44 protein-coding genes and 1 pseudogene (1 of these 45 running past the window's edge) are annotated in these 57,671 nt (G+C 71.0%); 26 read left to right on the top strand and 19 right to left on the bottom strand.

The features are described from left to right. Window positions 1–68 precede the first annotated feature (68 nt). Window positions 69–491, top strand: a complete 423-nt coding sequence (locus ACWD0F_RS20720) for a hypothetical protein (RefSeq protein WP_449877700.1) — start codon at window positions 69–71, stop codon at window positions 489–491. Between the two features lie 8 nt (window positions 492–499). On the opposite strand, the gene ACWD0F_RS20715 is transcribed toward ACWD0F_RS20720, so the two are convergent. Continuing rightward, a complete protein-coding gene (locus tag ACWD0F_RS20715; RefSeq protein ID WP_449877698.1) occupies window positions 500–2,332 on the bottom strand; it encodes an ABC transporter ATP-binding protein in 1,833 nt (610 codons plus the stop codon). Then, window positions 2,329–4,053, bottom strand: coding sequence for an ABC transporter ATP-binding protein (locus tag ACWD0F_RS20710; protein WP_449877696.1), 1,725 nt, complete (start codon window positions 4,051–4,053; stop codon window positions 2,329–2,331). Before ACWD0F_RS20710 ends, ACWD0F_RS20715 begins: the two co-directional genes overlap by 4 nt. Window positions 4,054–4,289: 236 nt before the next feature. Between ACWD0F_RS20710 and ACWD0F_RS20705 the strand changes: the two genes are divergently transcribed. Further along, window positions 4,290–4,763 carry a nucleoside deaminase gene (locus ACWD0F_RS20705; RefSeq protein WP_449877694.1) on the top strand — a complete coding sequence of 158 codons (474 nt, stop codon included), beginning with the start codon at window positions 4,290–4,292 and terminating at the stop codon, window positions 4,761–4,763. Window positions 4,764–4,845: 82 nt separating this feature from the next. Then, the gene (locus ACWD0F_RS20700; protein ID WP_449877692.1) at window positions 4,846–6,126 is read left to right on the top strand and encodes a sensor histidine kinase; all 1,281 of its coding nucleotides are present in this window, start codon (window positions 4,846–4,848) and stop codon (window positions 6,124–6,126) included. Here the strand turns inward: ACWD0F_RS20700 and ACWD0F_RS20695 are convergent. After that, window positions 6,025–9,141, bottom strand: coding sequence for an NACHT domain-containing protein (locus ACWD0F_RS20695; RefSeq protein WP_449877690.1), 3,117 nt, complete (start codon window positions 9,139–9,141; stop codon window positions 6,025–6,027). The genes ACWD0F_RS20700 and ACWD0F_RS20695 overlap by 102 nt on opposite strands. Before the next feature lie 91 nt (window positions 9,142–9,232). Then, window positions 9,233–10,348: a ferritin-like domain-containing protein gene (locus ACWD0F_RS20690; protein ID WP_449877688.1), complete on the bottom strand. Its 1,116-nt coding sequence runs from the start codon at window positions 10,346–10,348 to the stop codon at window positions 9,233–9,235. An 80-nt stretch (window positions 10,349–10,428) separates the two neighbouring features. Between ACWD0F_RS20690 and ACWD0F_RS20685 the strand changes: the two genes are divergently transcribed. Beyond that, on the top strand, window positions 10,429–11,076 hold the full coding sequence (locus tag ACWD0F_RS20685) for a TetR/AcrR family transcriptional regulator (RefSeq protein WP_449877686.1): 648 nt from the start codon (window positions 10,429–10,431) through the stop codon (window positions 11,074–11,076). Between the two features lie 21 nt (window positions 11,077–11,097). Here ACWD0F_RS20685 and ACWD0F_RS20680 read toward each other — a convergent pair whose 3' ends face one another. Together ACWD0F_RS20680 and ACWD0F_RS20675 are read right to left on the bottom strand one after the other, a co-directional pair. Then, a complete protein-coding gene (locus ACWD0F_RS20680; RefSeq protein WP_449877684.1) occupies window positions 11,098–11,553 on the bottom strand; it encodes an aggregation-promoting factor C-terminal-like domain-containing protein in 456 nt (151 codons plus the stop codon). A 334-nt stretch (window positions 11,554–11,887) separates the two neighbouring features. Next, window positions 11,888–12,286, bottom strand: coding sequence for an aggregation-promoting factor C-terminal-like domain-containing protein (locus ACWD0F_RS20675; RefSeq protein WP_449877682.1), 399 nt, complete (start codon window positions 12,284–12,286; stop codon window positions 11,888–11,890). A 189-nt stretch (window positions 12,287–12,475) separates the two neighbouring features. Between ACWD0F_RS20675 and ACWD0F_RS20670 the strand changes: the two genes are divergently transcribed. Both ACWD0F_RS20670 and ACWD0F_RS20665 read left to right on the top strand, forming a co-directional pair. Next, window positions 12,476–12,961 carry a glutathione peroxidase gene (locus ACWD0F_RS20670; protein ID WP_449877680.1) on the top strand — a complete coding sequence of 162 codons (486 nt, stop codon included), beginning with the start codon at window positions 12,476–12,478 and terminating at the stop codon, window positions 12,959–12,961. A gap of 108 nt (window positions 12,962–13,069) precedes the next feature. Continuing rightward, window positions 13,070–14,284: a hypothetical protein gene (locus tag ACWD0F_RS20665; protein WP_449877678.1), complete on the top strand. Its 1,215-nt coding sequence runs from the start codon at window positions 13,070–13,072 to the stop codon at window positions 14,282–14,284. Here ACWD0F_RS20665 and ACWD0F_RS20660 read toward each other — a convergent pair. Continuing rightward, window positions 14,265–17,129, bottom strand: a complete 2,865-nt coding sequence (locus tag ACWD0F_RS20660) for a BTAD domain-containing putative transcriptional regulator (RefSeq protein WP_449877676.1) — start codon at window positions 17,127–17,129, stop codon at window positions 14,265–14,267. The two genes, ACWD0F_RS20665 and ACWD0F_RS20660, sit on opposite strands and share 20 nt — an antisense overlap. Before the next feature lie 220 nt (window positions 17,130–17,349). Here ACWD0F_RS20660 and ACWD0F_RS20655 point away from each other — a divergent pair, with 220 nt between their 5' ends. The 3 genes from ACWD0F_RS20655 (at window position 17,350) to ACWD0F_RS20645 (ending at window position 20,510) form a co-directional block, all read left to right on the top strand. Beyond that, complete coding sequence (locus ACWD0F_RS20655; protein ID WP_449877674.1) at window positions 17,350–18,474, top strand: hypothetical protein; 1,125 nt, start codon at window positions 17,350–17,352, stop codon at window positions 18,472–18,474. Between the two features lie 228 nt (window positions 18,475–18,702). Beyond that, window positions 18,703–19,827 carry an AAA family ATPase gene (locus tag ACWD0F_RS20650; protein WP_449877672.1) on the top strand — a complete coding sequence of 375 codons (1,125 nt, stop codon included), beginning with the start codon at window positions 18,703–18,705 and terminating at the stop codon, window positions 19,825–19,827. Window positions 19,828–19,877: 50 nt separating this feature from the next. Next, the gene (locus ACWD0F_RS20645; protein WP_449877670.1) at window positions 19,878–20,510 is read left to right on the top strand and encodes an RloB family protein; all 633 of its coding nucleotides are present in this window, start codon (window positions 19,878–19,880) and stop codon (window positions 20,508–20,510) included. Window positions 20,511–20,529: 19 nt separating this feature from the next. Here ACWD0F_RS20645 and ACWD0F_RS20640 read toward each other — a convergent pair whose 3' ends face one another. Then, window positions 20,530–21,588, bottom strand: coding sequence for a LacI family DNA-binding transcriptional regulator (locus ACWD0F_RS20640; RefSeq protein ID WP_449877668.1), 1,059 nt, complete (start codon window positions 21,586–21,588; stop codon window positions 20,530–20,532). A 179-nt stretch (window positions 21,589–21,767) separates the two neighbouring features. On the opposite strand from ACWD0F_RS20640, the gene ACWD0F_RS20635 reads away from it, so the two are divergent. After that, window positions 21,768–22,979 (top strand): ABC transporter ATP-binding protein, encoded by a 1,212-nt coding sequence (locus ACWD0F_RS20635; RefSeq protein ID WP_449877666.1) that lies wholly within the window; start codon window positions 21,768–21,770, stop codon window positions 22,977–22,979. A 126-nt stretch (window positions 22,980–23,105) separates the two neighbouring features. Here the strand turns inward: ACWD0F_RS20635 and ACWD0F_RS20630 are convergent, their stop codons facing one another. Beyond that, the gene (locus ACWD0F_RS20630) at window positions 23,106–23,858 is read right to left on the bottom strand and encodes an SDR family NAD(P)-dependent oxidoreductase (protein WP_449877664.1); all 753 of its coding nucleotides are present in this window, start codon (window positions 23,856–23,858) and stop codon (window positions 23,106–23,108) included. A 28-nt stretch (window positions 23,859–23,886) separates the two neighbouring features. Here ACWD0F_RS20630 and ACWD0F_RS20625 point away from each other — a divergent pair, with 28 nt between their 5' ends. Then, entirely contained in the window at window positions 23,887–25,095 is a 1,209-nt protein-coding gene (locus tag ACWD0F_RS20625; RefSeq protein WP_449877662.1) for a PQQ-dependent sugar dehydrogenase, read from the top strand. A 78-nt stretch (window positions 25,096–25,173) separates the two neighbouring features. Here the strand turns inward: ACWD0F_RS20625 and ACWD0F_RS20620 are convergent, their stop codons facing one another. Next, window positions 25,174–25,491, bottom strand: a complete 318-nt coding sequence (locus tag ACWD0F_RS20620; protein ID WP_449877660.1) for a carboxymuconolactone decarboxylase family protein — start codon at window positions 25,489–25,491, stop codon at window positions 25,174–25,176. 222 nt (window positions 25,492–25,713) lie between these two features. On the opposite strand from ACWD0F_RS20620, the gene ACWD0F_RS20615 reads away from it, so the two are divergent. Next, window positions 25,714–26,394 carry a hypothetical protein gene (locus ACWD0F_RS20615; RefSeq protein WP_449877658.1) on the top strand — a complete coding sequence of 227 codons (681 nt, stop codon included), beginning with the start codon at window positions 25,714–25,716 and terminating at the stop codon, window positions 26,392–26,394. Between the two features lie 10 nt (window positions 26,395–26,404). Then, window positions 26,405–29,464 carry an AAA family ATPase gene (locus ACWD0F_RS20610; RefSeq protein WP_449877656.1) on the top strand — a complete coding sequence of 1,020 codons (3,060 nt, stop codon included), beginning with the start codon at window positions 26,405–26,407 and terminating at the stop codon, window positions 29,462–29,464. A 113-nt stretch (window positions 29,465–29,577) separates the two neighbouring features. Here ACWD0F_RS20610 and ACWD0F_RS20605 read toward each other — a convergent pair whose 3' ends face one another. Then, entirely contained in the window at window positions 29,578–30,750 is a 1,173-nt protein-coding gene (locus ACWD0F_RS20605) for a TerC family protein (RefSeq protein ID WP_449877655.1), read from the bottom strand. 272 nt (window positions 30,751–31,022) lie between these two features. On the opposite strand from ACWD0F_RS20605, the gene glnII reads away from it, so the two are divergent. Next, the gene (gene glnII, locus ACWD0F_RS20600) at window positions 31,023–32,042 is read left to right on the top strand and encodes a glutamine synthetase (protein ID WP_449877653.1); all 1,020 of its coding nucleotides are present in this window, start codon (window positions 31,023–31,025) and stop codon (window positions 32,040–32,042) included. 49 nt (window positions 32,043–32,091) lie between these two features. On the opposite strand, the gene ACWD0F_RS20595 is transcribed toward glnII, so the two are convergent. The 4 genes from ACWD0F_RS20595 to ACWD0F_RS20580 all read right to left on the bottom strand — a co-directional run bounded on the left by ACWD0F_RS20595 (window position 32,092) and on the right by ACWD0F_RS20580 (window position 37,890). Beyond that, window positions 32,092–33,630: an aldehyde dehydrogenase family protein gene (locus ACWD0F_RS20595; RefSeq protein ID WP_449877651.1), complete on the bottom strand. Its 1,539-nt coding sequence runs from the start codon at window positions 33,628–33,630 to the stop codon at window positions 32,092–32,094. A gap of 103 nt (window positions 33,631–33,733) precedes the next feature. Further along, window positions 33,734–34,009 carry a dsRBD fold-containing protein gene (locus ACWD0F_RS20590; RefSeq protein WP_449877650.1) on the bottom strand — a complete coding sequence of 92 codons (276 nt, stop codon included), beginning with the start codon at window positions 34,007–34,009 and terminating at the stop codon, window positions 33,734–33,736. A gap of 46 nt (window positions 34,010–34,055) precedes the next feature. After that, a complete protein-coding gene (locus ACWD0F_RS20585; protein ID WP_449877648.1) occupies window positions 34,056–37,169 on the bottom strand; it encodes an NACHT domain-containing protein in 3,114 nt (1,037 codons plus the stop codon). A gap of 151 nt (window positions 37,170–37,320) precedes the next feature. Next, window positions 37,321–37,890 carry a cupin domain-containing protein gene (locus ACWD0F_RS20580; protein ID WP_449877646.1) on the bottom strand — a complete coding sequence of 190 codons (570 nt, stop codon included), beginning with the start codon at window positions 37,888–37,890 and terminating at the stop codon, window positions 37,321–37,323. A 109-nt stretch (window positions 37,891–37,999) separates the two neighbouring features. Between ACWD0F_RS20580 and ACWD0F_RS20575 the strand changes: the two are divergent. The 6 genes and pseudogenes from ACWD0F_RS20575 to ACWD0F_RS20550 form a co-directional block, all read left to right on the top strand. Beyond that, a pseudogene (locus ACWD0F_RS20575) lies at window positions 38,000–38,323 on the top strand (SWIM zinc finger family protein); the annotation flags it as partial. A gap of 432 nt (window positions 38,324–38,755) precedes the next feature. Next, window positions 38,756–39,829, top strand: a complete 1,074-nt coding sequence (locus tag ACWD0F_RS20570; protein ID WP_449877833.1) for a hypothetical protein — start codon at window positions 38,756–38,758, stop codon at window positions 39,827–39,829. 284 nt (window positions 39,830–40,113) lie between these two features. Then, window positions 40,114–41,364: a DUF5691 domain-containing protein gene (locus ACWD0F_RS20565; RefSeq protein WP_449877645.1), complete on the top strand. Its 1,251-nt coding sequence runs from the start codon at window positions 40,114–40,116 to the stop codon at window positions 41,362–41,364. Beyond that, the gene (locus ACWD0F_RS20560; protein WP_449877643.1) at window positions 41,361–42,425 is read left to right on the top strand and encodes an AAA family ATPase; all 1,065 of its coding nucleotides are present in this window, start codon (window positions 41,361–41,363) and stop codon (window positions 42,423–42,425) included. The genes ACWD0F_RS20565 and ACWD0F_RS20560 overlap by 4 nt, the downstream gene beginning before the upstream one ends. A 95-nt stretch (window positions 42,426–42,520) precedes the next feature. Continuing rightward, window positions 42,521–44,917, top strand: coding sequence for a DUF5682 family protein (locus tag ACWD0F_RS20555; RefSeq protein WP_449877832.1), 2,397 nt, complete (start codon window positions 42,521–42,523; stop codon window positions 44,915–44,917). Continuing rightward, window positions 44,914–46,110, top strand: coding sequence for a VWA domain-containing protein (locus tag ACWD0F_RS20550; RefSeq protein ID WP_449877641.1), 1,197 nt, complete (start codon window positions 44,914–44,916; stop codon window positions 46,108–46,110). The genes ACWD0F_RS20555 and ACWD0F_RS20550 overlap by 4 nt, the downstream gene beginning before the upstream one ends. Here the strand turns inward: ACWD0F_RS20550 and ACWD0F_RS20545 are convergent. Next, window positions 46,098–47,543 (bottom strand): MFS transporter, encoded by a 1,446-nt coding sequence (locus ACWD0F_RS20545; RefSeq protein WP_449877639.1) that lies wholly within the window; start codon window positions 47,541–47,543, stop codon window positions 46,098–46,100. The genes ACWD0F_RS20550 and ACWD0F_RS20545 overlap by 13 nt on opposite strands. A 90-nt stretch (window positions 47,544–47,633) precedes the next feature. Here ACWD0F_RS20545 and ACWD0F_RS20540 point away from each other — a divergent pair, with 90 nt between their 5' ends. The 4 genes from ACWD0F_RS20540 (at window position 47,634) to ACWD0F_RS20525 (ending at window position 52,871) form a co-directional block, all read left to right on the top strand. Further along, window positions 47,634–48,389 carry a TetR/AcrR family transcriptional regulator gene (locus ACWD0F_RS20540; protein WP_449877637.1) on the top strand — a complete coding sequence of 252 codons (756 nt, stop codon included), beginning with the start codon at window positions 47,634–47,636 and terminating at the stop codon, window positions 48,387–48,389. A gap of 63 nt (window positions 48,390–48,452) precedes the next feature. Then, window positions 48,453–49,853, top strand: coding sequence for an MFS transporter (locus ACWD0F_RS20535; RefSeq protein WP_449877635.1), 1,401 nt, complete (start codon window positions 48,453–48,455; stop codon window positions 49,851–49,853). Between the two features lie 11 nt (window positions 49,854–49,864). Continuing rightward, window positions 49,865–50,869 (top strand): enolase C-terminal domain-like protein, encoded by a 1,005-nt coding sequence (locus ACWD0F_RS20530; protein WP_449877633.1) that lies wholly within the window; start codon window positions 49,865–49,867, stop codon window positions 50,867–50,869. A gap of 28 nt (window positions 50,870–50,897) precedes the next feature. Beyond that, on the top strand, window positions 50,898–52,871 hold the full coding sequence (locus ACWD0F_RS20525) for a class I SAM-dependent methyltransferase (RefSeq protein ID WP_449877631.1): 1,974 nt from the start codon (window positions 50,898–50,900) through the stop codon (window positions 52,869–52,871). Between the two features lie 19 nt (window positions 52,872–52,890). Here ACWD0F_RS20525 and ACWD0F_RS20520 read toward each other — a convergent pair whose 3' ends face one another. Further along, window positions 52,891–53,073: a hypothetical protein gene (locus ACWD0F_RS20520; protein ID WP_449877630.1), complete on the bottom strand. Its 183-nt coding sequence runs from the start codon at window positions 53,071–53,073 to the stop codon at window positions 52,891–52,893. Between the two features lie 140 nt (window positions 53,074–53,213). Continuing rightward, a complete protein-coding gene (locus ACWD0F_RS20515; protein ID WP_449877629.1) occupies window positions 53,214–54,641 on the bottom strand; it encodes an LCP family protein in 1,428 nt (475 codons plus the stop codon). A 191-nt stretch (window positions 54,642–54,832) separates the two neighbouring features. Here ACWD0F_RS20515 and ACWD0F_RS20510 point away from each other — a divergent pair, with 191 nt between their 5' ends. Both ACWD0F_RS20510 and ACWD0F_RS20505 read left to right on the top strand, forming a co-directional pair. Continuing rightward, entirely contained in the window at window positions 54,833–55,720 is an 888-nt protein-coding gene (locus tag ACWD0F_RS20510; protein WP_449877628.1) for an enoyl-CoA hydratase-related protein, read from the top strand. A gap of 1 nt (window position 55,721) precedes the next feature. Further along, entirely contained in the window at window positions 55,722–56,651 is a 930-nt protein-coding gene (locus ACWD0F_RS20505; protein WP_449877627.1) for an alpha/beta hydrolase, read from the top strand. On the opposite strand, the gene ACWD0F_RS20500 is transcribed toward ACWD0F_RS20505, so the two are convergent. Next, window positions 56,624–57,671: the 3' portion of an alpha/beta hydrolase family protein gene (locus ACWD0F_RS20500; protein ID WP_449877625.1), read on the bottom strand. Its footprint extends 446 nt past the window's final position; only the last 1,048 of its 1,494 coding nucleotides appear in the window; the start codon falls outside the window, past its right edge; the stop codon is at window positions 56,624–56,626. The genes ACWD0F_RS20505 and ACWD0F_RS20500 overlap by 28 nt on opposite strands.

Genomic DNA, 57,671 nt, shown 5'->3' with positions numbered 1-57,671 from the left:
CCTTGCCGGGGTATGTGACTAGACGGACACTCGAATCGAACGGCGATCCGTAGCCGGGGGTGGTCCAAGTGCCCGACGGGTTCGACACCCATGAGGCGTGGCCTTTCGAGTGTCTTCGTTGCCTCTATGTCTGGGAGGAGGACTTCGTCGTCCGGCGACTGTCCGACAACCACGGCAACCAGGTGGTGCTCTGGCTGAGAGCGGGGGTGACCGTGCCGCCGCCCTGGACGGGCGCGTGCTGCCCGCTCTGCGGCGGCTACCGCGTGACCTCCTTCCCCGCCGGTTACCTGGCCCGCCACCCCGAGCTCCTGGCCGAGCCCGAGGTGGTGGCGGCGCCGCTGTTCGTGCCGGTGATCGAGCCGGACAGGGTGCCCGCGCAGCGGACCCACCTGCCCGGCCGCCTGCTGGTCGCCTTGGGCGTGCCGCTGGCCGCGTTCGTGGCCTACGAGCTGTACGTCAACCTCGTGGCCGCGGCGCACCCGCACCACTAGCGACTCCGTTAACTCAGGCTGTCCAGCCACGCCTGGTGCAGCCCGGCGTAGCGCCCGGAGGCGGCGATGAGGCGGGCCGGCGACCCGTCCTCGACGATCTCTCCGCGCTCCATCACCAGCACCCGGTCGGCGATCTCCACCGTCGACAGCCGGTGCGCGATGATCAGGGCCGTCCGGTCGGCGAGGATCGTCCGCAGCGCGCGCTGCACCAGCCGCTCGCTCGGGACGTCGAGGCTGGAGGTGGCCTCGTCCAGGATGAGCACCGCGGGATCGGCCAGGAACGCCCGGGCGAACGCCACGAGCTGCCGCTGACCGGCGGACATCCGGCCGCCCCGCTTGCCCACCTCGGTGTCGTAGCCGTCGGGCAGGCCCGCGACGAACTCGTGCGCGCCGATCGCCTTGGCCGCCTCGCGGATGTCGTGATCGGTGGCGTCCGGCCGGCCGAACCTGATGTTGTCCGCGACCGTGCCGCTGAACAGGAAGTTCTCCTGCGTCACCATGACCACGGCCTGGCGTAGCGTGGCCTCGTCCAGCGTGCGCAGATCGACGCCGTCGAGCAGCACCCGCCCCTCGGTCGGGTCGTAGAACCGGGAGATCAGCTTGGCCAGCGTGGTCTTGCCCGCTCCCGTCGCGCCGACCAGCGCCACACTCTGCCCGGCCGGGACCGTCAGGTCCAGGTGCGGCAGGATCGGCATCTCCTCGACGTAGGCGAAGCGCACGCCCTCGAAGCGCACCTTGCCGCGCGCCCTGCCCTGGGGCAGCGCCCGCGGCTCGCGCGGCTCCGGCACGCCGGGCTCCTCCTCCAGCACGCCCGACAACTTCTCCAGCGCGGCGCCCGCCGACTGGAGCGTGTTGTAGAACTGGCTGACCTCCTGCATCGGCTCGTAGAACTGGCGCAGGTAGAGCAGGAACCCGGTCAGCACGCCGACCGTGACCTGTCCGTGCAGCGCCAGCCAGCCGCCGTAGAGCAGCACCCCGCCGATCGTCAGGTTGCCGATCAGCTTGATGCCGGTCATGAACACCGCGCCGAGCTGCATGCTGCGCGCGTTCGCGCCCCGGTAGTCGTCGTTGAGCTGCTGGAAGATCTCCTGGTTGCGCGGCTGGCGGCGGAAGGCCTGCACGGCGCGGATGCCGGTCATCGACTCCACGAAGTGCACGATCACCAGCGCCACGGTCTCCCGCGTACGCCGGTAGACGATCGACGACTGCCGCCGGAACCACGTGGTGAACAGGAACAGCAGCGGCAGCGGCAGCAGCGCCACCAGCCCCAGGTGCACATCCAGCACCAGCAGCAGCACCGCCGTGCCCACCATGGTCAGCACGGCCTTGACCAGCGCGTCGAACCCCGACTGGAGCAGCTCGGCGATGGCCTCGATGTCCGAGGTCAGCCGCGAGATGACCCGGCCGGAGGTGTAGTTCTCGTGGAAACTCAGCGACAGCCGCTGGAAGTGGTCGAACACCCTCCTGCGCAGCTCCAGCAGGATGCTCTGGCCGATCCTGCCGGACAGCCGCAGGAACGCCTGCCGCGTGAGCGCCTGCGTGACGGCCGCGGCCAGGACGACCCCGACCACGGTGAGCAGGACCTCGGCCCCCGAGCCGCGCCGGATGGGCGGGATGCCGAAGTCGATGCCGACCGTGACCAGGTAGGGGATCGACAGGCCGGCCGCGTTGGAGACCACGATGATCGCGACGAGCAGCGCGATCTTCTTCCGGTACGGCCGCAGCAGCGTCCCGAGCAGCCTGCGGGAGCGCTCCCGCAGCAGGACGGAGACCTTCTCCGGCAGCTCGTCCTGATCCTCGGAGGCGACACCCCGCCAGGACGACGTGGTGGTCGTGGTCATCGCAGCGCTCCTTCCGGGGCGTCGTCGAAGTCGGCGTCCTGGGCGAGCAGCTCGCGGTATTCGGGCACCCGCGCCAGCAGCTCGTGGTGCAGGCCGACGTGCGTGATCGTGCCGCCGCGCAGCAGCGCCACCTTGTCGGCCAGCAGCACGGTGGAGGCGCGGTGGGCGACCACGATGCCGGTGGCGTCGCGCAGCACGTGCCGCAGCGCCTCCTCCACCAGCGCCTCGGTCTCCACGTCGAGCGCGGACAGCGTGTCGTCGAGCACCAGGATGCGCGGGTTGCTCAGCACGGCCCGCGCCAGAGCGAGCCGCTGCCGCTGACCGCCGGACAGGGACAGCCCCTGCTCGCCGATGCGGGTGTCGAGGCCCCACGGCAGGTCGTAGACGAACATGGCCTGCGCGGTCTGGATCGCGGCGGCCAGCTCCTCGTCGGTGGCGTCGGTCCGGCCGAGCGTGAGGTTCTCGCGCACGCTCATCGAGAACAGCGTCGGCTCCTCGAAGGCGGTGGCCACCACCGAGCGCAGGGCGGGCAGCGTCAGCTCGCGCACGTCGGTCCCGTCAATGGTGACCCGGCCCTCGGTGGGATCGACCAGCCGGGGCACCAGCGAGGTCAGCGTGGTCTTGCCGGAGCCGGTCGCGCCCACGATGGCCACGGTCTCGCCCGGCCGGACGTCCAGCCAGACGTCGTGCAGCACCGGCTCCTCGGAGTCGGCGAAGCGGAACCCGACGCCCTCGAAGCGCAGGTGGCCCCGCGGCCTGGCGACGGTGTGGGTGCCGCCCTCGATGGCGGGGACGGTGTCCATGACCTCCATGACGCGGTCGGCGGAGGTCATCGCCTCCTGGGCCATGGCCAGGATGTAACCCATGCTCGCGATCGGCCAGATGAGCTGGAGCATCAGCGTGGTGAACGCGACCAGCGCGCCCAGGGTCAGCTCACCGGTGCCGACCGCCAGCGCGCCGAGCAGGAGCACCAGGGCCAGCGTGATGTTGGGGATCGCCTCCAGGAAGGCGAAGAACCGGCCGGACAGGCGCACCTTGTCCATCGACGTGCCGAACACCTTGCGCGCGGCCTCGTCGTAGCGGTCGTAGACGTGGTGCCGGCGGCCGAACGCCTTGATCGTGCGGATGCCGATCGCGGACTCCTCGACGAGCGTGGCGAGGTCGCCCTGCTCGTCCTGGACCTGGCGCGAGATCTTGATGTAGCGCTTCTCGAAGCGCAGCGAGACCCACACGATCGGTACGGCCGAGGCCAGCACCAGCAGCCCGAGGGGCCAGTACCAGTTGAGCAGCAGCACGGTCACCGTGATCATCTGCAGGATGTTCATGACCAGGAAGAGCATGCCGAAGCCGAGGAAACGGCGGATCGTGGACAGGTCGGTCGTCGCCCGGGACAAGAGCTGCCCGGACTGCCAGTCGCCGTGGAAGCCCATGGGCAGGCGCTGCAGGTGCTCGTAGAGGTCGTCGCGGATGGCGGTCTCCAGGCCGAGCACCGGCCGGACCTGGGCCCAGCGCCGCAGGAAGATCAGCAGCGCCTCGACGACGCCGACGCCGACCGCGAGCAGCCCGAGCGGGAGCAGCGAGCCGGTGTCGCCGTGGGCGATGGGGCCGTCGATGATCCCCTGACTGATCAGGGGCAGCACGATGCCGGCGGCGATGCCGACGATGGCGGACAGCCAGATGAAGATCAGCCGTAAGACGTAGGGGCGGAGGTAGGACTTCATCCGCCACAGGGAGTTGGATGAGAGCAGGGAACGGCGAGGTGTGTGCGTATCGGGAGGCATCCCTTCTAGGCTAATACGGTCGATCAACCCATTTTCTGTGGCCCCAGGGTGGGTTTCCTGTACATGACGTGGGGAAACGTGAACGATCGTGCACTTTCGGCAGGCCGTAACCTGTTCCGCGACCAGGCCGGGCGCGCTGTTCGCCCTGCTCACGCCACTCGTGGGAAGGTGGATTCGTGATCTACGAATCTGACCTGCCGCACCTGCGCCGCTGCGTCGATCTGGCCCTGCGGGCCTTGGAGGAGGGCGACGAGCCGTTCGGCTCCGTGCTCGTCTCCGGCGACGGCGCCGTGCTGGCCGAGGATCACAACCGGGTGGCGTCCGGGGACCGCACGCGGCATCCGGAGTTCGAGCTGGCCCGCTGGTCGGCGGCGCATCTGACGCCCGAGGAGCGGGCGGCGGCCACCGTCTACACCTCCGGGGAGCACTGCCCGATGTGCGCCGCCGCCCACGCCTGGGTGGGCCTGGGGCGGATCGTCTACGTGGCCTCCGCGCGGCAACTCGGCAACTGGCTGGCCGAGCTCGGCGTGCCCGCGCCGCCCGTGCGCACGCTGCCGATCAACGACGTCGCGCCCTGGGTGGACGTGGACGGGCCGGTGCCCGAGCTGGACGAGGAGATGAGAGAGCTGCACCGCCGCTTCCACGGCTGACGGCGTCACCCCTTTGACCTGGGGTTTGTACAGTCCGTGGCACAGTCGGACCATGGGGTTCGGGCGGTCCATCAGGGCTCGGATGACGATCGCGACGGTGGCCGTGTTCGGCACGCTCCTGCTCGCGGGAGTCGTCGCGATCTCCATCCTGTATCCGATCCAGGCCCGGGAAGATCTTTTCGACCATGCCGCCCGCGCCAGCCGCCGCCTCACCACCATCGTCGACAGATACCGGTTCTCCGGGATCATCCCCCCACAGGACGGCGTCCAGCTGCTGCAGATCGTGGACGCCAAGGGCCGGGTGGTGGCCGCCGGCGACGGCCTGCGGGGCAAGCCGCCGCTGACCTCCGCCCGGCCCACCGGGGGCGACTCGCAGGTGCGCGACCGCGTGTGCCTGCCCGACGGGTGCCTGATCGTGGCGGGGACGAGCAACCGCGCCACCGCGTACGGGCCCATCGTCGCCTACGCGGCCCTGCACGAGCCGTTCCTGCTGCGCTCGCCGCTCCTGCCCGTGCTCCTGTACGGATCCTCCGCGGTGCTGCTGGCGCTGATGGCGTGGGGCACCTGGTACGGCGTCGGGCGGGTGCTGGCCCCCGTGGAGCGGATCCGGTCGGGCCTGGAGCACATCAGCGCCCAGGACCTGAGCCGGCGCATCGAGGTGCCCGGCACCCGCGACGAGATCGCCGAGCTGGCCACCACCGTCAACGACACCCTGGGCCGGCTGGAGAACGCGGTGGAGCTGCACCGCCGGTTCGTGTCGGACACCTCCCACGAGCTGCGCACGCCGATCACGGCCCTGATGGTGCGGCTGGAGGCGGGGCTCGCGGAGCGGAGCGAGGCGGACTGGCGGGCGGCGCTGGACGACGCGCGGCGGTTGTCGGACATCGTGCAGGACCTGCTGCTGATGGCCCGGCTGGACGCGGGCGCGCCGGCCGAGTACGAGCGGATCGAGCTGGGCGTGCTGGTGGCGGAGGAGATCGCGCGGCGGCCTTCCCGGCTGCCGGTCACCACCAGCATCGAGCCCGGCGTGTTCGTGCGGGGCAACCGGCTGCGGCTGGCCCGGGTGCTGACCAACCTGCTGTCCAACGCCGACAGGTACGGCGAGGCCCGCGTGCGGGTCTCCGTGCGGTCCCGCGGCGACCAGGCGGAGGTCGAGGTGTACGACGACGGGGTGGGCATCCCGGAGGAGATGCGGGAGCGGGTGTTCGAGCGGTTCACCCGGCTGGACAGGACCCGGTCCAAGGACACCGGGGGGAGCGGGCTAGGGCTCCCCATCGCCCGTGACATCGCGCTCTCCCATGGGGGGACGCTCGAGGTCGGCGCGGGGCCCGGCGCCCGGCTGATCCTGCGCCTTCCACGTTAGGGCGGCGGTCGTCTCCTCGAAGAGGTCGCGATCGAGGTCGGGGCGGGCTTCGAGGTTGCGCAGGATGCGCTCCAGGCGGCCGACGCGGCTCGGGCGGGACAACCACGCGACGCGGACGAGGGCGAGCACGTCGTTGACCGGCAGCTCGTGACAGTCCGCCTCAAGCTGCTTCAGCACCAGGTCCCGGTAGGCATAGCTGATGTCCCAGCGCAGGGCCCGGCTGTAGGTCTCGACGTCGGAGGCCGGGTTCAGCATGACCATGAGCAGGTCGGTGACGGGGGAGCCCGGATGGGCCTCCAGGTTGTCGTCCACCGCCTTGGCGTAGGGCAGCAGATCGAGGAAGAGGTGCCCGAGCAGGGTGTCGTCGCGGAAGGCGATCTCGCGTGCCCACAGGGACAGCGGCCCGTGCGCCGGGATCATCAGCTCGTGGCTGGTCTTGGCCGTGAAGCGGTCCGGCCAGGTGAAGAAGATCAGGTCCCGCAGGTCGAACGGCTCGCCGCGGTCGCGCCCGACCACCATCGTCCGGCTGCCGTCGCGCAGGAAGTGGCGGGCCCGGACCGTCTGCGTGAGCGTGGTCCAGCCCGCTCTGGTGAGCTGGGAGTGCCACAGGCGGGCGATCCTGCGCCAGCGCTCGTTGGCCGCCTCCGGCTGCTCGGTGCCGAAGAGCTCCGCGCCCGGGATCGGCTCGGCCGACGAGAGCACCGCCAGCAGCAGCAGGTTGGCGCTGTAGGCGGCGCACCGGGCGGGCGCCTCCGCGATCACCGGCTGGTAGGACTCGAAGGCCGATCCCGGCCGGGGCATCAGCGAGACGGCGAACAGCTCGCACAGGTGCCGTTTCAGCAGCGCGCGCCGGGGCGCCTGGATGCGGTGGGCGATGCCGTACTCGAGGAAGTCCACGATCGGCGTGCCGACGGTGAGCGTCGCGTAGGACAGCAGGGCGTGCAGCAGGGACTCGTCGGGCGGGTGGTAGCGCGAGCCGGGCGAGGCCAGATGCCCGGCCATGTGCGCGAGCTCCTGGACGACCAGGCGGGCGACCAGGTATTCGCCGAACGTGGCGTGCAGGAACTCATACGCCTTCAGCCGCTCGTTCTCGCGCAGCGACCGGGTGGTGCGGACGAAGAAGAAGCCGGCGATGACGCCTTCCGCGTGGGTCACGGCGGTGCGGAAATCGCGTGCCTGGCGCGGCTCCGACACCCACGGCGTGGGCGAGGACCAGCGCAGGAGCGCGCGCAGGTCGTCGGCCAGGTCGTCCTCCCTGACCCACTGCAGGTTGCGGTTGAACATCGCGAACGCCGTCACCGAGAGTTGCAGCAGGGCGTCCTCCACGGCTCTCTTGCGATCCGCGCCGGTGAGATCGCGGCCCGACTTGCCCACCTCGCGGGCGGCGAAGTCGCGCAGCAGGCGCTCGTACAGCTCCGCCTCGTGGATCTCCTTCCGCAGCAGCCGCAGCGCGTTCCTGTCGGTGTCGTACAGCGCGAGCATGAACAGCAGCAGCGGCTGCTCGGCCAGTCTCGGGACGGCCAGGACGTTCTCGACCCGGAGCGGCTCCAGCCCGTCCTGCTGCCGGAAGTAGTCGCCGTTGCCGTCGTTCCAGATGCCGACCCACCGGCGCACCTGGCCCTCGTCGAAGGGTTCGAGCTGGAGCACGATCGAGTCGTCCGGCACCCGCGCCCGGTTCGCCACGGCGGTGCGGGAGGTGACGATGATCGCCAGTGCCCGGCCCTTCTCGGCCTGGTAGCGCTGCCACTGGGCGACCCGTTCGAGGTAGTCGGTCCGGTTCACGCCGGTCGACTGGAGCAACTCGTCGAAGCCGTCGAGCATGACCACCGGCAGCGCCCCCTGGGCCGCGTGCACCAGGTCGGGCCAGGACATCGTCTCGTCCAGCGCCTCCTTGACACCGTGCTCGATCTGCGCCAGCACGGTGCTCTCCGCGGGAACGTCGCGCAGCTCCACCCGCAGCGGCAGGAACGCGCCGGCGGGCAGGCGGGCCGCGAGGATGCGGGTCAGCAGGGACTTGCCGGCGCCCGGATGGCCGAGCACGAGCAGCGGCGCGTTCGTGGCCTGCGGCAGGGTGAGGTGCGCGGACAGGAACGTGCTCAGGTCGTCGCGCCGGGGCAGGCCCTCCCACGTCTTGGCCGAGACGATGTGCCGGTCGTGCTCGGGCGGCAGCAGGCGGAAGCCCGGATCGACGTAGCCCCGCTCCAGCAGGGGGATCGTCAGCCCCGGCGGCGCGTCGTCGGCGACCACGATCGGGTGCCCGAGCGCGGCCCGGTTCGCCCGGATCAGGGACTCCAGCCGGTCGGACGGCCCGCGCGCGGAGACGAGCCGGGACAACCGCTCCTCGACCCCTGCCAGGCCGCGCTCGATCTTGCGCAGCCCGGCCCGGGTGGCCTGGTCGCTGACGGTGGCCGACCAGCAGCCGACCTCGGGGAAGTCGGTGGCGAGCCGGCGGAACAGCTCGCCGTAGCGGCGCACCGACCCCTCCGGCAGGTCACGGGCCAGCCTGGCCCGCCGGGTCTCGTCCCATGCGTCCCAGCAGGCCAGCCCCTCCAGGTGCCCGAGCAGGGCCTTGGTGATGCGCGTGTAGTGGTCGGCGAGGGCTTCGAGCACGCTCTCGTACGGACGCTGGGGCGTGGGCATGAGCATGGGGCCGTCGAGCAGGCTCGCGGCCAGGCGCGTGGTGTCCAGCCCGGTCAGCCGCTCCTGGTCCGCGCGCGTCAGCTCGTCCAGGACCCCGGCCTCGTCGACGACCTCCAGGAACGCGCTGACCACGATGACCGCGTGCGCCGCCGCCAGACGTTGCGTCGTGTCGTAGGTGCTGTAACCCTTGACCCGGTCGCGCAGGCGGCCGATCACGCCGTCGGCCAGCCGCACCGCCTCGGCCCGGGCGTCGAACAGATCGATCGCGGTGAGCCCGAACAGCGCCACCGACGACGCCGTGTCCAGCGCCCGGGTCAGCCGGGCCGGGCCGCCGAGCAGGTCGACGGCGTCGCGATAGCTCAGGACCGGGCGCAAGGAAGGCTCCTTGGAGGCGGGAACCGCTACTCGTAGTCTGCCCAAGACGAGTGGCCCCCGTAAGCCCCATGCCGGATTCGGCCGGTCCCGGTCAGGTGGTGCGGCCCAGCTCGATCGTCTCGGACACCTCGGCGTGCCGCTCGGCCTCCTCCTGGGCGAACCGCTCCTGGTCGACCCGGTCGGCGATCTCCTCGTCCTGCCGCATCAGCGCCTCCAGCGACTGGCCGGCCATGTCGAGCACGCCCATGTCCGCGTACGCCTGCCGCAACCGCGGGCTCCACAACCCGATGTCCTTCACGCACGGCACGATCCGGCTGAACAGCAGCGCCCGGAAGATCCTCAGGTAGTCCGACTGGTCGGTGGCCACCATGGCCTGCTCGACCTCGGCCGCCGACAGGCCCAGGGTCTCCCAGGTCTCCTGCCCGCGCAGCCGGTCGCGCATCAGGTAGCAACCCTCGATGACGAAGTCCTCGCGCTCGCGCAGCTCCGCCTCCGACAGGTTCGCGTAGTAGTCGCGCAGCGCCATCCGGCCGAAGGCGACGTGCCTGGCCTCGTCCTGCATCACGTACGCGAGGATCTGCTTGGGCAGCGGCTTGGTGGTCATGTCGCGCATCACCCCGAACGCGGCCAGCGCCAGCCCTTCGATGAGCACCTGCATGCCCAGGTAGGGCATGTCCCAGCGGGAGTCGCTCAGCGTGCTGTCGAGCAGCGCCTTGAGATGCGCGTTGATCGGGTAGGCCAGGCCCACCTTGTCCTGCAGGAACCGGGCGTAGGTCTCGGCGTGGCGGGCCTCGTCCATCGTCTGCGTGGCCGCGTAGAACTTCGCGTCGAGGTCGGGCACCGACTCCACGATCTTGGCCGAGCAGATCATCGCGCCCTGCTCGCCGTGCAGGAACTGGGAGAACTGCCAGGCCGCGCCGTGCAGCCGGACGTCCTGGCGGGTCTTGGCGTCCATCCGCTCCCACAGGGGCGTGCCGTAGATGGCGATGGTCTGGTCGGGGATGCCGAGGATGTTGTACGGGTCCACCTCCAGGTCCCAGTCGATCCGCTTGGCGGAGTCCCACTGCCGGTCCTTGCCCTTCTGGTACAGGGCCAGCATGCGATCCCTGCCGTCGTCGTACTCCCAGGTGAACCGGCTCGCGCCGGCCGCCTCGACGTCCCAGGTGGAGAGATCCGCGGGGATGGTGTACAGATCATGGGTCGACATCAGACCTCCGGGGGCTACGTACACCGTACGTACACCTACGAGCCTGCACGTACGCCGTACGTCAGTCAATAGAATGAGCTATGCCCACGGAGCCTCTGTCGCGAGGCCGCATCGTCGCCGCGGCCATCGACCTCATCGAGCGGGAGGGCGCCGACGCGGTCTCCATGCGGCGCATCGCGGCCGACCTGGGCGTCGGGGTGATGTCGCTCTACAACCACGTGCCCAACAAGGACGCGCTGCTCAACGGGGTGGCCGAGACGGTGCTCAGCGAGATCGAGTTCACCGACGACCCCGACGCGCACTGGACCGACCGGGTGCGCATGCAGGCCAGGGCCTTCCGGCAGATCGCCCATCATCATCCGCGCTCGACCATGCTCGTGGTCAGCCGCCAGCTGCACTCCGCCGCCGGACTGCTGCCGGTCGAGCGGGCCCTGGCCACGCTGCGCGGCGCCGGGTTCGACGATCAGGGCGCGGTCAGCATGTTGCGGACGTTCATCGCGTTCATCGTGGGGTCGTTGTTGCGTGAGGTCGGGGTGACGCCGACGTTCGCGCCGCTGCACACCAGGACGATCCGGGCCGACGGCGTGGATCCGGCGCTGTTCCCCGAGGTCAGCTCATTGGCGGGGCTGCTCGACCAGTGCGACCACGAGGCGGAGTTCGAGTTCGGGATCGAGCTGCTGATCCAGGCGATGGCGGTGCATTCGGGGCGCCGGGAGGGCACCAGATGATCCCCTCCCCGGCGCCCCCTGTCAGTACCAGTTGTGCGATCTGAAGTGTCCCCAGGCGCCGCACGGCCTGCCGTACCGTCCCTTGATATAACCCAGCCCCCATTTGATCTGTGTTTCCGGATTGGACTTCCAGTCACGGCCCGCGCCGCGCATCTTGCCCCCGGGCAGCGCCTGCGGGATGCCGTACGCGCCGGACGAGTGGTTGAGCGCCCGGTGGTTCCAGCCGCTCTCCCGCGTCCACAGGTTGTCCAGGCAGCGGAACTCCTGCAGGTTCCACGACCGCTGGACGACCTGCCCCAGGGCGATCCGCTTGTTCATGTTGGACGGCGCCATGGCCGTGATCTTCGGTTGCGCTTGCGTGGTCCAGGTCCGCATCCGGACGATCGGCGCCGATTCGGCCAGGGCCGTGCCGGTGCCGACCGCGGTGAACGCGGTGACGGAGATGAGCGTGCCACTCAGCACACGTTTGCTGTCCAAGACGATCCTTGTTGTCGGGTCGCGTGCGGACGGGCGCCCGTTCCTCCTGGCGCCCTGCCGTCCGCGTCCGTGGCTCGGACGTGGAGGGTCCGCGCGGCCCTCCGGGATTCTGGCTCCGCCCGATCGTGCTGGGCGGCCCGGAGGGCTCCACGACGTGTCCTCAGCACGATTCCTATTACGCGCGGCACCGCCGGTCCCACATCTCGACACGCCAAGGACAGGTGTTTGTGTGATCGTTGCGGATAAAGGGCGCTCTCGCTGGTACGGGATTGCCCGGTCCGCCGCCCTTATGGGCGCGCCTTGCCTGAATCAGCAGGCGAACCTGGGGTTTGGCTCAGTACCAACTGTGGGATTGGAAATGCCCCCAGGCGCGACACGGCGTCCCGTACCTCTGCTTGATGTAGCCGAGGCCCCACGAGATCTGGGTGCGTGGATTGGTGCGCCAGTCGCCGCCCGATGAGGCCATCTTGCGGCCGGGGAGCGCCTGCGGGATGCCGTAGGCGCCTGAGCTGTTGCCTGCGCGGTGGTTCCAGCCGCTCTCTCGTGCCCAGAGCCTGACAAGGCACCTGAACTGGGCCTTGTTCCAGCCGCGCCCCGCCACCATGGGCTTGGCGATCGACTTGTTGGCGCTGCCGGCTGACTGGGAGCTCTGCGCCTGTGCGGCCGAGGCGCCGCCCGCCGCCACCAGGGTGGCGGTCAGGGCGAGGACGCCGGTACGGCGGAGCATGGGCATGCGGGGTTCCCTTTCGAGGGGTTGCATGGACCCGCGACACCCTCCCTGATTGACCACCTTTACAGCGAATTGACCATGAACGCGAAGATCGTCAGTAAAGATTTCGATATATGGGTGTTTCAGGTGTTTTGCCGTGAGAATGAGGACTGCGTCACATTTCTGGCCTGACTCGTTCTGTAGGGTCGGACCATGAGCCTCAGTGACATCCCGCTTCGCACTCTCGCCGACTCCCCGACCACGCTCGGGGAGCTTGCGGCCGGCAAGGCCGCCCTCATCGTGAACGTGGCCTCCCGGTGCGGCCTCACCCCGCAGTACGGCGCCCTGGTCGCGCTCCAGGAGCAGTACGGCCCCCGCGGCTTCACGGTGATCGGCATCCCCTGCAACCAGTTCGCCGGCCAGGAGCCGGGAACAGCGGAGGAGATCCAGCAGTTCTGCGCCACGACGTACGGCGTGGACTTCCCGCTGCTGGAGAAGGCCGAGGTCAACGGGCCCGGCCGGCACCCGCTGTACGAGGAGCTGACGCGGACGCCGGACGAGCAGGGCGAGTCGGGCGACATCCAGTGGAACTTCGAGAAGTTCCTCCTCAACCGCGACGGCGACGTCGTGGCCCGCTTCCGCCCCCGCACCGGCCCCGACGACGCGGCGGTCACGGCGGCCATCGAGAAGCTGCTCTGAGCCCCCGGCGCTGACCGCCGCCACCAGCGGATTCCAGGGTTGCCGAAGGTTCGCCGAAGGCGCGCCCCGCACGCTGGCGACCACACATCCATTGGTGGAGGTACGTCAGTGAAGAAACGACGCCTTGGACCGATCGCCCTGGTGGTCTCGGCCCTGCTCCTGGTGGCCGGCGCGCCCGTCCCGGCCGCCGCCGGGACCGCCTTACCGGACCCGCCGCCCCTCCAGACCGCCGAACAGGCCCTGCAGCAGGACCTGAGGCTGGTCGCCGAGGCCAGGGGCTGGACCCTGGCCCAGGCCAGGACGAACCACGAAGCCGCGGAGGTCATCGGCCGGATCGCGGCCCAGGTCGCGCGTGAGCGGCCGGAGATCTTCGTCGGCTCGAAACTCGACCGCCGCCCCGGCGGCGCGCCGACGCTCTACGTCAAGGGGCCCGCCGACGCCTTCGTCGGCGGGCTGGTGGCCGCCGCCGGCATCGAGGTCAAGGTCGCGGACGGGCAGCCGTACTCCTTCGGCGAGCTGGAGGAGCGCCAGCTCGCCGTGCACCAGGCGCTCGTGGCCTACGGCTTCACCTCCGTGTCCACGTCCGTCGACATCACCGGCGCGGGCCGCATCCCGGCCCGGGTCACCGGCGAGCCGGGCGTCGACCCGCGACCGGCCGCCGTGCTGGCCGCGCTGCCGCAGGGCCTGCGCTCGTCCGTCGACCTCACCGTGAGCGCCACGCCCGTCACCAGCCTGGAGTACGGCTTCGGCGGGGAACGCGTGAGCGGCGGCGGCGCCCTGTGCACCAGCGGCTGGCCGATCCTCGCCGGCGGCGGCCTGCTGCCCGGCATCACCACCGCGGGCCACTGCGACGGCATGAACGAGATCGACTGGACGGACGCCGGACTGTCCTACCCGATCACGCCCCAGTTCCAGCACCGGCGGGCGTGGGGCGACGTGGAATACCACTTCGGCGTCCCGGTGCTGGCGGGCGTCTTCTACGCCAGCAGCACCGAGGCGCGGGCCGCCACCTCGGTCGAGCCGATCGCCAGTATCTCGGTGGGCGAGTCCGTGTGCCAGTACGGCCGCTCGTCCAACGTCCGTCACTGCTCGCCCCTCGTCGACAGCGTCTCGGTGACCTGCACGTTCGCGCCCTTCCCGTACGCGACCCAGCGGCTGGTGGGGACCGACAACGACGTCGGCATCGGCGGCGACAGCGGCGGCGGCTGGTCCTACGGCACCACGGCCTTCGGGTCGCACGTCGGGAACTGCGACAACGGCGAGGTGTTCAGCGTGGCCGACTACTACGACGAGGCGCTCGGCATCACGGTGTGGCTGGCCTGAGACCCGAGCTCCCATGATCGCCACGGCTCCCTCGGGGCCGTGGCGTCGTGCCGTCCGGCCCCTCAGAGCCGTCGAGGTCGTGGAGTTTGGCCCGGACCAGCTCGGCGTGGTGGTGGCCCAGCCGGTCGAGGATGCCGAACGCGCCCTGCCAGGCCAGGCGGGCGGCCTCGCGATCGCCGGCGTCACGATGGACGTCACCGAGCGAGCCGAGCACCGAGCCCTCGAAATACCTGGCGCCGAGCTCGCGGAACAACGCCAGCGAGCGCCGGTAGCAGTCGGCGGCCTGCTCCAGATGGCCGAGTCGGCGCCGGATGAAGCCGAGGCTGTCCCACGTGGCGGCCTCGCCCAGGCGGTCGGCGATCTCCTGGTGCAGGGTCAGAGCCCGCCCGCACTGGGCGAGAGCCCGCTGATCGTCGCCCAGGTGGGCGTGGTGCCAGCCGATGGCGTTGAGCCCGGCGGCCTGCCCGCGCCGGTCCTGCGCGGCCGCGTACAGCTCGAACGCCTGCTCGTCGTGCGGCAGCGCCGCCCCGTGATCGCCCTGCTGGGCGAAGAGCCGGGCCACGCAGCGGTGGGCGTAGGCCTGCCCCGCCCGGTCGCCCAGCTCGCGGAAGAGCTCCAGAGCGCGCCGCAGGTGCGTGTCCGCGTCGCCGTAGCGGCGCAGGCAGATGCAGGCCAGCGCGAGGCCGCAGTGGGCGTGCGCCCGCGCCGGACGGTCGGCCAGGCGCTCGGCGGCCCGCAGGGCGGCGCGTTGCGTGGCGGCCTGGTCGTGCCAGAGCCCGCGCCGGTCGCAGAAGGTCATCAGCGCCCGCGCCAGCCCGCAGACGTGGGCGTCGAACTCCGCCCCCGCCTCGTCGACGACCGTCCGCAGGGCCGGGTACTCGGCGCCGAACCAGGCCAGTGCCGCGTCGTGACCGGCGACGTCCTCGGGGACGACCCCGGGCCGCGGCGGGGGCGGCGTGACGGGATCGCGGTGCGGGTTGAGCGCCCGGTCCGCCCGGTGGGCGGTGTGCAGGTAGTGATCGAGCAGCCGGCGCAGCGCGGCGCCGTCGCCGTCCAGGCCGCGGGCCAGCTCGGCCGCGTAGAGCAGGACCAGGTCGTGCATCCGGAAGCGGCCGGGTGACGGCTCGTCCATCAGGTGCGCGTTGACGAGCTGCCGCATGAGGTGGCGGGTGCGCGTCAGGGGCAGGGCGGTGAGACTGGCCGCCGCCGGGAGGCCGATCTCCGGGCCCGCCGCACGGCCCAGCAGGGCGAACACCCGCGCCGCGTCGGGGGGCAGGGCCTGATGGGAGCAGGACAACACCGCGCGCAGGTTGACGGCCAGCTCACCGCCGTCCAGGGCGTCCAGCCGGGTGGTGGCCTGCCGCAGCTCCCCGGCGAGCACCGCGAGCGGGAACCCGGGATGCGCGGCGGCGCGGGCGGCGATGATGCCGAGCGCCAGCGGCAGACCGCCGCAGTGGCGGACCAGGGCGGCGACGGACTCGGGCTCCGCCTCCCCCCGGTGGGCGCCGAACTCGCCGATGAGCAGCCGGCGAGACTCGGCGTCGGTCAGAAGGTCCAGGACCAGCGGCCGGCCGCCGTACGCGGTGATCAGGCCGGTCAGCCGGTGGCGGCTGGTGACGAGAACGGCGCCGGTGGGCGTGGCGGGCAGCAGGGGCGCCACGTGGGCGGTGTCGCGGGCGTTGTCCAGCACGATCAGCATCCGCCGGCCGGCGGTCAGGCTCTGGTACATCGCGGCCTGCGCCTCGGGATCCGGCGGGATCGCGGCGGGCGGCACCCCGAGGGCGTCGAGGAAGGAGCGCACCGCGACCGCCGGGTGCACCGGATCGGCGGCCGGGTCGAACCCCCGGAGGTCGACGTACAACTGCCCGTCGGGGTAACGATCCGCGTTCTCGTGGGCCCACCGCAGCGCCAGCCAGGTCTTGCCGAGACCGCCGGCGCCGCTGATCGCCACCGGGCCGCCCGGCGTCCGCACGGCCTCGCTGAGCGCGGCGAGCTGCCGGGCCCGCCCGGTGAACGATCGCGGTGGCGCGGGCAGCCGGTGCGGGGTGACCGCCCGCGCGGACCGCCCGGCCGTGGCGGCGCCTGCGGGCGCGGCCAGGCCCGGCTCGCTGGTCAGGATCCGCAGGTGCAGCTCCCGCAGCGCCGGGGCGGGACTGGCGCCCAGCTCGTCCGCGAGCAGCCGCCGCAGCCGCTCATAGCCGTCGAGGGCGTCGGCCTGCCGGCCGCAGCGGTACAGGGCCAGCATGAGCTGGCCGGCCACGCGCTCGTCCAGCGGGTGCGCGGCCGCGCGGGCGGTCAGCTCGGCGAGCAGGCCCGCGTGCCTGCCGCGGTCGAGGGCGAGATCGTTGCGGTCCAGCTCGGCGACCAGACGCTCCATGACCAGGCCATGACGGACGCCGTTCAGCCAGGGTGAGTCCAGCCCCGCCAGCGGGTCCCCGCGCCACAACCCCAGCGCCCGGTCGAACAGCGCCAAGGCCGTGTCACCCTCCCGCGCCGCGCGGGCCTCGGCGGCCAGCCGGCGGAACGTGAGCAGATCCACGGCCATCGGGTCCACCGTGAGCGCGTAGCCGCAGGGCCGGCGGACGAGGGCGACCGCGTCGTCCACGGCGGTCAGTGCCCGCCGCAGCCTGGACAGGTAGCCGTGGACGGCCGCCCGGGCCCGTTGCGGCGGGCGGTCGCCCCACACCCGGTCCAGGATCTGGTCGGCCGACACCGCGTGGTTGGCCTCGACCAGTAACACCGCCAGCACACACCGTTGCCGGGCGTGGCCGAGCTCCACGAGCCGGCCGTCGATCTCCGCCTCGACGTCGCCGAGCAGGTGGAACCGCACCACAGACCTGACCATCGCCCGGATTCCTTGTCGGGGGAACTTCTCAACGGCGTGATCGCGGCGGTCTCGGCAGAACCCGGCCGCGCGGCTCCACCATCGCCTCCCGCCGGGCGATCGGTCTGCGGACATTTACCCGCCGGCCCGGTGCTCTCGCGCACAGGGAGGACCGGAACGTGTAGCGACGGCCCGATTGCGGTAGGTAATCGCATGGCCGAGGGTGTCGAGGGGACCCGCCATGACGATCAACCCATACGCAGGATCGCCGTTCAGCTATGTGACCGAGCCGGCCGTGGCGCCGTACTCGATCGTCGAGCTGATGCCCGGCGTCCGCAACCTCTGCGACTACGTGGGGGTGGCGGGCGGCGAGCGGGTGCTGCTGCTCATGGAGCACACCGTCGACCCGGTCGTCGTCCAGGCCATCGGCGCGGCGGCCGCCTACCGGGGGGCCGACGTGCGCATCCTGTCGGTGCCGCCGTTCAGTCCCGGAGGCTGGGACAAGGGGGCCGCGCTCGGCATCGAGACGGCCGCCTTCCACGAGGCCGACGTCGTCATCAGCGGCACCTGGTGGGGTGAGGTGCACACGGCGCCGCTCTTCTTCGACCAGATCGGGTCCCGTTCCGCGCGGTTCCTGTCCCTGCACATGACCGCCACGGCCGGCGCGCTGCTCACCGGCGGCCGGCTGCCGCCCGAGGTCTTCTACGCGCTGCTGCGCCGCACGCTGGCGCAGGTGTCGGGCGCCGAGACCGTGCGGGTGACCTCCGCGCGGGGGACCGATGTGACGTTCTCGGGGCTGACCTGGGAGACCGACCCGGGCGGCCCCCTGCGGCCGGGCGACTGGCGGCCCTTCCCGTACGGCGGCGCCAACTTCTGGCCCGCCGACACCGAGGGCGTGCTCCTCGTCGAGGACAGCACGGTCACCGGCGTGCCGGAGGAGTCCCTGCGCATCACGCTCGAAGGCAACCTGGTCCGCAAGATCGAGGGCGGGGCCGCCGCCGAGCAACTGCGCCGTTACGCGCCCGACGGCTACTACATGCGGCACGCCCTGGTCGGGCTCAACCCGAAGGTGCGCATCTCCGGGGGCACGCAGTTCGAGCGGGAGAAACACGCGGGGGCGTTCTACTGCGGCCTCGACGGGCTGACCGACGGCGTGCCCGTCAAGACGGGGCCGGGCTTCGCGCACTGCGACTGCCAGGTCGACCGGCCGACGGTCCTGGTGGACGGCGAGCCCTTCATCGACAACGGCCGGTTGCTGATGCTCGACGAGCCGGAGATCAGGGAGGTCGCCGCGCGGTTCGGGCCGCCCGAGATCATCCTCGACGACAACCCGGTCATGATCCTCCCACACCGCTACGCCGGCTGACGCATCGTTGGCCTTCCATCCGGATTCTGCTGCCGTTTTCGAGGAATTTCCGCGTGAACGAGCATAGAATGCTGATGCGTATCCGTTTTCCTGGGGAGGCTCGGCGTGCTGGTCGGATTCCGGGCCGCGAACGTTCTGTCCTTCCGCGGTGAGTTCGAGTTGTCGTTGCTCGCTCCGGACGGCGGCGACCGTGCCGCCCGATCCGCCGCAGGTCTGCGGGTCTCTCCGGTGGCCGCGATATTCGGGGCCAACGCCTCGGGCAAGACCAACGTGCTGGACGCCATGGGGTGGATGCGTCATGCGGTTCTGGATTCGGTGGCCGACTGGGCGCGGCTCCAGGGCGTGCCGAGACGGCCGTTCGCCCTGGAGCGAGAGGCGTTGCACGAGGCGTCCCTGTTCGAAGTCGACGCCGTCATCGGCGAGGACAGGTACGTCTACGGGTTCGAGGTGTCCGACGCCCGCGTCGAGACGGAATGGCTGCATGTCTACCCGCGAGGAAGCCGCCGTCGGCAGGTGTGGTTCGAACGTGACGCGGAACGGCCCGAGCATGGCGCGGCCGAGTACCGGTTTCCGAGCGACCGGCTGAAGGGTGCCAAGCGGCCGGTGATCGAATACACCAGGCCCAACGCCCTGTTCCTGACGGCGGCCGGATCGCTTCAATTGAAGCAGCTCGTGCCCTTGCATGACTGGTTCAAGAACAACCTCTTGCTGGTGGGTCCTGGTGACGATCTGCGAGGGCGTGACATCTCCACGCGATGGAAGTTGCTTCGACCCGGATTCCGCGAACGGGTGGCGGGACTGCTGGCCGTCGCCGATCTCGGCGTCGTCGGGGTAGAGGTGGACGACCGGGGCGAGGAGATGCCGGAGGTGTCGCTGCTGCACCATGGCAAGGACGGGCCCGTTCCGTTCGACATGCATCAGCAGGAGTCTTTCGGCACGCTCGCCTGGTTCGCCTTCCTGGGGCCGTTGCTCGAAGCGCTCGACCACGGAGCGGCGCTCCTGGTCGATGAGCTCGACTCCAGCCTCCATCCGTTGCTGGTGGCGGAGGTCGTCCGGCTCTTCGAAGATCCGGTCGCCAACGCGCGGGGAGCACAACTCGTCTTCACCGGCCACGATGTGACCTTGCTGAGCAGGGCTCACGTCGAGCGCCCGCTTGACCGTGAGCACGTGTGGATCACCGAGAAGCGGAAGAGCGGTGAGTCCGAGCTGTATCCGCTCACGGCTGTCGGCGTTCGCGCGGACGAAGGCCTTGAACGCGGATATCTACGGGGCCGATATGGCGGAGTTCCCCATATCGGGCTCGGCGGTATGGCATTGGAGGTCGAAAGGCACACAGGCGGGAGCGGTACGTGAGCCGTGTGCGCAAAAAAGGGCCTCCCACCGGCGGCGCGAGGGTGCCACGCGTGGTGACCGAGGGCCGCAAACGCAAGGTCATCTATGCGGTGGTCGAGGGCGAGAGCACGGAGCGCGACTACCTGGGCTACCTGGGCGAACGATTCTGTGGTGATCCACGGACGTTCGAGATTCATGTCCTCTGGAAACGCAAGGGACTGAAGCCGCACGAGGTCGCGACCTGGGCATTGGAGAAGCTGAGTGAGGTGGACGACCCGCGGCGTGAACACGTGTGGGCCTTCTTCGACAGGGATGATCATAGTCGCGTCAAGGAGTCCTATGCGCGGGCGGAAGCGGCGGGTGTGCGGATTGCCTTCTCTCATCCGTGTTTCGAGCTCTGGTTGCTGCTCCACTTCGTGACGGGGGTGTCCTCGGCATGGACGTCGAGAAGCGTTCAAGACCGGCTGAAGGCGGCTCATCGGGCTTTCAAGAACTTCGACAAACGCCTCGACTCCACTCTGCTGGCCGTTCTGAACGGCAAGGAGCCGGAGGCGGTCGACCGCGCCAGATCACTGATCAATAACTGCCCGAGCATGGTCTGCAGCGCCGAGGCAGGTCACGGAGCCGGCTGCGACGTGCTCCGTCGTGTCCCCTCGACGGAGGTGTGGCGGTTGCTGGCAGAGCTCGGCATCGTGACCTGCTGAGCCGTCCGGGCGCACGCGCTCAGCGGTGCGGGCCGCAGCTTCCTCTGATGATGAGCTCCGTGGGGAGGGTCACGCTGCGGGGTCTCCGGGTGCCCGCGCGCAGCACCAGCTCGGCCGCCCGGTAGCCCATGTCGCGACCCGGCTGGGCGATCACCGTCAGCGGGGGGGAGCACAGCTCGGCCCAGGGCACGTCGTCGTACATGACGAGCGACACGTCCCGGGGCACCCGCAGGTCCAGCTCGCGGGCGGCCAGGACGGCGGCCTCCCCGAGGACGTTGCCGCCGGCCACCACGGCCGTGAGGTCGGGGCGGCTCTGGAAGAGGCCGGAGGCGGCGGCGTAGGCGGAGTCGCGGCTGCCGGTGCCGAAGACGACGAGATCCTCGTCCACCGGCGCGCCCACCGCCGCACGGAAGGCGGCCACCCGCCGGTCCTGGCCGGGGCCGCCCAGGAAGGCGATGCGCCGGTGGCCGAGCCCGCGCAGGTAGCGGACGGCCGTGCGGATGCCGGCCCGGTCGTCGGCCAGCACGGCGGGCACGTCCAGCGGGCGGCTCTGGGGGGCCGGGGTGAAGCCGTCCAGGAGCATGAGGTCGTTGACGGCGGTCACCGTGGTGTCCTCCTCGAACGCCTGGGCGGGCAGGCGGTCGGCGAAGACCACCGTCATGCCGGCCCGGATCGCCGGCGACCAGGTGTCGGAGTCGCCCGACGGGACGGCGATCACGCGGTCGACGCTCTGCTCCAGCAGCATGCCGATCAGGTCCGCCTCCTGCTCGGGATCGCCGCCCGTGGAGCCGACCACGACCGGATCGCCGGCCGCGCGGGCGCAGGCGAGCACCCCCTCGGCGAACTGCCCGTAGAAGGTGTCCGTCAGGTCGGGGACGAGCAACCCCATCCCCCCGGTACGGCGCTGCCGCAGGTTGCGGCCGAGCGCGCTGGGACGGTAGTCGAGCTGGGCGGCGACGGCCAGGACGCGCTCGCGGGTGGCGGGGCTGGCCGAGCCGCCCGACAACACCCTCGACACCGTCGCGACGCCCACGCCGGCCGCCTCGGCCACATCCTTGATCGTCGCCCGCTTCTCCATGGAAACGATTCCATCATGGTTCCGGAAGATGGGGAAGACGGCCGCGCCGACAAGGGCTGGTCACGCGCTACCCCTTGACAGGGATGTCCGTTTCGGGTGAGATGCTTGAAAACGTATCCACGTGAGCGATTAAACGGTAACAACGTCCGGGCTGCTGCCCTGGAGCGCGAAGGAATGTCATGGCATCCATCGTTCTGACGAACGTCGACAAGATCTACGCCGGTGGCGTAAAGGCTGTGAACGGGCTCAACCTTGAGATCAAGGATGGCGAGTTCATGGTGCTGGTCGGCCCATCCGGTTGCGGTAAGTCGACCGCGCTCCGGATGATCGCCGGCCTTGAGGACATCAGCGGCGGCGAGATCGCCATCGGCGACAAGGTCGTCAACCACCTGCCGCCCAAAGACCGCGACATCGCGATGGTCTTCCAGAACTACGCGCTGTACCCGCACATGACGGTCGAGGAGAACCTCGCCTTCGGCCTCAAGCTTCGCAAGATGCCCAAGCCGGAGATCGCCAAGCGGGTCAACGACGCCGCCAAGATGCTCGGCCTCGAGCCCTACCTCAAGCGCAAGCCGGCCGCCCTGTCCGGTGGTCAGCGCCAGCGTGTCGCCATGGGCCGCGCCATCGTCCGTGAGCCGCAGGCCTTCCTCATGGACGAGCCGCTGTCCAACCTGGACGCCAAGCTCCGCGTGTCCATGCGCGCCTCGCTCAACACCCTGCACGAGCGCCTGGGCGTCACCACCGTGTACGTCACCCACGACCAGGTCGAGGCCATGACCCTCGGCGACCGCGTCTGCGTCCTGCGCGACGGTCTGCTCCAGCAGGTCGACACCCCGCAGAACCTGTTCGACAAGCCGGTCAACCTGTTCGTGGCCGGCTTCATGGGCTCGCCCTCGATGAACTTCGTCACCGCCGAGCTCATCCGCGACGGCGGCGCCGCGGTCACCTTCGCCGACATCAAGTTGTCGATCCCCGACTCGACGTTCACCGACAAGCCGGGCCTCGACCAGTACATCGGCAAGAAGATCATCCTCGGCATCCGCCCGTCGGACTTCGAGGACGCCCTCTCCGCCGGCGCCAACGCCAACGGCTGGGCCACGCTGCCGGTCAAGGCGGAGGTCACCGAGGAGCTGGGCTCCGAGATCAACGTGCTGTTCCTGATCGACGCCCCGCCCGTCGAGCACAAGGACACCGTCGCCGCCGCCGACACCGGTGACGACGAGGAGGCGGCGCTGCCGCTCGTGGGTGACAAGTCCCTGTGGACCGCCCGCGTCAACGCCCGCAGCCACGCGCGTCCCGGCCAGAACATCGACCTGGTCCTCGACACGCACAACCTGCACTTCTTCGACCCGGAGTCGGGCCTGGCCATCGGCCACGAGGCCAACCGCTGAGCACAGCCGACCCGCTGACTCCAGATTCCCGGCCCTGAGCCTCCGGCTCACGGCCGCCCGGGCCCCCACCGCGACCCCCTCCCGCGGCGGGGGCCCGTTTTTCTCTGCATGGGCGGGCGCCGGAGGTCAGCGGCCGATCATGGCCGAGACGCGGGACTGCACGCCGCGCGGCACCAGTTTGCCCACCGCGACGATGGCCTTGTAGCGCAGGTCCGGGACCGACACGCGCTTGCCCAGGGCCAGGTCGCGCAGCGCCGCCCGCACCACGTCGTCGGCCTTGAGCCAGAGGAACCCCGGAATGCCCGAGGTGTCCATCGAGGCGCGCTGGTGGAACTCGGTGCGCACGAAACCGGGACACAGCGCCATGATCTTGATGCGCGGATCGCCCGCCTCGCGCGCGGCGGACTCACTGAAGTTGACCACCCACGCCTTGGACGCGCTGTAGGTGCCATGGGCGAAGAACGCCGCCACGGACGCCACGTTGACGATCGCGCCCCGCCGGCGCCGCCGCATCCCGGGCAGCGCCGCCAGCGTCAGCCTGAGCACGGCCTCGCAGTGCACCTTGAGCATGCGCGCCTCGTCCGCGACCGGCACGTCGGGAAAGTGCCCGGTGTGGCCGAACCCGGCGTTGTTGACCAGCAGGTCCACGTCGCCTTCGCCGAGCCTGGACTCCACCTTGGCCAGCCCCTCGTCGGCCGAGAGGTCGGCGGCCAGCACCTCGACGCGGACGCCGTACCTCAGCTTGAGCTGGTCGGCGGCCTCGGCGAGCCGGAGCTCGTCGCGCGCCACCAGGACGAGCGAGAAGGCGTCGGCGGCCAGGCGCCGGGCGAAGGCGGCGCCGAGGCCGGCGGTCGCGCCCGTGATCAATGCGGTAGGCATGCCTTGAACTTTAACGTTCCGTGCGAGGATGAACGGCGTGCGCCTCGTCGTGGCCGTGCCGGTCCTCCTGCTGACCCTGACCGCGTGCTCGGCCCCCGAGCCCCGGCCCGCCGTCCCGCCTGCCGCGTCGTCCGCTGTGTCTCCGGCTGTGTCGCCGGCCGTGTCTCCGGCCGTGCCGTCGCCCAGCCGGGCAGGCAGCCCGACGGCGGCGCGGGAGCCGTCCGGGCAGCGGGGCGAGTTACGGTTCGAGGAGATCGCCAGGCTGGAGCAGCCGGTGGCCTTCGCCGTGCGCAAGGGCGACGACCGGCTCTACGTCGCCGAGCAGACGGGCCGGTTGCGCACCTCCGGCGGTGACACGGTGATCGACCTGTCGGGCGAGGTGAGCGGCGGCAACGAGCAGGGGCTGCTCGGCGTGGCCTTCCACCCCACCGGGCGCTGGGTCTACCTCGACTGGACCGACGCCGAGGGCGACACGCACGTCACCGAGTGGGCCTTCGACGGCGCCAAGGCGACGGGCCGGCGCGACGTGCTCACCCAGGACCAGCCGTACGCCAACCACAACGGCGGCCAGCTCGCCTTCGGGCCCGACGGCCACCTCTACATCGCCCTCGGGGACGGCGGCAGCGGCGGCGACCCCGAAGGCAACGGGCAGGACCTGGGGACCCTGCTGGGCAAGATCCTGCGCATCGATCCGCGCGGCGGCGAACCGTACAAGGTGCCGGAGGACAACCCGTTCGTCGGGAAGAAGGGGGCGAAGCCGGAGATCTGGGCGTACGGGCTGCGTAATCCCTGGCGGTTCAGCTTCGACCGCGGCAGCGGCGACCTGTGGATCGGCGACGTCGGGCAGAACGCGTGGGAGGAGGTCGACCACCAGCCCGCCGGCTCGAAGGGCGGCCTCAACTACGGCTGGAACCTGCGCGAGGGCGACCAGCCGTTCCAGGGCGGCAAGGGCCGCGAACTGGTCGACCCGGTGATCGTCTATCCGCTCCAGCAGGAAGGCAACTGCTCGGTGATCGCCGGCTACGTCTACCGCGGCGAGCGGATCCCCTGGTTGCGGGGTCATTTCCTGTACGGCGACTTCTGCGCCGGCTGGATCAAGGCCGCGCCCGTGGCCGAGATCGGCCACGCGGCCGAGGTGGGCGAGGTCGATCAGCTCTCGTCCTTCGGCGAGGGACCCGACGGCGAGCTGTACGCGCTCAGCCTGCGCGGCCCCCTCTACCGGATCGAGCCCGCCTGACCCGCTCACCCGCCGAAGCCTCGCTGCCGGACCGAGACGCTCCCACCCGCCGGGACCCGCTGCCAGGCCGAGACGAGCTCACCCGCCGGGCCCGGACCTGACCCGGTCGATCAGCTCCTCGACCTGGTCGTTCAGCTTGGCCCCGCGTGCCCACCCCGCGTAGTGCGTCAGGAAGACCACCACCTCGCGCAGCTCGCTCTCGCTGAGGTCGCCGCCGCGCAGGGCCGCGTCGAGCTGGACGTCCGTCATCTCGTGCAGTCCCTGGCCGACGAGCAGTCCGAGAAGGAGCAGACGGCGCTCCTTGACCGACAGGACCGTTCGGGCCCAGAGGTCGGCGAACTGGCGCTCCGCGGTCATGCCGAAGGAGTCGACGATCTCCATGGCCGGTTCTGTCATTGTGCGCTCCCGGTGTTCGGCAGGGATCCTCACATCTTTCGCTACTTCCCGGGCCGAACCAATGGGGGTTGTAGGAACTGTGCCCGACCCAAGTTGATCTGTAACAAGTAAGGCCAAGGTACGGCCAAGATTTGGTCAAGATTTCTCAGCATGCATCGGGCTCATTCCTTCGGAAAGCGGGCACAACAACTCCGTTGGTCCGTAAAGCGGAGGTAAGCCCTGGTGAAAAAGACACGGGCTTTGATCGCGCTCATGGTCGCGATCCTGATGCTGCCCGCGTGCGCCGGACAGCCCGACTACACCTATGTACGTGACAAGACCGGCACCACGTACTTCGCCGTGCCCTCCTCGTTCACGCAGCTCAACGCCCAGCCCATCGAGTCGTACCTGTGGGGGAACCACCCGAACTCCCAGGCGGCGAGGTCGCACGCCCAGCGCGTCTGGTCGACGGCCTTCGACCAGGCGGCGGTGCCCTCGGTCAACCATCTGCTCGGCTCCCAGGATCCGTTCGTCTACGCCACCGTGCACCAGCTCACCGAGGAGCGGCGTGGCACGATCTCGCTGAACGGGCTGCGCGACTTCGTCCTGCCGGTGACCACGCAGATGCGCCAGCTCTACCTGCAGCAGGTGGCGGCCACCGGCCAGCAGCCGATGTTCCGCAACTTCGAGTTGCTCGCCGACGAGATGCTCACCCTGGCCGACGGCGCCAGGGGCATCCGGGTCCGCTTCAACTACCAGATCGGCGGCGACGTCCAGACGTTCGACCACACCGCCATCCTGGACGCCAAGGGCGCCACGGTCTCCGTCATGCTCATCGGCTGCCAGTCCGTCTGCTTCGTCAAGCGCGCCGCCGAGTTCGACAAGATCGCGAGTACCTTCAAGCTGCTCCGGCTGCCTGGATGAGGGAGCGTCATTGACCACGACCGTTCACCATGAAGGCCTGCGTGCCCCCGGCAGCGGGCCCACCGATCCCGACTCCGTGACCAGGAAGAAGATGCAGTTCTGGGACCGGAGCAAGTTCCTCATCGCGCTGGTGCTGGCCTATCTCATCCTCACGTGGAAGGTGATGGCCGACTTCCCGGGGGTCGCCACGTTCCCCGGGGCCGCGCAGCAGATCGCCTACGACTACCAGTGGATCTTCTGGTTGATCGGCGTCGAGGTCGCGCGGCAGGTGCACTTCTTCGTCAGCGAGCACTGGTCGGCCTACCACCGCTTCTGGAGCCAGCGGGTCTTCGGCGGCTTCGAGCGCTGGACGCACCGCCGCTTCGACGACTGGACGCGGTTCCGTCTCTCGCGAGCCCTCAAGATCGCGTTCTTTGTCACGCTGATCGCCCTGGTGCTGGGGGCGGTGCTGGACGTCAGCCCGTTCATGGCGCTGATGCAGGCGCCGGCGCTGATCTGGCAGGCGATGCCGTTCCTGATCCAGATCGTCTTCCTGTTCTTCGTGGTGATCATCCAGTTCGTGGGCCTGTTCTGGTTCCTGTCCAGAGGCGGCGTCGAGACGTACTTCCCCGACGACATCAAGACCCGCTTCAACGACGTGTGGGGCCAGGATCACGTGGTCGAGCGCGTCCGGGAGAACATCGTCTTCCTGGAGCGCCCCGACGAGATCGAGACGCGCGGCGGGTACGTCCCCAGCGGCCTGCTGCTGTGGGGGCCGCCGGGAACCGGCAAGACCCTGATGGCCGAGGCCGTGGCCGGCGAGACCGGCAAGCCGTACGTGTTCGTGGATCCGGGTGCGTTCACGAACATGTTCATGGGCATCGGCATCCTGAAGGTCAAGGGCCTGTTCAGGAAGCTGCGCAAGCTGGCGCTCCGCTACGGCGGCGTGATCGTCTTCTTCGACGAGGCCGACTCGCTCGGCAAGCGCGGCCGGCTCGCCCAGCAGGGCCCGCCCGGCCAGGGCGGCTTCACCGGCTGGTCCGGCGTGTCCGGCCACGACGGCTGCCACGGCCTCAACTACCTGTCCCAGGAGACCCGCCAGGTGCTGGCCTTCCGCGGCGGGCGCCAGGCCGAGAAGGAGCCCGGCCTGCGCGACCGCTTCATGATGGGCGGCGGCATGATGGGCAGCGGCGACCCCGGCACGCTCCAGGCGCTGCTCACCGAGCTGTCCGGGCTGAAGAAGCCGCGCGGGTTCTTCAACCGGCTCGTCAGGCGACTGCTCGGGATGCGGCCCAAGCCGCCGCCCAAATACCGCATCCTCGTCATGATGGCCACCAACCGGCCCGACGCGCTGGACGAGGCGCTGCTGCGGCCCGGCCGCATCGACCGCATCTACAAGGTCGGTTACCCGTCCAAGGCCGGCCGGGTGCGCACCTATCAGGGCTACTTCGACAAGGTGTGGCACGAGCTCACCCCGCTGCAGATCGACAAGCTGGCCACGATCACCCCGTACGCGACCGGCGCCACGATCAAGGACCTGGTCAACGAGTCGCTCATCACCGCCATCAGGGACGGACGCGAGATCATCACCTGGTCGGACGTGTTGCGGGCCAAACGGCTCAAGCAGCTCGGCCCGCCCGAGGACGTCGAGTACATCGAGCGCGAGCGGCACGCCGTGGCCGTCCACGAGGCCTGTCACGCCGTCGTGGCGTACGCGACCCGCTTCCACCTCGAAATCGACATCGCCACCATCGAGAAGGGCGCCGACTACCTGGGCATGGTCGCCTCGATCAAGCCCGAGGACCAGTTCACCCGGTGGAAGTCCGAGCACGAGGCCGACATCATGGTCTCCCTGGCCTCGCTGGCGGGGGAGCGGATGTTCTTCGGGGAGGACAACTCCTCGGGGGTCTCCGGCGACCTGTACTCGGCCACGTACCTGACCGCGATGATGGAGTCGTACTGGGGCATGGGCTCCGGCGTCACCTCGCTGCCCGCGCTCCAGGAGCTGGAGATCATGGGCGGCAAGGCCATGCGCAAGCGCGGCACCGGCGGCGCCATCGGCATCACCGAGCGGGAGCCGGCCAGACAGCAGCCCGACCTCGCCCCCGACGTGCTCGGCGAGCGGATCGAGTTCAACCTGGTGCGGTTGCTGGACAAGACCGAGGAGCTGCTGCAGGAGCACCGCAGGGAGGTGCTCTGCGTGGCGCACGCGCTGGAGACGCACAAGACGCTGAACGGCGACGACGTGGTGGCGATCATCCGCCGGGAGCCTGGGCCGCTCATCGACGGCACGATCTACGCCTCCGACGATCTCGTCCACGACCTTGAGGAATATCACCGCGACGCGGCCAGGGCGCACCGGGAGCACAGCCGCATCGAGCGCGACCTGCCGGGGCGGGTGGTGGAGCCGGTGGTGCTGGCGCCGGCCGCCTTCAGCGGTCCCGGCGTCAAGGCGGTGCACGCGGTCCGGACGGTCCAGGTGACTCCGCTGCCGCCGGCCGAGGCGCCGGTGATCCAGGCCGAGGTGCCGGTGATCCGGGCCCAGGCGCCGCCCCCCGTGGTACAGGGCACGCCGGTCGGGCGTGACACCCCGGCCGACACGCCTGCCCGGCCCGAGTTCGTGCCGTGGGCGGCGACGTCGGCACCGGTGCCGGTGCCGTCCGTGGCCGCACCGAGGCCCGTCGTGGCCGGGGCGCCCGCCCCGGCCGCCGCGCCGCCACCCGCGCGGCGCCGGCCGGCGGGCGGGGCCTGGCTGGTCGTCGCCAGCCTGCTCGGGCTCGTGGTGCTGTCCATCATCGCCGCGCTCGCGGTGACGGGGACGGTGACCGGCGGCAACGGCACCGGCGCGGCGGTCGCGCCGCTGGGGGCCTCGCCGGGGCTGCTGCTCCTGCTGTTCGTCGTGGTCGTCGCGGTGATCGTGGGGGCGGGGCTGGCGTTCGTCGCGGTCAAGGGTGTACGCGCGGCGCAGGCCAAGGCGGAGCACGAACGCGATCAGGCCCACGCCCGCGCCCAGCTCCTGGCGGCGGCGATGGATCCGGACACGGCCATGCGGCTGCTCGGCTACGACGGGAACGGAACAGAGCGGGCATAGCCCGACATAGGTGCCGGGGCGCTCTCACAACGCCCCGGCACACTCAGGCTCACCGCCGGTCGTCCGCACCGCCGCTCGTGCTCACCGCCGGTCGTGCTCCCTGCCGCTCGTCCTCACCGCCGGTCGTGCTCCTCGTGGGCGCGGCGCAGCAGGTCCATCAGCTTGTCCTCCTCGCGGATCTGCCCGCGGTACTTCTCCGGCAACTTCCCGAGCTGCGCCTCCTCGGCGAGCAGCCGGTCGAAGATCTCCTCGCGCACCTCGGGGTCGTGCTCCACGTTCAGATACTCCCGGGCGTGCCGCCGCACGGCCGACACCGTGTTCTGCGCCCGGCCCCTGGGGCTGGCCAGCGAGGCGAGCACCGTGATCAGCAGGACGCCGATGATCACCGACAGGGACAGGCCGGTGCTGATCTCGACCACCCGCACCGGCTCGCCGTCGTTGATGAACGGGACGTTGTTCTCGTGCAGCGCGTGCAGGATCAGCTTGATCCCGATGAACCCCAGGATCACCGCCAGGCCGTAGTTGAGGTAGATCAGCCGGTCGAGCAGCCCGTCGATCAGGAAGAAGAGCTGCCGCAGCCCCAGCAGGGAGAACGTCGTGGCGGTGAAGACCAGGTAGACGTTCTGGGTGAGGCCGAAGATCGCCGGGATGGAGTCGAGGGCGAACAGGAGGTCGGTGCCGCCGATGGCCACCATGACCAGCAACATGGGTGTCATGACCCGTTTGCCGTCCTGGACGGTGAACAACCGGTCGCCGTCGTAGATCTCGGAGGCGGGCAGCAGCCTGCGCGCCACGCGCACCACGAGGTTGTCGGGGGAGTGGCTCTCCTCGCCCTCCGGCTTCAGCAGGCTCCCCGCCGTGAGCAGCAGGATGAGGCCGAAGAGGTAGAACACCCAGGCGAACGTGTTGATCAGCGCCGCGCCGATCAGGATGAACCCGGTCCGCGCGATCAGCGAGAAGACGATGCCGAACAGCAGCACCTTCTGCTGATCCGCGCGCGGCACCCGGAAGCTCGACATGATGATGAGGAAGACGAAGAGGTTGTCGACCGACAACGCCTTCTCTGTCACGTATCCGGCGAAATACTCCGCGCCCTCCTCGCGTCCGCCGAAGAGCCACACCCCGGCACCGAACAACAGCGCGACGCCGACGTAGAGGGCCGACCAGACGGACGCCTCGCGCAGCGTGGGGACGTGGGACCGGCGCACGTGGAAGAAGAAGTCGAACGCCAGCAGGGCGACGATCCCCGCAATCGTCAGCCACCATACGGCCGCGGATACCTCCACTCAGGGCTCCAACCTTGTGGGCCGTCGTGGGGGAGGCGACTGGGCACGATTTCGTATCCCCGCAGGTGGTACCCGGTCCGGGCGGCTCCAAGCCACCGGCTACCGTGGCTTGGGCCGCTCCTTCGGTGAAGCGCCCGAGCACCGTGTGGACCATGGTGTGAAAGGGAGGGAATCGGCCGCCTGATTAACACGCCGTTCACATGCGGGCAAAAACTGGGAAACGGCCGTCCGTAAGACTCGGCGTGGCTGGAAAGAACCCCGAAAGGATCGCTGTGAGCTACAAGGCTGAGTACATCTGGATCGACGGCACTGAGCCGACGGCTCTGCTCCGCTCGAAGACCAAGATCCTCGTCGACGGCGCCGAGCCTCCGGTCTGGGGCTTCGACGGCTCCAGCACCAACCAGGCCCAGGGCCACTCGTCGGACCGTGTGCTCCGCCCGGTGTTCACCTGCCCCGACCCGATCCGCGGTGGCGACAGCGTGCTCGTCCTGTGCGAGGTCGAGGAGATCAACGGCGACGCGCACGCCAGCAACACGCGTGCGCTGCTGCGCCCGATCGCCGAGAAGTACGCCGCCCAGGAGTCGTGGTTCGGCATCGAGCAGGAATACACGTTCTTCAAGGGCAGCCGCCCGCTCGGATTCCCCGACGGCGGTTTTCCCGCCCCGCAGGGCCCCTACTACTGCGGTGTCGGCGCCGACGCCATCTTCGGCCGTGACATCGTCGAGCTGCACCTCGACCGCTGCCTCGCCGCCGGCCTGGAGATCTCCGGCATCAACGCCGAGGTCATGCCCGGCCAGTGGGAGTTCCAGATCGGCCCGGCCAGCCCCCTCGATGTCTCCGACCACATGTGGATCGCCCGCTGGCTGCTCTACCGCACGGCTGAGGAGTTCGGCGTGGAGGCCACGCTCGACGCCAAGCCCGCCCGCGGCGACTGGAACGGCGCCGGCGCGCACACCAACTTCTCCACGAAGGCCATGCGCGAGGGCTACGACGCCATCATCACCGCCTGCGAGTCGCTCGGTGAGGGCGACAAGCCGATGGAGCACATCACGCAGTACGGCGTGGGCATCGAGAGCCGCCTGACCGGCGCCCACGAGACCGCCCCGTGGAACAAGTACAGCTACGGCGTCTCCGACCGCGGCGCCTCGGTGCGCATCCCGTGGCAGGTCGAGGTGGAGAAGAAGGGCTACATCGAAGACCGTCGCCCCAACGCCAACATCGACCCGTACGTCGTCACCCGCCTGCTGGTGAACACCTGCTGCGCCGCCCTGGAGAAGGCCGGCCAGGTCTGACGCTGGACTTACGGAAGGGGCTCCGCACCGAGGGGCCCCTTCCGTCATGTCAGGACAGGCGGAAGTCCAGGTCGGGCGTGATCTCCGCGACGTCCATCTGGGCCTTCTGCAGCCTCCCCGAGTGGTCCCAGTTCATGGCCTGCCAGCGGGTGAACTGGTCGAGCACCCACACCCCCGACTGGCGGCTGCCGTTGCCCGACTTGCCGTTGCCGCCGAACGGAAGGTGCGCCTCGGCGCCCGAGGTGGAGTTGTTGACGCTGACCATGCCGGCCGAGACGCCCTCGCGGAAGCGGAAGGCGTGCTTGGGGTCGGTGGTGTAGATGGAGCTGGACAGGCCGTAGCCGGGCAGGTTGGACAGCTCGACGGCCTCGTCGAGGGTCTGGAACGTGGTCACGCCCACGATCGGGCCGAAGGTCTCCTCCAGGAAGATCCGGTCGGCCGGCTGGACGCCGTCCACCACGACCGGGTGGTAGTAGAGGCCCTCGCCGCCGTCGAAGTCGCCGCGCGGGTTCTCCTTCGTGATCCGCCCGACGTCGCCGGACACCACCTTGTGGTGGGGCTGGATCCAGGTCAGATACTCCTCGTAGCGGTCGGCGAACTTCTGGTCGAGCAACGGGCCCGCCAGCACGTCCTGCTCGGGGTCGCCGACCCTGGCCTCGCCTACGGCCTTCGCGAAGCGCCGCACGAACTCGTCGTGGACGCTCTCGTGCACGATGACCGTGCCGAGGCTGGTGCAGCGCTGGCCGGCGGTGCCGAAGCCGGCGAACAGGGCGCCCTCGACGGCGAGGTCCAGCTCGGCGTCCGGCATGACCACCATCGGGTTCTTGCCGCCCAGCTCCAGGCAGGCCGACTGCAGGTGCCGCCCCGTCAGCTCGCCGATCTTCCGGCCCACCTCGCTGGACCCGGTGAACCCGACCTTCTGCACGCTGCCCTCCTCCAGGGCGGTCTCCAGACCCGCGAAGGTCTCGGCGCCGTCGGCGAAGACGATGTTCAGCACGCCGTCGGGCAGCCCCGAGGCGGTGAACAGGCGGTACATCGCGTGCGCGGAGGCGGCGGCGTATTCGGCGGGCTTCCACACCACGGCGTTCCCGCAGAGCAGGGCCGGGACGAGATACCACGACGGGACGGCCACGGGGAAGTTGCCGGCGGTGATGACCGCGGCCACGCCGACCGGGTTCCTGAAGGTGAACAGGTTCTTGTCCGGCATCTCCGACGGGATCGTCTGCCCGTACAACCTGCGCCCTTCGCCCAGGAAGAAGTCGCAGGTGTCCACGATCTCCCGCACCTCGCCGAGCGCCTCGGCGTACGGCTTGCCGATCTCCTCGGTCACCAGCCGCGCCAGCGCCTCGGCGTTGGCCTCCACCAGCCGCCCGATGGAGGCGATCACCCGCCCGCGCACCGGCGCGGGCACCTTGGCCCACTCGCGCTGGGCCTCCTTGGCGGTGCGGCACGCGGCGGCGAACGTGCCGGCGTCGGCCAGGCCGACCTGCGCCACGACCTCGCCGGTGCGGGCGGGGTTGGTCGACGCGTACGTGGCGGCCGAGGCGGCCTCCTTGCCACCCACGATGGAAACGATCTGACGACTCACCCGGTGCCTCCTCATAGTTCCTCCGGTCAGACAATCATCCTGCCGGAAAAAACCCAAGGAGCCCTGTGTCAGCCGCTCCAGGCGGGATCACGGGGTCTTCGGCCTACCACGAACGGCCGGGCGAGGGCGGGCCGGCGTCGGTCGAGCCGGAGATGTCGCGCCTGGCGATGACCGCCAGCTTGTCCGCCAGATCGGCCAGCGCGCGCGCCGCGGCCAGCTCGTCCCCGATGTCCGCCTTGGCCGGATCAGCGGGGTTGCGGCGCGCCCGGCCGGTGCCGGTCACCTGGGTGCCGTCCCCGGTGGTCAGTGTCGCCCGCGCCGAGGTGTCGTCGCCGTCCTCGGCCAGGTGGATCCGTACGTTCCACTCCTTGGCCTCCATGGCCACACCTCCTCTCCAGCGGGCCGCCCGGTAAACCCGGGGGGCGTCAGTCCCGTTTGACCGTGACGGTGCCGCGCAGGCTCTCCTCGTTCGTGACCCGCTGGCCCCGCCCGAGGAACAGGGTGAGGCCCCGCCGGCCCGCCAGGGGGCGGACGTCGATGCCGTCGGCCACGCCCGCCAGGTGCAGGGTCTCCAGGTCCAGGCCGGCGAGCGGAGCAAGGTCGTGCACCTGGGCGCAGCCGTTCAGCGACAGGCGGTCGAGGGAAGGACAGGAGCGCGCCACGATGTCCAGGGAGTCGATGCCCGCGACGGAGGTCAGCACCAGCCAGCCCAGGTCGCGCATCTCCGCGAGCGCGGCCGGCGGCAGCTGCGCGCCCGATCCCTTCAGCGACAACATCTGCAGCTTGTTCTGGCGGGACAGGGGCGCCGCCCAGTCGCCGTGATCGTGCCCCGGTAAGGTCAGCCCGAGCTGGCGCAGCCGGGGGATCCGGTCGAGAAAGTCCAGATCGTCCAGCGTGACCGCCCAGAGCCAGAGCCGGTCCAGCCGTGGCAGGCGCTCCAGCGCGTCGAGGCCGAGGCGGCGGGGAACGTCGCAGGTCACCCAGAGGCGGCTCAGCTCACGCAACGACGCGACCTCGGCCAAGGACTCCACGGCGAGGGGCTGCAGGCTCAGCGATCGCACCCGCGGCACGTCGCGCAGGAAACGCAGGTCGTCGATCGGGCCGTCGAACTCGACGGCCAGGTCGGGCGCCTCCCGCAGGTGCCCGAGCCCGCGAAGGAGCCGGGGCGACCCGACGATCACGTGGTCCATGTCCGCGAGCACGCGCTTGGCGTAGGTCGCGGCGTCGAAGTAGTCCCATCCCTCCTGGAGCTGCCCCAAGACGGCCATCCGCCGGTCGGCACGGTAGGCCGCCAGCTTGTCCAGCGCCTCCGGCCCGTTGATCAGCCAGGCCGTCCGCACGGTCATGGCCGCCTGCTTCTCGGTCAGCCCCGACAGGTCGCCGGGCAGCCGCCGCAGGATCTCCTCGCCGATCGCCGCCAGGACGCCCGCCTCCTCCTCCGTACGCGGGGGAAGCACGGTCGTCAGGCACGCCTCGATCCGGTCGCGCAGCTCGACCGGGAGCTCCTGGATCGTCTCCAGGCAGCCGGCCACCAGCAGCCGCAACTTACGCGCGTGCGGCCCGCCGGCGTCGGCGCGGTCCAGCAGCCCGGCCAGCAGCTCCCTGCGCACCCGCCCGGTCGCGTGCCCCGCGGCCATCACCACGACCTCGCGCCACTGGTCGAGATGAGCCCGCTCGACCGCCGCCTCCACGTCCTCGTCCTCCACGAGCTGCCCCGCCGCGAGGTACTCCTGCACCGTCCGATGCGCGAAGTCGATGCGGCCGGGCACCGGCTCCCGCAGTACGCCGCTCCGCCTGAGCAGGTGTTCGAGCACGTCGGAGGCCGTATGGGGCATGCGGGTCATCAGTTCGAGCTTCTGCGCGACGCTCTTCAGGGCCGTGGCCTTCGACAACTCCGAGCGCCCCATGGACACCAGCCGCCAGGCGAGATCGCGCAGGATCCACACCTTCTGGCCGGGATCGAGGGAGATGTCGTCGGTGATCCGGCGTTCGGCGTCCCGCCGCTCCAGCAGCAGGCTGAGCACCGCGTCGTAGAAGCCCATGCGGTTACGCGGGAGCTGCGTGCGCCGGTCCAGGTTGAGCGCGCACAACATGGCCGCCAGCAGCGGCGTCGAGGCGACGGCCCCCAGATGCGGGTTGGACTCCATCCTGGCCAGCAGCGCGACCTCGTAGCCCTCCAGCTCGTCGGGGGCGCACGGCAGGCTGGGGCAGTCCCGGATCGCCACGTGCCACTGCCGGACGAGCTCCCGCTGGTCCTCGGGCGTCATCGGCTCCAGCATGGCCGCCGCGAATCCCTCGTCCGCCAGCCACCGTGCCTCGGCCGCGGTCGGCCGGGTGGTCACCACCACGCGCAGCGCCGGGTAGGCGGCCAGGAGCCGCGCCAACCACTCGCGCACGGCCGGGCGGTGCCGTACGAGCAGCTCGTCCACGCCGTCGACCAGCAGCAGCCCGCGGCCGGAGTCCAGCACCCGCTCCACCCAGCCGCGCGGCATCCGCCCGGCCACCTCCTGGGCGATGTCGTCGAGGAAGGCCGACGGAGCCGGGAAGTGGCCCGTCGAGTGGCTGCGCAGCTTGATCATCATGGGCACGCTGCCGTTCCAGCCGGACAGGCCGCCGGTGAAGCCGTCGCGGGCGGCGGTGACGGCCAGCCAGCGCAGCAGCGTGCTCTTGCCCGACCCCGCGTCCCCGCGCAGCAGCGTGCGCGGGCCGCGGCCGAGCGCCGACTCGATGCGTTCGGTGCCCGGCTCGACCGGGGCCCGGCCGGTCATCGAGGCGATCGCGAGGCGCTCCGGGGTGCGCCGCCGGCTCTCGCCCGCCGAGACGTTGAGGCTGATGTAGGCGACGCTCAGGGAGGTACGCGGGCGGTAGTGCACCCGGACCCCGAACAGCTCCACCTCGTCCAGGGTGCGGCTGACGAAGCCGAGGTAGTGGCGCTCGAACGCGGCGTCGTCCTGGCGGCCGTCGGGGGCCTCCAGGGTGCGCAGCGGCATGCGGGCGAGCAGCCGCTCCACCCCTTCCGCCAGGCCGCTCAGCCGGGCCAGGCTCTCCGTGGCCGCCCGTGGCACGTACTGCGGGAGCTGGCGCATCATGCCGGTCAGGCAGTCGACGGACTCGGCCAGCAACACCGCGTACAGCCGGTCCTCCGCCTCGCCGAGCCGGGGCTCCGGCAGCGCCGCCACGATGCGCTCGGCCAGCTTGGCGGCGTCGGCGTCGGCCTCGAACAGGGCCGCGTCCGACAGGTCGGCCCGCTGGAGCGCGGCCACGACCTCCAGCAGCACGGCGGCCCGCGCGGACTCGTCCAGGCCGCGGAACTCCTGCTCCACCAGCCTGCTGAGGCGCCCCTCCACGGCCAGCGCGATGCCCTGGAGCTGGTTGTCGAGCTTCCTGGGCGCGAGCCGGTCGCGAAAGCCGCTCTGGATGAGGTCCTTAAGATCGGACGTGCGGTCCTTGTGCGTGGCGCGGGTGGCGAGCCACTCGCGTACGGCACGTTCGGCGATCGACTTTCCCGCGGCGGTCAGCGCCGCCTCCACACCCGGCATGCCTCTTATATATCGGCCCCCACCGTCAGATCGCGCCCGGCTGCTTCACTGGGTTGGGTTGCTTCATGGGCCGTCTGCTTATAAGACCCGCCTACTTGATGGAACGCGGCTGCTTTAGCGGGCTTCGGCCGTTCCAGCGAGTCCGGCTGCTCTACGGGGCGGCTGTTTCAGTGGCCTCGGCGGTGAAGTCGGCGAAGTCGAAGCCGGGCGACACGATGCAGCTCACCAGCACCGGCTCGTCGCCCGCGGGCCGGGCCGACTGCCACACGCCGCCGGGCACCACCGCCTGCGGCACCTCGCCGTCCTCCACGCGCGAGCCCAGCGTGATCGTGGCCTCGCCGATCGTCAGGCTCAGCGGGCCGCCGCGGTGCCACAACCAGACCTCCTCCGACCTGACCACGTGCGGGACGGACTGCTCGCCCGGGTTCAGCAGGAAGTAGATGCCGGTGGCCGCGGCGCGGGATCCCGGGTAGCCGGGCGGTTGGAATGTGACCGGCGACCGCCACGTCTCGCGGAACCAGCCACCCTCGGGGTGCGGCAGGAGGTCGAGGGCGCGCGCGATGGGCGGGCGTTCGACGAACGCGATCGGGGCTCCCGTGACGTCCCTGCGCAGGAAGCGGTCACCGTCGAGGACGAGCTGGCCGTCGAGCTCGCTGGCCAGGGCCTCGGCCTCACCGGCCACCTGGGCAGACGGGCCGTCAGGATAGATCCGTAGCTCCACCCAGCCCATTTTAAGCTGATGCATTTGGACATACAGCCGTCGGCCAGACGGCGTCGCCTGTGGATTAGGCTGCGCCACGCAGCCGCGGGCCGGCGACGGGCTGGGCGTCATGCCGTATCCGCCCCATTCCGGGATATCGCGGACTGCTCGCGAACTGTCAGTCAGGCTGGCTAGTCTGCGGCAGGTGGTGGAACGGTGGAACCGTGATCAGGTGCTCGCCCTCGCCCCCGACGCGCCTTCCCAGAGAGCCGCGCAGGGGGTGGCGGCGGTGGGCAAATGGTCGTCGCGCGGCACGACGGGCACAGTCCTGTACGGCGAGTGCAGGGGCAGCGGCGCCAAGCCCTATTTGGCCTGCGTCGACCTGACCGAGCCCGCATACCGGTGCAGTTGCCCGAGCCGGAAGTTCCCTTGCAAACACGCGCTTGGGCTGCTGCTCATGTGGTCGGCCGACGGGGTTCCCGAGGAGGACGCGGCACCGGACTGGGTGGCGGAGTGGGTGGAGGGACGCGCCGAACGCGCCGCCAAGTCGGCAGCCAAACTCGAAACCGCCCGCGCCGAAGCCGCCCGCGCCGCCGAAGTGACTGCCGACGCTGACGGTGCTGCCCCCGTGGGTGATGGGGCTGCCGGCGCGATCGGAGCCGCGATCGATGGGCGTGGAGCGGGCGCCGAGGGCGGGGGAGTCGGCGCCCAAGCCCGCACCTCCGACCAGCCCGCCTCTGTCACCGGTCCCACAGGCACCGGTCCCACAGGAACAGGCACCGCTGGCACAGGCACCGCTGGCACAGGCACCGCTGGCACGGGCACCGCTGGCACAGGTGCCGCTCGTGCGGGGGCCGCTGGTGGGGAGTCCGTACGTCATGCGCGTGTGGCCGCCGGCCTGGCCGAGCTGGAGCGCTGGCTGGCGGACCAGGTGCGCCAGGGCCTGGCGGGAGCGGCCGGGCACGACTGGGACGGCCTGGCCAAACGCCTCATCGACGCCCAGGCCCCAGGCGTCGCGAGCCTCATCTCGCGTCTGGCCCGGGTCCGGTCGGAGGACGATTGGCCGGGGCGGCTCCTGGAGGAGTACGCCCTCATCGACCTCCTCGCCATCGCCTACCGCAGACGAGCCGAGCTGCCCGCTCCGCTGGCCCAGACGGTGCTCATTCGCGTCGGCTTCCCCGTCACGCGAGAAGAGGTGCTGGCCGGCCCGGCGGTGCGCGACCACTGGGACGTGCTGGGAAGACGCGACGACGAGCAGGACCGGTTGACGGCCCGCCGCGTCTGGCTCCGGGGCCGCCGCACCGGCAGGGCGGCGCTGATCCTCTCGTTCGCCCCGCCGGGCCAGTCCCTGGACGCCTCCCTGGTCACGGGCACCACGATCGATGCCGACCTCACCTACTACCCGGGTGCCGCGCCCCTTCGCGCCCTGGTCGCCGCCCGCTATGGCACGGTTCCGGCGGCAGCACCCGCCTCATCGCCCGCGAACGAGCATCCGACGGCGTTGGCGTACTCGGGTGAGGATCCGACGGCGTTGGCGTACTCGGGTGAGGATCCGGTGGAGTCCGTGGGTGCGTGCTCGCCGGGGGTAGGTGCTGCACCTCCCTTGAATTCCGGCAACGTTCGAACGTCTGGGACCGCCCAGGCATCCCCGGCCGGTGCGTTGCCGCCGGCGCCGCATTCCAAGGTGCCTCCGGGGAGCGGGCCGGAGGAGGCGCTGGACGAGGTGGCCGGCGTGCTGGCCGACGATCCGTGGACGGACTCCTGGCCGCTGGTCCTGGCCGGAGTGGTGCCCGGGCGCACGTCGCTGGGCGGCCTCCCGCTGCACCGTACGGCCCGCGACCCCTGGCGGCTGATCGCCGTCTCCGGCGGGCAGCCGCTGACAGTGGCCGTCGAATGGACCCCTCAGGGCCTGCGGCCCCTGACCACCTGGGATGACGAGGGAACGGCGGTGATCCTGTGACCGGCTGGGAAGACCTGGCATCGGCGGCGCTCGTGGGCACCGACCGCAGGCCGTACCAAGGGGATCTGCTCGAAGCCGCGGCGATCGAAGTCGCGCGACGACGGGCGGGGCGACGGGTGGAGCGGGCGTCCGCTGACAACGAACTGTCCGGTGACGATCGGACGTCCGCTGACAACGAACTGTCCGGTGACGATCGGACGTCCGCTGACAACGAACTGTCCGGTGATGATCGGGTGTTTGCTGGCACCAGGGTGTCCGCTGACGGTGGGTCGGGTGACCGTCGGGTGCCCAGTGAGAGCGGGGTGCCAGGTGAGGGCCGGGTGACGGCCGAGGGGGGCGCGCCCGTCGAAGAGCGCAGGGCCGTCGGGAGGCGGGCGGCCGAGCGGTTGGTACGGATCATGGGCGGCGAGCACGAGCGGTTGTTGCCCGAATGGTTGCGGGCTGCGGCCGGCACCGGATGCAGGGTGCCCCCGTACGCGCTGCCCGAGTTGCTGGAGAGGGGCAGGCGGGATCGGTCGATCCGGGTGCATCTGGGGGTGCTGGCCGGGCAGCGCGGCCGGTGGCTGGCCGGGCTCAACCTCGCCTGGGCGTACCTCCTCGAAGAGCCCACCGGCGAGACCTGGGAGCTGGGCGGGGCGGCGGACCGGCGGGCGCACCTGCGCGCCCTCAGAGCGGCCGACCCGGCTCAGGCCAGGCGACTGCTGGAGAGCACCTGGGAGCGGGAGACGCCTGATGACCGGGCCGAGTTCGTGGCCGTGCTGGCCGACGGTGTGAGCATGGAGGACGAGCCGTTCCTGGAGGAGGCGCTGGACGACCGCCGCAGGGAAGTACGCCAGGAGGCGGCCAACCTCCTCACCCGCCTGCCCGCGTCTCGCATGTCCCAGCGCATGGCGGCGCGGGCGCGAGCCTGCGTGACCGTCAAGGGCAACATCATCGGCGTCGAAGCCCCTGACGCGTGCGACAAGGCGATGGAACGCGACGGCATCCGTCCCAAACCGCCCAGAGGCATCGGCGAGCGGGCCTGGTGGCTGCAGCAGGTCCTCGCCCGTGCTCCGCTGTCGATCTGGGGACGGCCGCCCGAGCGGCTGCTCCAGATGAAGATCCCCGAATGGGACGGCGAGGTGCGGGCCGCCTGGGTGCGCGCCGCCGTGCTGCAGCGGGATCCGGAGTGGGCGCGGGCGATGTTCGGGTGGGATCCGATCGCGGATCTGCTGGAGTCGCTGCCACCCGAGGAGCAGCAGGAACTCGCCGCTGACTTCGTGAAGAAGCATGACGTGGACAGCCAGTTGATCATGGTTCTGGGTGGCGTCTCCTCCCACTGGCGGGAGGGCCTGGCCACGGCCGTGCTCCACAAGATCGTGAGGGTGGCCACGACGCAGCCGTGGAACCTCGGGGAGCTGGTCAAGCTGGCGGGCGAGCACATCGACCCGGCCCTGTTCCCGCTGGCCGAGAGCTATTCGCCGGTGGAGTCCATCCAGCAGGTCGCCGCGCTGCTGCGTTTCCGTGCCGACATGTACAAGGAGCTTGCCTCATGACCGTTCTGCGCCCTCACGCGGAAGACCAGTACGCCGAGGAGCTGGCAGTCCTGGCCAAGGACGACGACCGCCCCAGACCGCCGGGCTGGAAGTTGTCGCCGTGGGCCGTCACGACGTACATCCTGGGCGACGGCGACCGCATCACCCCCAAATACGTGGGCGCGCGGCGCATCGTGGAGGTCGCCGTCGCCACGCTGGCCACCGACCGCGCGCTGCTGCTGCTCGGCGTGCCCGGCACCGCCAAGACGTGGTTGTCGGAGCACCTGGCCGCCGCTGTCAGCGGCGACTCGACGCTGCTGGTGCAGGGCACGGCCGGCACCGCCGAGGAGGCCATCCGGTACGGCTGGAACTACGCCAGGCTCCTGGCCGAGGGCCCGTCGATCGAGGCGCTGACCCCGTCGCCCGTGATGCGTGCGATGGCCGAAGGGCGGGTCGCGCGGGTCGAGGAGCTCACCCGCATGCCGTCCGACGTCCAGGACGCGCTGATCACCGTGCTGTCGGAGAAGACGCTGCCGATCCCCGAGCTCAACCGCGAGGTCCAGGCCGAACGCGGCTTCAACGTCATCGCCACCGCCAACGACCGCGACCGGGGCGTCAACGAGCTGTCCAGCGCGCTGCGCCGCCGCTTCAACACGGTCGTGCTGCCGGTTCCCGCCACCGCCGAGGAGGAGGTCGACATCGTCTCGCGCCGCGTCGTCCAGCTCGGCCGCGCCCTGGCGCTGCCCGAGACGACGACCGGCCTGGAGGAGATCCGCCGTGTGGTCACGGTCTTCCGCGAGCTGCGCGCGGGTGTCACCGAGGACGGCCGCACCAAGGTCAAGTCGCCGAGCGGCACCCTGTCCACGGCCGAGGCGATCTCCGTGCTGACCGGCGGCATCGCGCTGGCCGCGCACTTCGGCGACGGCGTCCTGCGGCCGGCCGACGTGGCCGCCGGGATCATGGGCGCGGTGGTGCAGGAGCCGGTGTCGGATCGGGTGGTGTGGCGCGAATACCTGGAGACGGTGGTGCGCGAGCGTTCGGACTGGCGGGACTTCTACCGTGCGTGCCGCGAGGTGTCATGAGCGGCGATTCGGCCAGCGGCGCGGGCGTTGCGAGTGGTGCTTCGGCTGATGACGCTGCGGGCGCGTCGGACCTTGAGCCTGCGAACGTCGTGACCATCGGCCGGTCCAGGGTGTCGGTGCTCGGTGTGCGGCATCACGGCCCGGGGTCGGCTCGTGCCGTACGCGCCGAGCTGGAACGGCTGCGCCCCGACGCGATCCTCATCGAGGGGCCGCCCGAGGCCGACGCGCTCCTGGCGCACGTGCCCGGGCTGGAGCCGCCCGTCGCGCTGCTGGCGCACGTACCGGGAGCGCCGGCCCGCGCGGCCTTCTGGCCGTTCGCGGTCTTCTCGCCCGAGTGGCAGGCCATCCTGTACGGCACGTCCGCCGGAGTCCCCGTACGCTTCTGCGACCTTCCCGCAGCCCATTCGCTGGCCGAGAAAACCGAAGAGGCGGAGGAGGCCGAGGAGAAGGAAGACGACGGGGAGAGATCGGGCGGCGGGGGAAGTGGTGGAGGGGGTGGTCGTGTGGGGAAAGAGGGGGAGATTTCCGGTATGCGGGCCGACCCCATTGGCGCGCTGGCCGCCGCGGCAGGTTACGACGACCCTGAACGCTGGTGGGAGGACGTCGTCGAGCACCGCGGTGACACCCCGTTCGAGGCGATCGCCGAGGCCATGGCCACCGTGCGCGAAGGTCACGCGCCGGACGAGCGGGAGGCCAGGCGCGAGGCGTACATGCGCAAAACTCTCCGCGCGGCCGTCAAGCGGGGTTTCGGCCGGATCGCGGTGATCTGCGGCGCCTGGCACGTGCCCGCGCTCACCGGCCCCCTGCCGTCCGCCGCGGCGGACAACACGATCCTGCGTGGCCTGGCGAAGGTGAAGGCGGAGCTGACGTGGGTGCCGTGGACGTACGGGCGGCTGGCGTCGTGGAGCGGCTATGGCGCGGGGATCACCTCACCGGGCTGGTACCACCATCTGTTCGACGCTCCCGACCGGCCCGTGGAGCGGTGGCTGACCGGGGCGGCGAGGGTGCTGCGGGATGAGGGGATCGCCGTGTCGTCCGCTCACGTCATCGAGTCCGTACGGCTGGCGGACAGCCTGGCGGCCCTGCGTGGTCGCCCCCTTGCCGGGCTCGGGGAGGCCACCGAGGCGGTCAGGGCCGTGTTGTGCGAGGGCGACGACCTGGCCGTGGAGCTGATCCAGCGGCGTATGGTCGTCGGCGACCGGCTCGGCCACGTCGGCGACGGCACCCCGATGGTGCCGCTTCAGCGGGACCTGCGCGAGCAGCAGCGGCGATTGAGGCTCAAGCCGGAGGCGCTCGACCGCGAGATCGACCTCGATCTGCGCAAACCTCTCGACTTGGACCGCAGCCACCTGCTCCACCGGCTGCGGCTGCTGGACGTGGGCTGGGGGACGCTCGGGGAGGCGCGGGGGAAGGGCACGTTCAGGGAGACGTGGACGCTGCGGTGGCTGCCGGAGCACGACCTCGCGCTCATCGAGCAGGCCGCTCTGGGCACCACCGTGGTCTCCGCCGCCGCGCGGCGGGCCGGGGACCTGGCGGCGGCGGAGACGGCGGCGCTGGCCGATCTGACGGCGCTGGTCGAGCTCTGCCTGCTGGCCGACCTGCCGGAGGCACTGCCCGAGGTGCTGTCGGCACTGTCGGCCAAGGCGGCGCTGGACACCGACGTGACCCACCTGATGGCGGCGCTGCCCGCGATGGTGCGGGCCCATCGGTACGGCGACGTCCGGGGCACCTCGGCCGGCGGGCTGGCGGTGATCGTGGGGTCGATGCTGGACCGGATCTGCGTCGGGCTGCCGGTGGCGGTGGCCGGGCTGGACGATGACGCGGCGGCCGGCCTGCTCAAGCACGTGGACGCGGTTCACTCGGCCGTCGCCCTGCTCAGCGAGGCCCCGGCGTTCAGCGAGGGCCAGGCCCTCAGCGAGGGTCCGGTGCTCAGCGGGGATCCGGCGTCCGGTGAGGGTCCCGTACTCAGTGAGGGTCCTGTGCTCAGCGAAGGGTCGGTGCTAGGCGAGGCGCCGGCCGCGGTGTCGCCGCGTGGCCGGTGGCTGGGGACGTTACGCGGGGTCAGTGGCCGCCCGGACCTGCACGGGCTCATCGAAGGGCGCCTCACCAGGATCCTGCTGGACTGCGGCGAGCTCGACGACGCCGCCGAACGCATGTCCAGGGCCATGTCCCGAGGCCAGGCCCCGGCCAGGGTCGCCGCCTGGGTCGAGGGGTTCCTGGCGGGTGGCGGGCTGCTGCTGGTGCACGATCCGCGGCTGCTGGGCCTCGTGGACGACTGGCTCAGCGGGCTGTCCGGCGACCAGTTCACCGACGTGCTGCCGCTGTTGCGCCGGACGTTCGGCGGCTTCGCCGTACCGGAGCGCAGGGCTGTCGGGGAGCGGCTGCGCTCGGCCGGGCTGGACGACGGGGCGGCCGAGCAGGACGTGGACGAGCGGCGCGCGGCGGCGGCCGTCGCGACCGTACTGGCGATCATCGGAAAGGCGGCCGGATGAGCGCCGAGGGAGAAACGACGAGCGCGGCGGATGAGCGGATGCGCAGGTGGCGGCTCGTTCTGGGGGGTGGCGACGCCGACGGCACCGGCTGCGGCCTGCGGGGCCTCGACACGCAGATGGACGGCGCGCTGGCCGCGCTCTACGACCAGGGCGATCCCGACGGCGGCAAGGGTGGTGACCGGCAGGGCGGCCTGGGCGCGTCGGCGCCGCGCGTGGCCCGCTGGCTCGGCGACATCCGCACCTACTTCCCTTCCACGGTCGTCCAGGTGATGCAGAAGGACGCGATCGAGCGGCTCAACCTCACCAGACTGCTCCTGGAGCCCGAGATGCTGGAGGCCGTGGAGCCCGACGTGCACCTGGTCGGCACCCTGCTGGCCCTCAACCGGATCATGCCCGACCAGGCCCGCGAGTCGGCCAGAGCGCTGGTGCGCAAGGTGGTGCGGGAGCTCGAACGCCGCCTGGCGCAGAGGACCAGGGCGGCCGTGACCGGTGCGCTCGACCGCTCGGCAAGGACGCACCGCCCCAAGCGGGCGGCCGACATCGACTGGGACCGGACGATCAGGGCGAATCTGAAGAACTATCTGCCGGAGCGGAACACCGTCGTGCCGTCACGCCTGGTCGGGTATGCCCGCCGCCAGCGGTCGGTGCAGCGCGAGGTGGTGTTGTGCATCGACCAGAGCGGGTCGATGGCGGCCTCGGTGGTGTATTCGAGCGTGTTCGGGGCCGTGCTGGCGTCGATGCGGTCGCTGAAGACGTCGCTTGTGGTGTTCGACACGGCGGTGGTGGACCTCACCGAGCGGTTGCACGACCCGGTCGAGTTGTTGTTCGGCACCCAGCTCGGCGGCGGGACCGACATCAACCGGGCCATCGCCTACGGCCAGGGCCTGGTCACCAGGCCCGCCGACTCGATCTTCATCCTGATCAGCGACCTCTACGAGGGCGGCGTCAGGCAGGAGATGTTACGCAGGGTGGCCGCGATGACGCAGGCCGGCGTGCAGGTCATCGTGCTGCTCGCGCTCTCGGACGAGGGCGCGCCGTTCTACGATCACGAGAACGCCGCCGCGCTGGCGGCGATGGGCGTGCCCGCGTTCGCGTGCACGCCCGACGCCTTCCCCGACCTGATGGCGGCCGCGATCGAGCGGCGCGACATCGCCCGGTGGGCCGAACGGCAGGGGAGCGGTCAGGCACTCTGACCCTCTGGCCGGGCCCGGCGCGGCAGCGCGTACGACAGCGCGAACGTCAGCACCAGCAACCCCGCTTCCACCCAGACCGTGGCCTGCATCGAAGCCGCGAATCCCCACTCCGCCGCCAGCAGGTTGAAGAAGAGCGTGCCCAGCACGGCGGTCCCCAGCGCCCCGCCGAGCTGCTGGACCGCGGTCAGCGTGCCGGAGGCGGAGCCGGACTCATGCGGCTCGACCCCGGCGAGCACGATGTCGAAGAACGGCGCCATGGCGAGCCCCATGCCCACGCCGATCAGCGCGAGTGCGGGAGCGAGCTGCCAGCCGGAGACCTCGAGACCGGCCAGGTTGATCGTCAGGGCCAGCACGGCCGCGCCGGCCGCCATGACGAGGGTGCCGATCTGCAGCAGCCCGCGCCCCAGCTTCTCCTGCAGCCCGGACATCGCCAGCCCGAACCCGGCCACTCCGCCCAGCGCCTGCGGCAGGCCCACGAGACCGGCCTCCAAGGGCGTGAACCCGAGCCCCATCTGGGCGTAGAGGCTGAAGACCAGGCCGGAGCCCATCAGCCCGGAGAAGAAGGCCAGCCCGGCCACCAGCCCGCCGGTGAAGGCGCGCTTGCGGAACAGGCCGGGCACGACCAGCGGGTCCCGGCCCGAGGCGGCCCGGCGCGACTCGTAGCGGCCGAACACGGCGAACATCACGATCGAGGCCGCCATCGACACGAACGTCCAGGCCGGCCAGCCCAGCTCGCGCCCCTGGATGAGCGGGAAGATCAGCAGGAACGCGGCCACCGAGACGAGCGCGACGCCGACGAGGTCGAGCTTGGTGGCGTTCGAGAGGCGGTATTCGGGCAGGAAGCGCATCCCGGCCAGCGCGGCGGCCAGGCCGAGCGGCAGGTTGATCAGGAAGATCATGCGCCAGCCCGTACCGAAGAAGTCGGCGTCGACCAGCCAGCCGGCGAGCACGGGGCCGCCGACGGAGGAGATGGTCATGACCGGGCCGAACATGCCGAAGGCCTTGCCCAGCTCCTGCGGCGGGAACATCTCCTTGATCAGCCCCAGCCCCTGCGGGATCATCACGGCGCCGAACAGGCCCTGCAGCACCCGGCTGCCGATCAGCATCTCCGGGCTGGACGCGACGCCGCACAGCAGCGAGGCCGCGGTGAAGCCCAGGGCGCCGATCACGAACATGCGCTTCCGGCCGAACAGGTCGCCCAGCCGGCCGCCGGTGATCAGGCCGACGGCCATGGCCAGGGTGTATCCGGCGCCGAGCCACTGCACGAGGCTGTCGGAGCCGCCCAGCTCACGCTGGATGGTGGGGGCGGCGATCGTGGTCACGAGCGCGTCGAGCAGGTCCATGACCTCGGCGGCCAGGATCACGAAGAGCGCGACCCAGCGCCAGCGGTAGGGCTGGACCTCGGTCGGCGCCGTTCGGGCGGTGGTGGTCACGTTGATCCTTCCAAAAAAGAGAGCGAACAGTGTTCGTTAACGAACACTGTTTTAGTGGCGAACGGCGTTCGTGTCAAGTACAGTGTTCGTATGGTGGATCGGAAGAACAGCGGCGGCGACGACGAGGTCCCCGCGCCCCCGTGGCGCAGGTCGCGCAAGCCCGCAGCGCCGCCCAAGCGGAGCCTCAGCCAGGAGCTGATCATCGAGGCCGGGCTGCGGATCCTCGACGCCGAAGGGCTCGACGCGCTGAGCATGAGACGCGTCGCCCAGGAGCTCGACACCGGCCCCGCCTCGCTCTACGCGCACGTGGCCGGAAAGGATGAGCTGCTGGAGCTCATGTACGACCGGGCGCTCGGCGAGATCGAGCTGCCCGAGCGCGATCCGGGGCGCTGGAAGGAGCAGCTCCGGGCGTACGCGGTGGAGGCGCACCGGGTGCTGGGCGCGCACGCCGACCTGGCGCGGGCGGCACTGGCCACCATCCCCACGGGGGCGAACTCGTTGCGCATGGGCGAGTTCCTGTTCGGGCTGCTGATCGAGTGCGGCATGTCGCCGCGGGAGGCGTCCCTGTCGATGGACCGGCTCTCCCTGTACGTCGTCAGCGACGCCTACGAGGGCTCTCTGCACTACGCGCGGATGCGGGCGGCGGGAATCCAGGACAAGCAGGAATACTTCACGGCCTTCGTCGACCAGATCACCGGCTACTACCGGGCGCTGCCCGCGGAGCGGTTCCCGCACGTGAGCAAATACGTGGACGACCTGGTCGCCGACGACGGCGAGAACCGCTTCCAGTACGGCTTGGAGCTGCTGCTCGACGGCATCGAGGCGCGCATGTCCAAGACCCCGTAGGTCCAATTGCCTAGGCCATGCGCCCGATGCGCTGACCTGGGACTTTGGCATATTTTTCCGGACATGACAACAACTGTGGAAAGAGCTCCGGTCGCCGGAGTGGTCTCCTCGCACTACCGGGCGCTCAGCATCGGACTGGTCGCCCTCGTCATGCTGACGGCTTTCGAGGCGATGGCGGTGGCCACGGCGATGCCCGTGGTGGCGCGCGATCTTGGCGGCATGCATCTGTACAACCTGGCCTTCAGCGCCACCCTGGCGGCCAGCGTGATCGCGACGGTGCTGGGCGGGCGGTGGAGCGACGCGCGCGGTCCGCTGCGGCCCGTCGCGGTGGGCGTGACGACGTTCGTGGCCGGGCTGCTGCTCGCCGGGTTGGCGCCGACCATGGAGGTGCTGGTCGCCGGCCGGTTCGTGCAGGGGCTCGGCACCGGATTGATCCAGGTGGCCCTGTACGTACTGGTCGCCCGGGTCTATCCCAGCGAGATGCACGCCAAGGTGTTCGCCCTGTTCTCGGCCGCCTGGGTGGTGCCGTCGATGGTCGGCCCCGCCATCGCCGGGTTCGTGGTCGAGAACACCGACTGGCGATGGATCTTCCTCGGTGTCTCCCTGATCGTCATCCCGGCGGCGCTGCTGCTCTGGCGCGGCACGGCCGGCCGGAACCTGGAAGGCGGCGGCGCCGAGCCCGCCTCTGACTCCAGTGCCCAGCCCGCCCCCGGCATCGGCCGCAAGCTCGCCTGGGCGGCGCTCACCGCCGTCGCCGCGGCCCTGATCCAGTACGGCAGCGCGCTGAAGCTCGCCGGCCTGCCCCTGCTCCTCGTGGGCGTCCTCCTGCTGGCCGTGGCCCTGCCCCGGCTGCTGCTGCGCGGCTCGCTCAAGGCCGCGCCCGGCCTGCCGACCGCCCCCGTGCTGCGTGGCCTGGCCTTCGGCGCGCTGACGGCGGCCGAGGTGCTCATCCCTCTCATGCTCATGAACGAGCGCGGCCTGACCCCCACCGGCGCGGGCGTCGTCCTCACGATCGGCGCGCTCGGCTGGTCCACCGGCTCCTGGATCAAGGGCCGCGGCTGGATCAGTCACCTGACCGCCATCCGCGGCGGCGCCGCCATGATCGCCGTCGGCATCGCGCTGGTGTCGCTCGTGCTGATCGACACCATGCCGATCGCGGTCGCGTACGTGGCCATGGCCATCGCCGGGCTCGGCATCGGCGCGCTGCACCCCACGGTGTCCGTGCTGGTGCTGGAGATGTCCAAGGAGGGCGAGGAAGGCCGGAACAGCGCGGCCGTCGGCGTGGGCGAGTCGGTGTTCACCGTGGTGGCCGTCGCGGCCAGCGGGGCCCTGTTCACCGCCGCCGGCGAGAGCTACGCGGTGGGCCTGGCCGGCGCCGCGGCCCTGGCGGTGCTGGCCTTCCTGGTGGCCCCCCGTTTGGTCCGCGTTCCGGGAGCAGGCACTATGGAGGGGACCGCGCCATAAAAGGGGGGTACATGCCGCGAGTGCGGGAGCTTGAGGTCTTCCGGCTGGTTTTGCCGTTCGGCAGACGGTCGGAGACCCTGCTCGTGAAGCTCACCGACCACGGCGGGATGTCGGGGTGGGGCGAGACGACCGCCCCGCAGCCGAAGACCTGGTCCAGACTTGAGGAGTCGCTGGCCGCCCTGCTGATCGGCGTCGGCTGGGAGCACCCCGACACCGTGCCGAGCGGTGACGCCGCGGTCGACATGGCCTGCTGGGACCTGTGGACCCGGATGCGGGGAGTGCCGCTGGCGGAGGCCATCGGCGGCACCCGTACCTCGCTCATGGCCACCGTGCGCCTGACGCCCGACTCGTCGCTCGAAAGTCTCGTGTCGCGGGTCAACCAGCAGGTCTGCGCCGGCTACGGGCACGTCACGCTGGACATCCGGCCCGGGTGGGACGTCGAGCCGATCCGGGCGGTGCGGCAGGCGTACCCGGCGCTGACGCTGGCCGTCGACTGCGGCAACGCCTACACCGAGCTCGGCCAGCTCGTCGCCCTCGACTCCTACGGCCTGGAGGTCATCGAGCGGCCCTTCGCCACGGGCGACGTCTACGCGCACGCCGCGCTGCAGGACGAGGTGACCGCCTCGGTCGCGGTCGAGGTCGGCTCCACCGCCGAGCTCGACGACTATCTGACGCTGCGGGCGGCGAAGGTGCTGCTGCTGCGGCCCGCCTCGTTCCCGTCGCTCACCGAGGCGCGGCGCGCGCACGACCGGGCCGCGGCGGCGGGCTGGGACATCCAGTGCGCGGGCGGCCAGGGCGCCGGGCTGGCCCGGGCGGCCACGGTCGCGGTGGCCAGCCTGCCCGGATGCACGCTGCCGTGCGACGTGACGCAACCGCCCCGGCAGAACCAGATCGTCACGCCGATCGTGGGCGCGAACGCCGGGGTCATCGCGGTGCCGCTGACGCAGTCGGGGCTCGGTCACGACGTGGACGAGACCCGGTTGCGCCGACTGACGAAAGACTCTTTCCACGCGTAAAGTACCTTCCTGATCAAGGGAGGCCGGCGTGCGCCTGACCCGGTGGAGGGTGTTCCGCCTGCGGTGGTCCAAGGACCGCTCAGGACTGCTGCCAGAAGGCGTGAAGCTGGTCGTCGGCGTGGTGGCGATCCTGGCCTTCGGCGCCGGGCTGGTGCTGGTGAGCGGCGTCTACGACATCGCCGAGGCGGTGGCGATCGTGGCCGCCGCGTTCGGGCTGGCCGCGCTGGCGTTCGTGGTGAGCCGGTGGCAGCGGCAGGACCACTGGGTCTGCCCGGCGTTCCCGCTGGACGAACATCCCCAGGTGGCGGCCCTGGTCGCGGACGCGGCGCGGCTGGCGGGCTTCGACAGGACGCCCGAAGTCCTCCTGTCGTCCCGGGCCGTCGTCCTCGGCATCCGGCGCCGGTTCCGCCGTCCTCAGCTCATTCTGGGGTTGCCCTTCCTCATGGGGCTCAGCGAGCGGGACCTGCACACGATCGTGGTCCGGGAGTTGCTGACGGTCAAGCTCTGGCGCCGGCACGAGTGGTACGTGAGTGTGCTCGTCTATTACTACGGCGGGGCCGCGCTGACAGAGGCGTTCCGGCCGTTACGGCATTCACTCTGGGCCGCCGCCCGCTCCCTCGTCGGCGACGAGCGCCTGCGGGCCGCCTCGCAGGCCGAGGTACGCGTGGACCACGCCTTCACGTGGCACGTGACGCGGTACGCGTCCGCGTTCGCGGCGCAGGGCGGTGCCTCGGACCTCTACGAGAGCTTCCTGTGGAAGATCCAGCACGATGATCTGCTGGCGCGCATCGCCCCTTACGTGGAGGAATTCGCCGGCACCGTCCCAGACGTCGAGAAGTTGTTCGGCGAGGGGCCGTGGGGCGTCCCCGACCCCGAGCCGGGGATGGCGCTGCGGCTGTCCGGCCGGTTGGAACGGCGGCTCGCGAGGGTGGTGAGCGACCGGCTGATGGACAATCGGGGCGCCATGTTGTGGGCGAAGCCGTACCGGCTGGACGAGTTCCCCGCGCGGGACTGGATCGCGGTCGGGCAGCATCATCGTGGCCTCGTCATCGACGCCGCCACCGAACTGCTGGGTCAGCCCGCCACCAACCTGGACGTGGTCATGCTGGCGCGCTCCGGCCGCATCGGCGAGCTGGAGTGGTGGCTCAAGGACATCGTCTGCCCGCATCCCTCCCCGGAGGTGTGCGCCCTCGTTCCGCTCTTCGACGTTGCGCTGCGACGCAAGGGTTACCTGCACGAACAGGTGTTCGCTCAGCGCGTGCTGATCGGGCCGCTGGGGGACCGGGCCGACGTGGTAGAACTGGCCGCGAAGGCCGCGCGTGGCGAGCCGTACGGGATTCTGCTGGGGGCATCGATGACAGGGCGTGATCCGGACGAGGACGCCATCAGGCTGGCCACCGAGTCGCTGGCCGAGGGCGACCCGACCGGCTGGTTCGAGCGGCTCTACGCCGAGTCGGCGACCGGCGACGCGATCGTCCCCTGGGATTCGCGCTCCCCGCACCCCCTGCTGGCGGAGTGGGCCACCTCTGGCCGGGGCCGGGCGCTGGTCGTGGGGGCCGGGCTGGGCGATGACGCCGAGCATCTGGCGGGGCTCGGCTACGACACGGTCGCGTTCGACGTGAGCGAGTCGGCCGTGCGGCTCGCCCGGAAGCGCTTCCCTGACAGTGCCGTGCACTACCAGGTCGCCGACCTGCTGGATCCGCCGGCCGAGTGGCGGCACGCCTTCGACCTGGTGGTCGAGATCATGACCGTCCAGGCCCTGCCGGAGGAGCTGCACGCGCGCGCCGTCGAGGCGGTCGCGGAGCTCGTCGGCCCCGGGGGCACGTTGCTGGTGATCTCGGCGGGGCGGGCGGAGGGCGGGCCGGTGTTCGCGCCGCCGTGGCCGCTGACGCCGTCGGAGATCGCGGGGTTCGCGACCGGCGGGCTTGCGGCCGGCGAGGTCGAGGAGCTGCGCGACGGGGAGCGGCACCGCTGGCGGGCCACCTTCCGGCGGCCCGCGTGACCCTGCGGGGCAGAGGCCCTCAGATCGGCAGCGAGCCGTAGGTGAGGCTGCCCGTGAGGATGTCGGCCAGGCCGTAGAAGCGGGCGCCCGCCTCGATGGTGGCGTCACGGATGTTGTGCAGGGTGTGCAGCGGACCGCCCGACACCACGGTCAGGGTCATGAGCAGGGCGGCGGTGGCGATCAGGTGAGCGCGGCGGCGCATGACGTACCTCCTGAAGGGACGGGTGACTGCGCACAGGAGATCACGCCGCGCGGCGCCGCACCCCGCGCCGTCCAGATCCTTTACTCTTGATCTACAAAGTAAAGGGCGTGGGCTGAAGGGCGGCGCCCCGGCGCCTGCGGTCAGAGGGCGCCGTCGCAGCCCTCGCTGAGGCCCTTGATCGGGTCCTGGCTCGGCTGCTTGGTGGTGGTCTTCTTGGGAGTCTTCTTCGGGGCCGGGCTGGCCGGCAGCGTCGCGGCGACGGCCGGCTTGGTGCCGGACGCGTCGCGGATGGCCTTGGCGGAGATGTCGCGGATCTTGTCCCAGTCGGGATAGCCGGTGCTGATCAGCGGCGGCACGAACTGCACGCTCGACACCTTGGCCTCCTTGACCTTCAGCGCGAGCGGCACGAGATGGGTCAGCATCCCGCGCGGGATGTCGGTCCTGATCAGCTCCTTGGTGGCCCGCACGATCCGGTTGAACCGCAGCAGCACCGTGGCCGGGTCGGCCTGGTCGAGCAGCGCGCCGAGCACGCAGCGCTGGCGGCGCATCCGGGTGTAGTCGTCGCTGTAGGTGCGCGAGCGGGCGTACCACATCGCGTCGGCGCCCTTCAGCTTGCGCGTGCCGGCCTTGACCAGGCCCTCGTTGTACTTGCCGAACACCACGTCCTGCTCGACGGTGATCGTGATGCCGCCGATGGCGTCGATGAGGCGGGCGAAGCCCCACATGTTGACCAGGGCGTACCAGTCGATCTTGAGGCCGAGGGTGTAGCCGATCGTGTCCATCAGGACCTTGGCGCCCTGGTGCGGTTTGCCGCCGAAGAGCTCCGGGTGGGCGTCGGCGTACTCCCAGACGCTGTTGAGCAGGTCGCTGCGCCCGCCGCCGGGGTCGGCGGGCAGCCGGAAGCCGGTCGGGAAACGCTGCGCCATCGGCGTGCCGGGGCGGAAACGCACGTCCTCCAGGTTGCGCGGGAGGCTGAACAGCACGGTGTTGCCGCTCTTCACGTCGATGCTGGCCAGGTTCATGCTGTCGGTGCGGACGCCGGTCCTGTTGTCGTCGGCGTCGCCGCCGAGGAGCAGGATGTTGACCCGCTGGCGGCCCGCCCAGGGGTCGTCGGGCTTGGGCTCGGCCACCACGGGGGAGCCGTCCTCGGCGGGGGCCTGCTGGAAGATGTCGTCGATCGCCTGCTGCGAGGTCCACACGAAGTTGGCCACCACGCCGAACGGCAGCACCACCAGGACGGCCAGCAGGCCCGCGAGCGTGCCGGTGAGGATCTGCCCGCGCTGCGGGAGCCGGCCGGGCCGCAGCACGACGAAGGAGTGCACCATGAGCCCGAACCACGCCACGCCCAGCACGGCGGCGCCGACCATGATGGAGGTGAGCCAGGTGGTCTCGGTCAGCACGCCGATGAGGTTGTCGGTCGTCAGGCCCAGGGCCAGCAGCGCGAACAGCCCGGTGACGTAGCAGGAGATGAGGACCAGGCCCGTCCTGCGCCGGCCGGCGCGCAGGTGCGCGGCGCCCGGCGCCAGTGCCGACAGCACCAGCCAGCCGAGGACCGCTGCCGCGCTCACCGGGTTTCTTGCCTGCTGCACGCCTTCCCCGTTTCCCCGCCGGTCTCCACCGTAGCCGCCGATCCTGGCCCTGACGTGGACCATGGGACGCGGCGCACCTCAGACCTCAATAGAGGCGGCAGCCTACGTACCGAATACGAAATATGTCTTTATCGGAGGGTGAACATCAGTAACCGAATAAGATTCGGGGCATGGCCTTCTCTGAGATCGAGTACGGCGTCAGCGATCGTGTCGCCACCATCACATTGAATCGCCCGGAGAGGCTCAACGCCTTCACCTTTACGATGCGCGGAGAGTTGATCGACGCCTTCGATCTCGCCGACGCCGACGACGAGGTGCGCGCGGTGGTCGTCACGGGCGCCGGGCGCGGGTTCTGCGCGGGCGCCGACCTGGGCGGCGGCGGGGGCACGTTCGGACGCCGGGCGGCGGGGGAGAGCGGCGGGCCGGAGGAGGTCTGGGAGACGGTGGAGGGGGCGCCGCGCGACGGCGGCGGCACGGTCGCGCTCCGGATCGCCAGGTCGCTCAAGCCCGTCATCGGCGCGATCAACGGCCCGGCCGTGGGCGTCGGCGTGACGATGACGCTGCCCATGGACGTCCGGCTGGCCTCCGAGACGGCGAAGTTCGGGTTCGTGTTCGCCCGGCGCGGGATCGTCGCCGAGGCCGCGTCGAGCTGGTTCCTGCCCAGGATCGTCGGCATCGCCCAGGCCATGGAGTGGGCCGCGACCGGCCGGGTCTTCCCCGCCGCCGAGGCGCTGCAGGGGCGGCTGGTCTCGCGGGTGCTTCCGCCCGGCGAGCTGCTGCCGGCGGCGTACGCGCTGGCCCGCGAGATCGCCGGCAACACCTCGGCCGTCTCCGTGGCCGCCATCCGCCGCCTGATGTGGTCGGGCCTGTCGGCGGCCTCGCCGTGGGAGGCGCACGCCGCCGACTCCCGGCTCATGGCCGAGCTGGGCGGCGCGGCCGACGCGGTCGAGGGCGTGACGGCGTTCCTCGGCAAACGTGCGGCCGAATTCCCGATGCGGGTGAGCAAGGACCTGCCGCCCGGTGTGCCATCCTGGCCGGACAATCCCTATGGTGTCTGATATGTACGAGATCACCGTGCTGCCGCTGCCGGACGACTTCGAGGGCGCGGTCGTCGCCACCCTGGTCGCCAGAAGAGCCGAGACCCCCTCCCGCCGGGCCGTGCTCTACCTGCACGGGTTCACCGACTACTTCTTCCAGGACCACCTGGCCGAGCACTACCTTCAGCGCGGCGTCGACTTCTACGCCCTCGACCTGCGCAAATACGGCCGATCATTGCTGCCGCACCAGACCAGGGGCCTGATCAGGAGCATCACCGACTACTTCCCGGAGATCGACGAGGCCGTCCGCGTCATCAGGCGGGACCACGACGAGCTGACGATCAACGCCCACTCCACCGGCGGCCTGGTCGCCTCCCTGTGGGCCGACCGGGTCCGTGGCCGGGGCCTGGTGCAGGGGCTGGTGCTCAACAGCCCGTTCTTCGACCTGAACGTGTCAGCCCCGCTGCGCCTGGCCACCGACCTGCTCAAGACGCCGCTGTCCTACTCGCGCCGGGTGCTCCCGCTGGGCTCCAGCGCCGTCTACGGCCGTACGCTGCACCGCAGCGAGCACGGCGAGTGGGACTACGACCTGACCCTCAAGCCGCTCGTCGGGTTCTCGGTGCACGCCATGTGGCTGGCCGCCATCCGGCGGGCGCAGCGGCGGTTGCACGCGGGCCTCGCCGTGGACGTGCCCGTCCTCGTGCTCGCCTCCGCCGCCGGGCTGCGGGTACGCGACTTCGTCCCCGAGGCGCGCTCGGCCGACGTCGTGCTCGATCCCCGGCAGATCGCCCGCTGGTCCACCTCGCTCGGGCCGCACGTGACGTGCGTGCGCATCACCGACGGCCTGCACGACCTGGTGTTGTCGGCGGAGCCCGTACGCAAGCAGGTCTTCGCCGAGGTGGACCGCTGGATGAACGCCTACCTTCACCAGGGGAAGGCGAACAAGCCGTAGTAGGCGGCCGCCACCAGCAGCAGCCCGTTGCCGCCGAGCACGCCGGCCACGGCCACGTGCTGCCACCGGCTCGGCCGCAGCCCGTCGCGCAGCGCCGACACGAACGCCGCCACCGCCGTGACCTCCTGGATCAGCATGAGCACCGCCAGCAGGCGCACGACCAGCCAGCCCGCCAGCACGGCGGGCCAGGCGCCCGCCTGGTTGACCGAGAACAGCACCAGCAGGGTGATGAACGCGATCACCGAGGCCAGCAGGCCCAGGCCCGTCCACGCCATCCGGCTCAGCCTGCGCCGGATCGGCCGCCACAACCGGGCGTTCGTCTCGACGGGCAGCCGGCGGCGGCCGCGCAGGCGGACGACCATGGCGGCGACCGGGCCGGCCACGTAGCCGACGGCGGCCAGGCAGATGGTCAGGCCCAGCATGGTGCCGCCGGCGTACCAGGGGGCGGCCGGCACGTCACTGGCCTCGAACCGCTGCACCGGCGTGGCGCCCGCCATGCGCACCGGCGGCTCGGCCGTGCCCGGCAGGCCGGTGATCCAGTTGGTGAGGGTCTCCAGGTAGCCGGCGGTGAAGTCGCCGCCGCCGACCCGCATGGCGTGGTCGCCCTTGGCCATGAAACGGATCGTGTAGTCGTCGTTGTCCGCCTTGTCCATGGCGGTGAGGAGGGCCTGGGTGGAGTCGACGAAGGGGATCGAGGGGTCGGTCGTGCCGTAGAAGGCCAGGACGGGCTGCTTCATCCCGCTCAGCGCGGGCATCGCGTCGTAGCGCAGGAAGTTGAAGCCGACGCCGCCCATCGCCCTGGTCAGCAGGTCGCGTGCGCCGATGGGCGCCCGCAGCCTGATTAACTGCTCGTTCAGCGCCCAGGCGACCTGCCTGAGCGGGGAGACGTTCGGCGAGGACACCAGCACCGCGAACCCCACCGCCGCGCTCTTGGCCGCCGCGATCGGCACCACCCAGCCGCCTTCGCTGACCCCCCACAACCCGACGCGTGCCGGGTCCACCTCCGGGCGCGTGCGCAGA

The sequence above is a fragment of the Nonomuraea sp. NPDC002799 genome (assembly GCF_053592075.1).
Note: the sequence above shows the minus strand (reverse complement) of the source record. Positions and strands in the feature narration are given on the sequence as shown.

Coding starts and splice junctions, on each gene's coding strand:
- ACWD0F_RS20715 (WP_449877698.1), bottom strand. CDS start 2,332: ATGACCACGACCACCACGTCGTCCTGGCGGGGTGTCGCCTCCGAGGAT.
- ACWD0F_RS20710 (WP_449877696.1), bottom strand. CDS start 4,053: ATGAAGTCCTACCTCCGCCCCTACGTCTTACGGCTGATCTTCATCTGG.
- ACWD0F_RS20700 (WP_449877692.1), top strand. CDS start 4,846: ATGACGATCGCGACGGTGGCCGTGTTCGGCACGCTCCTGCTCGCGGGA.
- ACWD0F_RS20690 (WP_449877688.1), bottom strand. CDS start 10,348: ATGTCGACCCATGATCTGTACACCATCCCCGCGGATCTCTCCACCTGG.
- ACWD0F_RS20685 (WP_449877686.1), top strand. CDS start 10,429: ATGCCCACGGAGCCTCTGTCGCGAGGCCGCATCGTCGCCGCGGCCATC.
- ACWD0F_RS20675 (WP_449877682.1), bottom strand. CDS start 12,286: ATGCCCATGCTCCGCCGTACCGGCGTCCTCGCCCTGACCGCCACCCTG.
- ACWD0F_RS20670 (WP_449877680.1), top strand. CDS start 12,476: ATGAGCCTCAGTGACATCCCGCTTCGCACTCTCGCCGACTCCCCGACC.
- ACWD0F_RS20660 (WP_449877676.1), bottom strand. CDS start 17,129: ATGGTCAGGTCTGTGGTGCGGTTCCACCTGCTCGGCGACGTCGAGGCG.
- ACWD0F_RS20655 (WP_449877674.1), top strand. CDS start 17,350: ATGACGATCAACCCATACGCAGGATCGCCGTTCAGCTATGTGACCGAG.
- ACWD0F_RS20640 (WP_449877668.1), bottom strand. CDS start 21,588: ATGGAGAAGCGGGCGACGATCAAGGATGTGGCCGAGGCGGCCGGCGTG.
- ACWD0F_RS20635 (WP_449877666.1), top strand. CDS start 21,768: ATGGCATCCATCGTTCTGACGAACGTCGACAAGATCTACGCCGGTGGC.
- ACWD0F_RS20630 (WP_449877664.1), bottom strand. CDS start 23,858: ATGCCTACCGCATTGATCACGGGCGCGACCGCCGGCCTCGGCGCCGCC.
- ACWD0F_RS20625 (WP_449877662.1), top strand. CDS start 23,887: ATGAACGGCGTGCGCCTCGTCGTGGCCGTGCCGGTCCTCCTGCTGACC.
- ACWD0F_RS20620 (WP_449877660.1), bottom strand. CDS start 25,491: ATGACAGAACCGGCCATGGAGATCGTCGACTCCTTCGGCATGACCGCG.
- ACWD0F_RS20590 (WP_449877650.1), bottom strand. CDS start 34,009: ATGGAGGCCAAGGAGTGGAACGTACGGATCCACCTGGCCGAGGACGGC.
- ACWD0F_RS20585 (WP_449877648.1), bottom strand. CDS start 37,169: ATGCCGGGTGTGGAGGCGGCGCTGACCGCCGCGGGAAAGTCGATCGCC.
- ACWD0F_RS20560 (WP_449877643.1), top strand. CDS start 41,361: ATGACCGTTCTGCGCCCTCACGCGGAAGACCAGTACGCCGAGGAGCTG.
- ACWD0F_RS20550 (WP_449877641.1), top strand. CDS start 44,914: ATGAGCGCCGAGGGAGAAACGACGAGCGCGGCGGATGAGCGGATGCGC.
- ACWD0F_RS20540 (WP_449877637.1), top strand. CDS start 47,634: ATGGTGGATCGGAAGAACAGCGGCGGCGACGACGAGGTCCCCGCGCCC.
- ACWD0F_RS20535 (WP_449877635.1), top strand. CDS start 48,453: ATGACAACAACTGTGGAAAGAGCTCCGGTCGCCGGAGTGGTCTCCTCG.
- ACWD0F_RS20530 (WP_449877633.1), top strand. CDS start 49,865: ATGCCGCGAGTGCGGGAGCTTGAGGTCTTCCGGCTGGTTTTGCCGTTC.
- ACWD0F_RS20520 (WP_449877630.1), bottom strand. CDS start 53,073: ATGCGCCGCCGCGCTCACCTGATCGCCACCGCCGCCCTGCTCATGACC.
- ACWD0F_RS20510 (WP_449877628.1), top strand. CDS start 54,833: ATGGCCTTCTCTGAGATCGAGTACGGCGTCAGCGATCGTGTCGCCACC.
- ACWD0F_RS20505 (WP_449877627.1), top strand. CDS start 55,722: ATGTACGAGATCACCGTGCTGCCGCTGCCGGACGACTTCGAGGGCGCG.